Origin of the sequence: Nocardioides sp. zg-1308 (genome assembly GCF_013155375.1) — a bacterium.
GTDB lineage: Bacteria > Actinomycetota > Actinomycetes > Propionibacteriales > Nocardioidaceae > Nocardioides > Nocardioides renjunii.
In genome coordinates this window covers 57672-113572 of record NZ_JABJQY010000002.1, presented here as the reverse complement: position 1 = coordinate 113572, position 55901 = coordinate 57672, and the positions used below count along the sequence as shown (strand labels likewise).

The following is a 55901-nucleotide window of genomic DNA, read 5'->3' as shown; positions in this document are numbered from 1 at the left end:
CCGTCTTCAACGGCACGGACGCCGCGGGGACCTGGCGCCTCTACGTCCTCGACGACACCGGTGGCGACACCGGCTCCATCGCCGGCTGGAGCCTGTCCATCGACCAGGACTCCACGGCGTACCCGAGCACCGTCGAGGTCGGCGGCCTGCCCTCGCTCTCCGACGTGGACGTCCGGCTGGACGGACTCACCTCGACCTACCCCGACGACCTGGCCCTGCTCCTCGTCGGCCCCGGCGGCCAGCAGGCCACCCTGCTGGCGGAGACCGGGGGCCAGCACGTCGTCGACGGCGTCGACCTGGTCCTCGACGACGAGGCGCCGGGCGCGCTGCCCGACGAGACAGCACTGGCGAGCGGCACCTACCAGCCGGCCAGCTACTTCGGCGGCACGGTCCCGTTCCCCGACCCCGCCCCGGTCGCGACCGGCCAGACGCCCCTCGCCGCGTTCGACGGGACGAACCCCAACGGCGTCTGGAAGCTCTACGCCTACGACGCAGCGAGCGGTGACACGGTCTCGATCGACGGCTGGTCCCTCGACCTCGCCTGGTCCGAGTCGCAGCGACCCAGCGGCTCCGTGGTGATCGACGGAGGCGCAGCGACCACGGCGACGCCGTCCGTGCGGCTCGACCTGTCGGCGAGCGACCCGGCTCCCTCGAGCGGGCTGGACCGGGTGCGCCTGAGCAACGACGGGACCACGTTCTCCGCCTACCAGCCCTACGTCACCTCGGCGGCCTGGACGCTGAGCGCCGGCGACGGCGTCAAGACCGTCTACGCCCAGTTCCGCGACAAGGACGGCAACGAGTCGGCGGTGGTCAGCGACACCATCGCCCTCACCTCGTCCGCGGCGCCGACCGACACCTCGGGTCCGACCGCGACCCGGACGACCCCGAGGGCCGGCGCCAGGAAGGTCCCGGTCTCCACGACCGTCAAGGTGCGGGCCAGCGAGTCGCTGAAGGCCGGCTCGGTCACGCGACGAACCGTCTTCCTCAAGGGCAGGGGGAGCGCGAACAAGGTGCGCGCCGAGGTCCGCTACGACGCAAGGACCCGGACCGTCGTCCTCGACCCGGCCAGGGCGCTGGAGCGCCGCACGACCTACACCCTCACGGTCACCACCGGGGTCCGGGACGTCGCCGGCAACGCCTTCGACGCGAAATCCGGAACACCCGGCCCGCAGGCGCTGACCCTGCGCTTCCGCACGGCCTGACCGCAGCACCGCCGCACCACGCCGCACCCGCCGCACCGCGCCGCGCCCCGACGTCCTCCGGACGTCGGGGCGTCGGCGATCAGGACCGCAGCGTCTGCGAGGGCGACACCCCGAAGCGGTCGCGGTAGGCCGCCGCGAACCGGCCCAGGTGGGTGAAGCCCCAGCGGTGGGCCGCGGCGGCCACGGTGGTGCCGCCGGCGACGAGGTCGGCGTGGACCCGGTCGAGCCGGATCTCGTGCAGCACCGTCAGGGGCGCGGCGCCGCGGTGCTCGCGGAAGCCCTGCTGGAGGCGCCTGATCCCGACCCCGGCGATGCCGGCGAGGTCGGACGCGGTCCACTGGCGGGACGGGTCGGCCTCGAGGGCGTCGACGACGCGCGTGACGATGCGCGGCTGCAGCGAGTGGCGGTCCACGTCCTCGGGGTAGCACGCCATGACCAGCGCGGCGGTGAGCGTGGCGCCCAGCCGCCGGGCGACCGGGTCGTCGCCGACCAGCTCGGGCCTGCGCAGCGCCTCGGCGCCGATCGAGGACACCAGCGTGAGCCACATCAGCCCGGCGCCGCCCCGCAGGTCGAGCTGCTGCGGCATCGCCCTGGTCGAGGAGCCGACGAGGGTGGCGACCTCCTTGTCGAGGTAGTCGCGCTCGACCCGCATGCCGAGGATCGAGCAGTCGGCCGACCAGTGGGTCATGCTCGTGCGGACGTCGGGTGGGCACACGGTGGCCTGGCCGTCGACCGAGAGCACGTGGCGCTCGCCCAGCCGCGCCTCGAGGACACCGCTGCGCGGGACGTTGACCGCCCACGCACCGGGGTGGTCGGACTCGACGGCCACGTCCGAGCCCCAGCCGATGCGTGCCAGCCGGACCGACCCCAGGGCGACGGCGCGCAGGGTGGCGTCGGGGCCCGGGCGTTCGCGCTGCACCGTCAGGCGGTGCGGGAAGTAGGCGTCGCTGACCGCGCCGGACAGGGCGTCGTAGTCGACCTCGGGCCGTGGCACGCGCACCTCCTCGTCGTCCGGGCCAGTGCACGGGACTCGGGCCTGTGACGCGAGACATGCTACGGCCGCGCGCGTCAGCGCGCGAGCGTCTCCGTCGCGCAATGCGGACAGGCGGTGCGCGATGCGGATCGACAGGGCGGTCGCGGCGTCCCTAGCGTCCCGCCATGGACACCCTGACCGCGAGCGCGACCCACGAGGGCGCGCCGAGCGTCAACCCGGCGGCCGGCTCGCCGGCCAACCGCCGGCAGAGCTTCGCGTCGCGTCCGATGACCGGTGACGAGTACGTCGAGTCGCTGCGGGACGACCGCGAGATCCACCTCGGCGGCGAGCGGGTCGCTGACGTGACCACCCATCCCGCCTTCCGCAACCCGGTGCGGATGACCGCGCGCCTCTACGACGCCCTGCACACGGGGCCCCACGTCGACGAGCTGACCGTCCCCACCGACACCGGCAGTGGTGGGGTGACGATGCCTTTCTTCCGCACGCCGACGTCGTCCGCGGACCTGCTCAGGGAGCGCGACGCGATCGCCCGCTGGGCGCGGATGACGTGGGGGTGGATGGGCCGCTCGCCCGACTACAAGGCCAGCTTCCTGGGCACGCTGCACGCCAACAAGGAGCTCTACGCGCCGTTCCAGGAGAACGCCGAGCGCTGGTACCGCGAGTCGCAGGAGAAGGTCCTCTACTGGAACCACGCGATCATCAACCCGCCGGTGGACCGCCAGCTGCCGCCCGACGAGGTCGGTGACGTCTACATGAAGGTGGAGAAGGAGACCGACGCCGGCCTGGTCGTCTCCGGCGCCAAGGTCGTCGCGACGGGGAGCGCGATCACCCACTACAACTTCATCGGCCACTACGGGCTGCCGATCCGCAAGAAGCAGTTCGCGCTGGTGTGCACCGTGCCGATGAACGCCCCGGGCGTGAAGCTCATCTGCCGCACGTCCTACGCCCAGCAGGCCGCCCGGAACGGGTCGCCGTACGACTACCCGCTGTCGAGCCGCATGGACGAGAACGACACGATCTTCGTCTTCGACAAGGTGCTCGTGCCGTGGGAGAACGTCTTCATGTACGGCGACGTCGACCGCGTCAACGCCTTCTTCCCCCAGTCGGGCTTCCTGCCCCGGTTCACCTTCCAGGGCTGCACCCGCCTGGCCGTGAAGCTCGACTTCCTCGCCGGCCTGCTCCTGAAGGCGCTCGACTGCACCGGGTCCGGGGGCTTCCGTGGCGTGCAGACGCGCGTCGGTGAGGTGATCGGCTGGCGCAACCTGTTCTGGTCGCTGTCGGAGTCGATGGCCCGCGACCCCGAGCAGTGGGTGGGCGATGCCGTCATCCCGAAGCTGGAGTACGGCCTCACCTACCGGATGTTCATGATGCAGGGCTACCCGCGCGTCAAGGAGATCATCGAGCAGGACGTCGCGTCGGGGCTCATCTACCTGCCGTCCGGTGCCGCCGACTTCCACTCGCCGGAGGTGCGGCCCTACCTCGACAAGTACGTCCGCGGCTCCGACGGGATCACGGCCGTCGAGCGGGTCAAGGTGATGAAGGCGCTGTGGGACTCGATCGGCTCCGAGTTCGGCAGCCGGCACGAGCTCTACGAGCGCAACTACTCGGGCAACCACGAGAGCGTGAAGGCGGAGCTGCTGCACGCCGCGCAGGCGCGCGGCGACGTCGACGCGATGAAGGGCTTCGCCGACGAGTTCCTCTCCGAGTACGACCTCGACGGCTGGACGGTGCCCGATCTCTTCTGACGCCCGCCTCCGCCCCGCTGCGCTACCGCTCGCCGGTGCGCCGCGGTCGCTGCGGTGCGCGCAGCGAGACGGTGAAGCGGGGCAGCAGCGCCTGGGTGACCGGCCCGATCGTCACCGCGAAGACCACCGTGCCGGGACCGATCACCCCGCCCAGCAACAGCCCGACGGCCACCACCGCGACCTCGAGCCCGGTGCGCACCAGTCGCAGGGACAGCCCCGTGCGGCGGGCCAGGCCGGTCATCAGCCCGTCCCGGGGACCGCGCCCGAGCTGCGCCCCGATGTAGAGGGCGGTGGCGAGCCCGCACATCGCGACGCCGAGCAGCATCATCAGGAGGCGTGCGGCCAGGTGGTCCGGCCGGTCGAGCAGCGGCATGGTGAGGTCGCAGACGACCCCGACGACGACGGCGTTGGACAGCGTGCCGAGGCCGGGCTTCTCCCTCAGCGGGACCCACAGCAGCAGCACGACGAAGCTGACCGCCACGACGGCCTGCCCGAGCGTCAGGGGCACGTAGCGGGTGATGCCCGATTGCAGGACGTCCCAGGGCGCGAGGCCGAGGTCGGCACGGACCATCACGGTGAGCGAGGCGCCGTAGACCGCCAGCCCCGCGTACAGCCGGAGGAGCCGGGCGCCGAGGCGTCCGGCGCGCAGCTGCTCGACGGGGCCCAGGTCGACGAGCGACGCCCTGCCGGCAGGGCTGCCGGCGGGGCACGCCTCGCCGTCGTCGTGCTCCACGAGCGCCGTCGTGCACGCGGCTCCGCCCTGCGGTGCTGTCCCTCGTCTGCGTCCTGGCACGGTGCCGGTCCTTCCTCGGATGGTGGCGGGCGGGAGCCCGCCTCCTCATCCTCACCGCGCCGGGGTGCGGGCGCGATCGGCAATGGCTGCCACGGCCGACACCTGCCGACGGCGGGCGGACGAGGGGAGCGGACGTGACCGGACGGGACGACGCCGTGTGGCTCGACGAGCGGCACCGCTCCCTCCTGGTGGAGGTGCTGCGGTCGCGCTCGTCGTCACTGGCCGAGCTCACCCGGCCCGACCTCGGCGGCGACGTGCTGACCAGCCTGCACCGCCTCCGCGACGCCGGCTTCGTCGAGATCGACGGCGACGTGGTGACCGCGGTCCCTCCCGACGCGGCGGTGGCCGGGGTCGCGACCGCGGCTCTGGGGCGCCAGCGGGAGTCGCTCGCGGCGCTCACCCGGCTGGTGCGGCAGCTGCCCTCGATGTCGCGGGCCTGGGACATGGGCCAGACCCCCCACGACTACGACGTGCGCGGCGAGGTGATCGAGGGCGACGAGCGCGCCACGCAGCGCTGGGCGAGCGTGACCCAGCAGCGACCGCCGCTCGACCCGGGCGTGGCCTACGGCCACTTCGACCCCGTGCACGAGCAGCTGCTGCCCCACCTCGCCGCCGCCGGCGCCGCCTCGCAGGAGGCCGGCGCCCGGATGCGGGTCATCCTCCCGGCCGACCAGCTCGGTGACACGGCCAACCGCGAGGCCTGCGACACGCTCGTCGCGTCGGGCGTCGACGTGCGCCTCGCGACGACGGTGCCCACGTGGCTCTACGTCGACTCCGGCGTGATGGCCGGGATCCCGCTCCGCTGGGGGGCGCCGGGGCCGCACGGGTTCGTGCTGGTCTACGACCCGGCCCTCATCGACGCCGTGGGCTCGATCTTCGACCGCTGGTGGACCTCGGCGACGCCATGGCCGATGGAGCCGGCGGGGTGGCTGCCGGTGATGCGCCTGCTCGCCCGGGGCCGCACCGACGAGCAGGTCGCCGCCATCCTCGGCATGGGCGTGCGCACCGTGCGTCGCCGGATCGCGGAGGCGATGACCCACTTCGGCGTCTCCTCGCGCTTCGAGCTCGGGATGCACTGGGCGCAGCGCTCGCGACCGCACAACCACGTGGCGCTGGACCTCGACATGGGCCAGCTCCCGGCCCGGCCGGTGGACCGGCCGGCGCAGTCGTTGCCATGACAGGTTCAGGCCGACGCGGTTCGTTGACCCGTCGTCCGCGCCGCGTGTTGAGTTCAGGAGGGCGAGCCGCCGCGTCGACAGACCGCTCCCGGCCCGCCTCGCGGCCGCCACAGGCCGTCCACCGTCCCGTCCCGGAGAGAACCCGACATGCACACCACCGATCGTCCCCGCCGTCGTCGCACCGCCGGTTCCGTCGAGGCCACCGTGCGCCTCGCCGAGTGGCGCACCCGGCAGGCCCGCCTCATCGACTCCGACATCCGCCTGCTCACCGACTGGCCCCGCGGCGGACCCCGGTGACCGGCGCCCACCGGTGCCATACTCGTCCGTCCAGGTGTCCGCGCAGCCCGCGGCCACCAGAGTGCGACTGACGAGGACCCGCACGTGCCCGTTCCCTCACCCCCTCTCGCCGGCCTCGACTGTCGCGGGCTGAGGCTGGCTGACCAGTCCTCCGTCGCGGCCCTCGTCGCGGCGTCGGAGCGGTACGCGTTCGGGCACCTCGTCACCACCCCTCTCGACCTCGTGTCCCGGTGGCAACGACCCGGCTTCGACCTGCCCGGCAGCAGCCTCGGCTACTTCGACGGCGCGGTGCCGGTCGCATTCGGCGAGCTCGGGTCGTCGGCCGACCTGGTCGTCCACGTGTCGCCCCTGCGCCGGGGGGAGGGGCTCGGCAGCGACCTCGCCGAGTGGGGGGAGGCCGTCGCCCGCCGCCGTGGCTTCTCGACCCTGCGCCAGATGACCGCTGCCTCCGACGTGGCGGCGGCCGCCGCCCTCGCCGAGCGCCAGTACGTCCGCGGTGACACGACCTGGATCCTGGTCGCGGGCGCGCCCGAGGACGCGCCTCCCGCCGCCCCCGACCTCGTCGTGCGCCCGCCACGCACGGACCAGCGCGCGGTGGCCGACCGCCTCCTCGAGCGCCACGGCGACCTCGCGGTGCGCCGAGCACCGGACCTCGGCGGCCGGCTGGTGGTGACGGGCCACGACCCGTGGGAGCTGTCCGCGGAGTCGGTGCAGGTGGCCACGGTCGACGAACGGGTCGTCGGCGCCTGCGTCGCCGAGGACGCGGGCAGCATCTGCTGGATCCGCCAGCTGTCGGTCGACACCGACCACCGGGGGCGCGGGATCGCGCGCATGCTCCTGCTGGCGACCCTGCGGGCCGCGGCGGGACGCGGCCGCGAGCGCGTCAGCCTCGTGCTGCCCTCCGGCCCGCACCTGCCGTCGCTCCACGACTGGCCCGGCCTCGTGGTCGCCGCCGAGCTGTGGGCCTGGCGCCGTCCCCTGTTCGTCCGCTGACCGGCGCCCTTGTGCCCGGGCGCGCCGGAGTTGCTGCCACGGCAGCTCCCGGACAGCCATTTCCCTCGCCCTCGGGCACCCGCGCTGCCTAGCGTTCTCGGCACCGGCACCCGCGCTCCGCGGGACTCCAGCCGGCCCACCAGGACAGGAACCAAGGATGCGTACGACAACCGTCATCATCGCCTCGGCCGTCAGCTCGATGGTCCTCGGCATCCCCGCCGCGGCGCAGGCCCGGCAGGACGACGCCCCGGCGTCGAGCGACACCAGGAACACCCCCGTGGTCACCAAGGCGGAGTACCGCAAGGTCCACGACGGGACCGACCTCACCCGGGTCCACCGGGTCTTCGGCACGTCCGGCAAGAAGATGACCTCCAACCCGGGCGACCCGCTGGCCAACCAGCCGGCGACCCAGAGCCGCGAGTACCGCACGGGGTCGAAGTACGGCTTCGTGTCCGTCTACTACGTGCGGGTCGACGGCGCGTGGGTCGTGACGCGCAAGGCGGTGTACTGGGGATGAGCGACGCCGAGCTCTACGAGCTGCGCCGACGCACCCTGGCCCTCGAGCGCCGTCTCGACGCGCTCGACGGCGGCACACCGGCCGCCTCCGGGCCCGAGGGGGACGCCGAGCTCGAGCGACTCGTGCGCGAGGGGTCGGCGATGCTGGCGATCGTGCGCTACCGCGACCTGACCGGCGTCGGCATGGCGGAGGCCAGGACGGCCGTCGACGCCCTCATGAGGGGCTGAGCGGCTCCCCGGCGGCCGGGTCGGGGACGCCCTCGGCGGCGTGGCCCTGCTGGGCCCAGTGCATGCCGAGCTCGAAGCGGGAGTAGACGCCGGCGTCCTCCATCGCCATCGAGATGCGCCGCCTCACCGTGCGGACACCGAGCTCGAGGATCGCGGCGATCTGCTCGTCGGCGAGGCCCAGTCCGAGCAGCTGCATGACCGGCTCCCAGCCCGACCCGACCAGCGGCCAGGGCGTCGCTGCCCGCCACCACCGGTCGAAGATCTGGTCCACCGGCTCCATGAGGACCGGGTCGTAGAGCAGGACGATGCCGTCGGCGGGCAGGCGGGCACCCCAGGTGAGGGGCAGGCCCGCCATCACGCCGGGGTCGCTGTAGATGTAGGACGGCACGTTCGCGGCCACCCGCATCTCGATGCCGGCCACGGCGAACGCGTCGACGGCCTCCCGGTTGTCGGGGTCGGTCATCTGGTCGACCGGCAGGAGCATCTTCATCCCGTGCCCGCGTGCCTCGAAGGTCGCCTGCACGACGTCGAGCTGGTGTCGGTACTGCGCCCGCACGAAGGGGATGTCGCCGTAGGAGCACCCCGGGTCGGCGGGCGGTCGCTCCTCGCTCACGGCGTACCACCGGTCCGCGAGCGACTCCGCGCTCCCGTGCAGGACCTCCCCCTGGAGGTGGCTGGCGCGCTGGGCCCGCCCGTCGTCCCAGGCGTCGGACAGGGTCGGCAGCAGCCGGACCAGGTGGTCGAGGGCGTCGAGCGCCTCGCGCTCGCGGGCCAGGGCCGAGCCCGCGATGCGCGACAGCGCCTCGCCCGGTGGGACGGGCGTCAGGTCGGGGCCATCGCCGCGCAGGAAGCCGGCCTCGCGCAGCGCCGCCAGGCTCTCCGGGACGTCGTCGTCGGCGAAGGTCTCCGACAGGCTGGACGCGGACGACGTACGCGTGCGCAGCAGGAGCAGCAGCAGCTCGGTGCGGCGCTCGTCCAACCACTCGTCGTGATCGGTCACTCTCCCCCCTCGGGGCGCAGGGCCTCGTCCTCGGCACGGCGGGCGGCCGAGGGCTGGTTCGCGGCGGAACCGGCTCGCAGCCTACTGCGGCGCCGCTCCGCCTGCCCGCGACCGGCCGGGTGCGGGGCCGGTGACCAGCAGCGGAGGAGCAGAAGTAAGGTAAGCCTTACCTATTGTCGATGTGAGGATCTCCGTGACTCCGATGAAGAAGCTGGCGGCACCGGCCGCAGCGGTCCTGCTCTCCCTCAGCCTCGCCGCGTGCGGCGACGAGGCGGCCTCCGACGACACGGCCTCCGGCGACGGCGGCTCCAGCGCCGCCGCGTGGGAGCCCGTCACCATCACGCACGCCTACGGCGAGACCGTGATCGAGGAGAAGCCCGAGCGCGTCGCCACGATCGACTTCGCCAATCAGGAGGTGCCCCTGGCCCTCGGCGTCGTGCCCGTCGGCATGTCCGAGATGACGTGGGGCGACGACGACGGCGACGGCGTCCAGCCGTGGACCGAGGAGAAGCTCGAGGAGCTCGGCGCCGAGACCCCGGTGCTCTTCGACGAGACCGACGGCTACGACTTCGAGGCCATCGCCGGCACCGAGCCCGACGTCATCCTCGCCGGCTACTCCGGGATGACGGAGGACGACTACGACACGCTGAGCGAGATCGCTCCCGTCGTCGCCTTCCCGGACGACCCGTGGGCGACCGAGTGGCGCGACTCGCTCATGCAGAACGCCCGCGGCCTCGGCATGGAGGAGGAGGGCGAGCAGCTCGTCGCCGACGTCGAGCAGTCGATCGAGGACGCCGTCGCCGCGCACCCCGAGCTCGAGGGTGCCACCGGCATGTTCCTCACCCACGTCGACCCGGCCGACCTCAGCGAGGTCAACTTCTACAGCGCCGCCGACACGCGCTCGAAGTACCTCACCGACCTCGGCATGGAGATCGCGCCGAGCGTCGTCGAGGCCACCGGCGACAGCGGTGACTACGCCGGCTCGATCAGCGCCGAGCGCGCGGACGAGCTGGCCGACGCCGACGTGATCATCACCTACGGCGGCGACGAGCTCATCGACGCGCTCGAGGGCGACCCGGTCCTGTCCCAGCTCCCGGCGGTGAAGAACAAGGCCATCGTCAACCTCGACGGCACCAAGCCGATCGGCACGGGCGCCAACCCGACGCCGCTGTCCGTGCCCTACCTCGTCGAGGAGTACGTCGGCCTGCTCGCCGAGGCAGCCGCCTACACCACCGAGTGAGCACCACCGCCCCGGCCACCCGTACGCCCGTCGGGCCCGCTGCACCCCTGCAGCCGACCCGGCGGGCGCGCGGTGCGTGGCTGCTCGCCTCCGTCGCGGTGCTGGTCGTGGCGTGCGCTGCCTCGGTCGTCCTCGGGTCCCGCGACGTCGGCTGGGCCGACATCTGGGCCGGCCTGACGGGCGACACCGACGGCTTCGCCCAGGCAGCAGTCGCCAAGCGCGTCCCCCGTACGGCCCTCGCCGTCGTGGCGGGCGCCGCGCTCGCCGTGTGCGGGCTGGTCCTGCAGGGCATCACCCGCAACCCGCTCGCGGACCCCGGCATCCTCGGGGTCAACGCCGGAGCGTCCCTCGCGGTAGCGGTCGGCATCGCCTGGTTCGGGCTGTCGACGGCCACCGGCTACATCTGGGTCGCCATCCTCGGGGCCGCCGTGACCTCCCTCTTCGTGTGGACCATCGGCTCGCTCGGGCGGGGCGGGACGACACCCCTCAAGCTGACCCTCGCCGGCGCCGCGACCACCGCGGCGCTCACGTCGTTCATCACCGCCGTGGTCCTGCCGCGCCCGGACATCTCCGAGAACGTCGTCTCGTGGCAGATCGGCGGCGTGGGCGGTGCCACCGACGACAAGCTGTGGCAGGTGGCACCGTTCCTCCTCGCCGGCGGCCTGCTATGCGCCTGGTGCTCGCGCGGCCTCGACATGCTGGGCCTCGGCGACGAGCTCGCCGCCGGGCTGGGTGAGCAGGTGGCGCGCACGCGGCTGCTGGCCGCGGTGGGCGCGGTGACGCTCGCCGGGGCGACCACGGCCGTGACGGGTCCGATCGCGTTCGTCGGGCTCGTCGTCCCGCACTTCTTCCGGATCCTGATCGGCGTCGACCACCGGTGGCTCATGCCCTTCAGCGCCGTCGGCGGCGCCGTCCTGCTCGTGGTGGCCGACGTCCTGGGCCGGGTGGTCGCACCGCCGTCGGAGGTCGACGTCGGCATCATCACCGCCATCGTCGGCGGTCCCGTCTTCATCGCCGCCGTCCGGCGGGGCCGGGTGCGCGAGCTGTGAGCGCGCCGCAGAGCACCGACCAGCGACCCCCCGGGCTGGCCGACCCGGCGCCCGCCGTGCTCGACCGCGTCCGCGCGGGTCGACGGGCGCGACGGCGTCGGCGTGCCACGGCGATCGGCGTGCTGGCAGCGCTCGTCGCGGCGGCGTACGCCGGCAGCCTGATGCTCGGCCCCACCGTCTACCCGCCCTCCGACGTCCTCGCAGTGGTCCTCGGGCAGGAACCGCCGGGGGCCCAGTTCGTCGTCGGCCGCCTGCGCCTGCCGCGCGCGTCGCTGGCCGTGCTCGTCGGGCTGGCCTTCGGCCTCGCCGGCGCCACCTTCCAGACGCTGCTGCGCAACCCGCTCGCAAGCCCCGACATCATCGGCGTCACCGAGGGCGCGAGCGCCGCGGCCGCGGTGGCGATCGTGAGCTTCTCGCTCAGCGGGCTGCTCGTCTCGTGGCTGGCGGTCGCCGCCGGGATCGGGGTCGCCCTGACCATCTACCTGCTGGCCTACCGCCGCGGGGTCGCCGCCGGCACCCGCTTCGTCCTCATCGGCATCGGCGTCGCCCTGATGATGCAGAGCGTCATCTCCTGGCAGCTCGAGCGCGCCCGCAACTTCGAGCTCGCCGAGGCGATGCGGTGGCTGACCGGCAGCCTCAACGGCGCCCTGTGGCGCGACAACCTGCTCGTCCTGGCCGCGCTGCTGGTGCTCGGGACGGCGATCCTCCTGCAGGCCAGGAGCCTGGACGCCTCGCAGCTCGGCGACGACACCGCGTCCGCCCTGGGCGTCCGCGTCGAGCGGCTCCGACTGCTGGCCATCGTCTCGGCCGTGGGCCTGGTCTGCTTCGCGACGGCGGCGTCCGGGCCCATCGCGTTCCTCGCGTTCCTCTGCGGGCCCATCGCGGCGAGGATCGTCGGGCCGCGCGGCTCGTTGCTCGTGCCGGCGGCGCTGGTCGGCGCGCTGCTCACCCTCGTCGCGGACTTCGTCGGGCAGCACGCCTTCGGCACCCGCATGCCCGTCGGTGTCGTCACCGGCATCCTCGGGGCGCCCTACCTGATCTACCTCATCGTCCGCGTCAACCGAGTCGGAGGCACCGTGTGAGCCCGTCGACAGCTGTCCCGCCCCGCCTGGAGATCTCCGGGCTCACGCTCGGCTACGGCGACCGCGAGGTCATCCACGGCCTCGACCTCGTCATCGCGCCGGGGGAGGTGACCGCCATCGTGGGTCCCAACGCGTGCGGCAAGTCCACCCTGCTGCGGTCGATGACCCGCCTGCTGCCGCCGCGCGCGGGCCGGGTCGTCCTCGACGGGGAGTCGGTGCACGCCATGCCCGCCAAGCAGCTCGCCCGACGCCTCGGCCTGCTGCCGCAGTCGCCCATCGCGCCGGAGGGCATCACCGTCGGCGACCTGGTCGGTCGCGGACGCCACCCCCACCAGCGGGCGTTCGCCCGGTGGTCGGCGGCCGACGACCGCGCGGTCGCGGCGGCGCTCGAGGCGACCGACACCGCCGAGCTCGTCGACCGGGCCGTCGACGAGCTCTCCGGCGGCCAGCGCCAGCGGGTCTGGATCGCGATGGCCCTGGCCCAGGAGTCGGAGGTCCTGCTCCTCGACGAGCCCACGACCTTCCTCGACGTCAGCCACCAGGTGGAGGTGCTCGACCTGCTCACCGACCTCAACCGGGCCAAGGGCACGACCATCGTCATGGTCCTGCACGACCTCAACCTCGCGGCCCGCTACGCCGACCACCTCGTCGCCCTGCAGGACGGACGGCTGTACGCCGCCGGCCACCCGCGCGACGTGCTCGTGCCGGACCTCGTGGAGGACGTCTTCGGCCTGTCGAGCACGATCATCGACGACCCGGTGTCGGGCCGCCCCCTGATGATCCCCATCGGCCGGCACGGCGTCCTGGCCCAGCGCGGCGGGTCCACCGACCGGCGGATCGACAGGCCGCGGGGTGGGTACTGACGACCACGGCCGCAGTGGGGCAGGCGGCTCAGGCCCCGCCGGCTCCCCCCCCCCGTGGTTGGCGGGGCCGTTGCCCGCCCTGCACCGGTCGCCGGTGGAGGTCCCGCCTCAGGACGGCCTGGTCCACTCGATCGTGTGCCGGAAGGCCAGGCGGTGCCGCATCGTCGCACCCGGCATCGCGGCCGTGACGTGACCGTGGAGCTCGTCGTACGTCATCGTCGGCTCCTGCACCGGGTAGGGCGGGGGCCGGACACCCTCGCGCGCCGGCCACGGGTGGAGCACGAAGCCGATCGCCGGGTTCGTCATGATCGACGCGGCGTCCCAGACGTGGTCGGTCACGCTCTGCGACTGCGCCAGCCCGACCGCCAGGAACCGTCCCCCCGGCGCGAGGAGCTCGCGCACCTCGGCGAGGGCCGTCGGGACGTCGAGGTGGTGCAGGACGGCGACCATCGTGACCAGGTCGAAGGGACCCCGCACGTCGGTCCACGCACCGTCCTCGACGGAGACGTTGGCCGCGCCGCGACAGCGCGCGGCGGCCTCGCGCGCCATGGCCGGGTCGGCGTCGTTGCCCACGACGCGACCGAAGTGCGGTGCCAGTGCGGCCACCAGCCCGCCCTGGCCACAACCGACGTCCAGGGCGGCTCGGCGCTGCTCGGGGAGGTTCGCGAGGATCCAGCCGTGGAACCAGTCGTTGTGGCTCCACGGGTGTCGCGCGTTGAGGCGCGCCACCGCGGTCGACACGGAGCCGCCCGCCCACGTCCTCGCCCATCCCCGGAACGCCACGGGGCGAGTCTGCCGCAGGTCAGCGGCCCGCCCGCGACCGCCACTCGTCCTCGAGCATCGCGAAGACGAGCTGGGTGGCCCACTCGCCCTTGAAGTGCACCCCGTCGACCATCCGGCCCTCCTGGCGGAACCCGAGGCGACCGAGCAGGCGCGCGGAGGCGTCGTTGCCCTCGATCACCACGGCGCAGATGCGGTGGAACCCGAGGTCGTCGAACCCGAGGCGCAGCATCGCGGTGGCCGCCTCGGCGGCGTAGCCCTGTCCCTGGTGGTCGCGGCCGAACGCGAAGCCGACCTCGCCCTGGCGGTCCGAGGCCCACTTGAGCAGCACCTCGCCGATGACCCGACGACTCGCGCGGTGCTCGACCGCGAGCACCAGCCACTGGCCGGGAGCCTCGAGCTCGGTCTGCGTCAGCTTCACCCGCAGCGTCTCCTCGGTCGCGGCGCGGTCGCGCACCGGCCACGGCACGTGGCGTACGACGTCGGGGTCGCCGTGGAACCGGGCGAGGTCGTCGAGGTCGTCCATCCGGTGCGGGCGCAGCAGCAGCCGCTCCGTCCCGATCGGCAGCTCCGGGCTCAGCCCGGTCACAGGGAGAAGTACCCGTCGGCGAGGCTCCGCAGCACGCAGAACTCGTTGCCCTCGGGATCGGCCAGCACGACCCAGCTCTCGTCCCCGGTCTGGCCGACGTCGGCATGGGTCGCGCCGAGCGCCAGCAGCCGCTCGACCTCCTCGTCGCGGGAGCGGTCGACGGGGGAGAGGTCGAGGTGCATCCGGTTCTTCACCACCTTGTCCTCCGGCACCGCGGCCAGGAACATCGTCGGCGGCACCGGTCCGGACCGCACGGCGTCGAGCAGCGCCTGGTCGCTGGCCCGGTCGGGGCCGATCTCCACGAGCCCCGGCTCCCGGTCGAGGACCACCCAGTCCAGCGCCGCCGTCCAGAAGCCGGCGAGCAGCTCGGGGTCGTGGCAGTCGAGCGAGATCTCGGTCAGTCGGGAGGCCATGGCCCGATCCAAGCACGAGCCGGCCACTGCGCGCCCCGGTCTGGTTTGATCAGGTGGTGCGCCTGGTGCTGAACGTCGTGTGGCTCGTCCTCGGCGGCTTCTGGCTGTTCCTCGGCTACGTCCTGGCGGGCGTGCTGCTGTGCATCCCGATCATCACGATCCCGTGGGCGGTGGCGTCCTTCCGGATCGCGGGCTACGCCCTGTGGCCCTTCGGCCGCACGATCGTCGCGAAGCCGTCGGCCGGCGTCGGCTCCTTCCTCGGCAACGTGATCTGGTTCGTCCTCGCCGGCTGGTGGCTGGCGATCGCCCACGTCGTGTCCGCGGTCGCGCTGGCGATCACGATCATCGGCATCCCGCTCGCCCTCGCAGACCTGAAGCTGATCCCCATCTCGCTCGCACCGCTGGGCAAGGACATCGTGCCGACCCGCCGTGGCGACTTCGACGGCGCCGGCACCCGGCCCTAGCGGGCGGCGTGCTCCCGCGCGATCGCGGCGCCGAGCCGCGCGTTGTGCTCGACGAGCGCGATGTTGGCGACCAGCGAGGCGCCGTCGGTGATCTCGACGATGCGACCCAGCAGGTAGGGCGTGGCGTCCTTGCCGCGGATGCCCCGGGCGTCCATGTCGGCGAGCGCGCGGTCGATGATCGCGCCGATCTCGTCGGCCGGGATCTCCGCCTCGGCGGGGATGGGGTTGGCGACGACCACGCCGCCGGCCAGTCCCAGCTCCCACTTCGCGGCCATGAGGGCGGCGACCTCGGCGGGGGAGTCGAGCCGCATGGGGGCGCCGAACCCCGAGGAGCGCGAGTAGAACGACGGGAACTCGTCGGTGCCGTAGCCGATCACCGGGACGCCCAGCGTCTCGAGCTTCTCGAGCGTGAGGCCGATGTCGAGGATGCTCTTCACGCCGGCGCAGACGACCGCGACGGAGGTGGTCGAGAGCTCGGTGAGGTCGGCGGAGACGTCGTACGTCGTCGCGGCGCCGCGGTGGACGCCGCCCAGCCCGCCGGTCACGAAGACGCCGATGCCGGCGAGGGCCGCCAGGCGCATCGTCGAGGCGACGGTCGTCGCGCCGTGCAGCCCGCGGGCGACGACGTAGGGCAGGTCGCGGAGGGAGACCTTGAGGACCGAGTCGTCCGAGGCGAGCAGCTCGAGGTCGTCGGCGGACAGGCCGATCGTGGGCCGGCCGTGCAGCACGGCGATCGTGGCCGGGACGGCCCCGCCGTCGCGGACGATGCCCTCGACGGTGCGCGCCATCTCCACGTTCTGCGGGTAGGGCATGCCGTGGCTGATGATCGTGCTCTCCAGCGCGACGACCGGCTGCCCGGACGCGAGCGCGTCGCGGACCTCGTCGGTGACGGTCAGCATTCAGGACCCCTTCTCGGATGCGTGGTGACGGACGGTCCCGATGGCGTCGGCGAGGTCGGGACGGACGGTGTGCGGGCTCTCGACGGTCGCCGCGGCGGCCAGGTGGCCCACCCGGGCCGCGGCGACGGGGTCGTCGCCCCGCAGCCAGGCCGCGACCCACGCGGCGAGCATGGCGTCGCCCGCGCCGGTCACGTCGACGACGGACGCCGGCGCGGCCGGCAGGTGCACCGGCTCCCCGCCGCGTGTGCACATCCACGAGCCGGCCGCCCCGTCGCGCAGCCACACGTGCTCGACCCCGCGCCGGTGCAGGTCGTCGACGGAGTCGCGCCACGCGTGCGCGGGGCGACCGGTGAGGGCTGCCAGCTCGTCGGCGTTCGGGGTGACGAGGAACAGGTCGTGCACGAGGTCTGCGAGCCGGCCGGCCTTGGCGACCGAGACCGGCTCGAACGCGAGCGGCACCCCGGCCTCCGCAGCGGCGGCGACGACGCGGGTGGCCTGCGGCAGCGCGAGGTTGCCGTCGAGGACGACCAGCGCGGCGTCGGCGAGGTGGACGGTGTCGAGCTCGAGCGCGTCGACGGTCGCCATGTCGGACACCGCCGCCACCAGCTCGCCGCGGTCGTCGAGGACCGCGGTGTAGGTGCCGGTCGCGCCCAGCACGCGTCGTACGGCGCCCACGTCGGCGCCGCAGGCGGCGGTCACCCGCAGCGCCTCCTCACCGAACGCGTCGTCGCCGACGGCCGACACCAGGCGCACCGGGGCGCCGAGCAGGCCGAGGCAGGCGGCGATGTTGCGGCCCACGCCGCCGGGGGAGATGCGCGTGCGGCCGGGGTTGCTGGTCGCCCGCACGAGCGGGGCCGAGGTGCGCGCGACGACGTCCATGTTGGTTCCGCCGACGACCACCACCCACTGCTTCACGCCGCAGATCCTGACAGACCGCTCAGATCTCGTCGTCGACGTACGTCGGGCTGGCCACGCGCAGTCCCGCGAGGGTCAGCGGCACCGACGTGAGCGCCAGCAACACGATCACCAGCTGCCAGTCCCCGGTGGCCTCGTGGATGAGTCCCACGACGAACGGCCCGATCGCCGCGAGGGCGTAGCCGATGGGCTGCACGAAGCCGGACAGCTGCGCGGTCACCGACGGGTGCCGGGTGCGTGCGGTGATGAGCGCGATCGCGGTCGGGAACGCCAGCCCCGACAGGCCGAGCAGCAGCGCCCACAGCCACGGGACGGTGGCCGGGGCGACCAGCAGCCCGGCGTAGCCGAGCGCGAGCATCACGCCGAAGGCGATCATCAGGGCGTGCAGGCCCCGGCTGCGCGCGATGACGGTCGGCATCACCAGGGCGCCGGCGATCCCGACGCTCGAGAGCAGCGCCTGCAGGGCGCCCGCGGACGACGCGGAGATGCCGGCGTCGCGGTAGATCTGGGGCAGCCAGCCGAACTGGACGTAGGCGTGCATCGACTGCACGCCGAACAGGACGGTGAGCGCGACGGCCGTCGGCGAGTGCGCGATCCGACCGCTCGGCGCGGCCTCCCCACTGACGTCGTGCTCGGCGGGGGAGCGTCGCTCACGCAGTGCCAGCCAGCCCCAGAGCGGCAGGGCCAGCGCCACCATGAGCCCCCACATGCCGAGCCCGGTCTTCCACGAGCCGGACGCCTCGGTGACGGGCGCGGTGACGAGCGAGCCCACCGTGCCGCCCACGACGAGGCCGGTGCCGTAGACGGTCATCAGCACGACCGCGTGGCCGTGGGCCTTGATCCAGGCCGGGACGAGCACGTTGCCGACGGCCATGCCCGCGAGCGCGACCAGGGTGAAGAGGAGGAAGACCGGTACGTCGTCGGTGGCGACCCGCAGCAGCAGCCCGACCGTGGCGGCGGTGAGCCCGATCGCGATCGCGGCCGTCATCCCGACCCGCCGCGCGAAGCCCACGGCGAGCGCGCCGACCAGGCCGAAGCAGAGGCCCGGCAGCCCGGTCATCGCGCCGGCGACGCCGGCGCTCATGCCCAGGCCCTCGCGCACCTCCTCCAGCACGGGGCCGGGCGAGGAGGCACCCGGGCGCAGGTTGACCGAGACGAGGACGACGGCGACGAGGAGGATGCCGAAGGGGACTGCGGAGCTGCGGGGTCGGGCATCAGCGTCGGGCACGTGCACCGACTCTAGGCAGCACGAGCAGGGCGCCGAGGACGAGGGTCGCCACGACGACGAACGCCGTGGCGGTGCCCTGGCCGCTCGCCTGGCGCAGCAGCATCCCGACCACCAGCGCCCCGAGCCACACCACGACGCCCGAGGTCGGTGCCGCCGGCGGCCGTCGCGCCACCGTCAGCGCCGCCCAGGCGACGAGCGTCCCGACGAGGAACGGCCACGCGGTGGTCCACCAGCCGCCGGCCGTCAGCGTGCCGTAGTGGCTGAGCCGACCGACCACCGCGAAGACGCCGACGAGCAGGAGGTCGACCACGAGCCACATGCGCCCACCCTAGAGAGGTCCGGACTACCCTCCGTCCATGACCTCGATCGCCGACCTGCAGGTCGCCCACGAGGTCAGGTCGGGCGTCCACTGGGGAGTGGCGCACGGGCTGCCGACGGTGTTCCTGCGTCGCGCCGCCGACCGCGGCGACCTGCAGGCCCGCCTCATCCGGGTCGGCTCGCGCGGCAGCGACGAGGTCTTCGACCTCGTCGAGGAGATCCGCACGCACGGACCGGTCTACCGCTCGCGCATCGGCTTCGTCACGACCAGCCACGCCGCGGTGCGCCACGTGCTCACCAGCGACGACTTCCGCACCGGCCTGCCGACGAGCAGCGGGACGCTCGGCCGGGTCGCGCGCTGGTCCGCGCCGAGGACGCTGCACCCCGTCGAGCCGCCGTCGCTGCTCGTCACCGAGCCGCCCGACCACACGCGCTACCGCCGCCTGGTGACCCGCGTGTTCACCATGCGGGCGGTGGAGCGGCTGCGCGAGCGCACCGAGGAGATCGCCGCCGACCTGCTCGACGCGCTCGAGCCGCGCGCGACGGGCGTCGTCGACCTCGTGGAGACCTACTGCGCCGTCCTGCCGGTCACCGTCATCGCCGAGATCCTGGGGGTTCCCGAGGCGGAGCGCGGCCAGGTGCTCGAGTTCGGCTCCGCCGCCGCGCCCAGCCTCGACCTCGGCCTCGGGTTCCGCCGCTACCGCTCGGTCACGCGCGCGCTGGCGCAGTTCGACGCGTGGCTCGGCCAGCACCTCGAGCGGCTGCGCCGCACCCCGGGCGACGACCTGCTGAGCGAGCTCGTCGCCGCGCGCGACGACGGGAAGGGACTGGACGAGTCAGAGCTCAAGGCGACCGCCGGCCTCGTGCTGGCGGCGGGGTTCGAGACCACGGTCAACCTCCTCGGCAACGGCATCGCGCTGCTGCACGACCACCCCGACGAGCGCGCCCGCGTCGTCGCCGACCCGTCGTTGTGGACCAACGTCGTCGAGGAGGCGCTGCGCCTCGACCCGCCGGTCCTGCTGACCGGCCGGATGACGGTCCGCGACACCGAGCTCGCCGGAGAGCGGGTGCCGGCGCGGTCGATGGTCACCGCCATCCTCGGTGGGGCCAACCGCGACCCCGAGGTCTTCGCCGACCCGCTGCGCTTCGACGTGGCCCGCGCCAACGCCCGCGAGCACATCTCCTTCTCCGCCGGCCGGCACCACTGCCTCGGCGCCCAGCTGGCCCGGATGGAGGGCGAGGTCGGGCTGCGAGCGATCTGGGAGCGCTTCCCGGACCTGCGCCTCGAGCCCGGCGCCCGGCGTCGCGAGACCCGCATCCTGCGCGGCTTCGAGACGCTTCCCGTGACGTTGCGCCCCTGAGGGAGCCCGAGCAGGTACGGTCCCCCGGTGCCGATCCGGGGAGCAGTACGCCTGCTCGTGCTGCTGCTGACCGCCGTCACCCTCGCCGTCGCCGGGCCGGCGCTCGCCGAGGACGCGGTCCCGCGACCGGTGCTCGACGTCGACTTCCCCGACCCCGCGGTCGTCGCGACCCCCGGCGGGCTGGTGGCCTACGCCACCGGCGACCGGGTCCCGCACGCCTGGTCGAGGAGCGCGGACGGCCCGTGGCGCCGCGGCCCCAGCCTGCTGACCCACCGCCCGGACTGGTCGCGTGAGGGAGGCGTGTGGGCCGTCGACGTGGCTCGGGTCCGCGGCCGCTGGCTCCTCTACTACGCCACCCCCGTGCGCGGCATGGGCGAGCACGGGCGCTGCATCGGCGTCGCGCGGTCCGGCTCGGCCCGCGGGCCGTTCCGCCCGGTCGGGAGCGCGCCGCTCGTGTGCCCGTCGTACGCCGACACGCCGCCCGCGCAGGACCCGCTCCTGCCGCGCGACCCGACGCTCCCGCGCGCCGGCGTGATCGACCCCTCGCTGTTCCGCGACCCCGACGGGTCGACGTACCTGCTCTACAAGACCGACCGCATCCCCTCGACCATCCGGCTGGTGCAGCTGACCCGCGACGGCCAGTCGGTGCGCACCGGCGCGACGAGCGTGGAGGTGCTGCGCTCGGAGGGCGTGATCGAGAACCCGGTCCTGGCCGCGCGGCCGGAGGGCTACGTCATGCTCGCCTCGGAGGGCGACTGGACCCGGTGCAGCTACAGCACCCGCTGGCTGCGCTCGACGAGCCTGCTCGACTGGAGCCTCGCCGAGACCGGCGTGCTGCTCGACACCGCGACGACCGGGCTCTGCGGTCCCGGCGGCGCCGACCTGGTCGACGTGGCCGGCGGCGCGACCACCATGTTCCTGCACGGGTGGACGTGCCGGGGCACCGCGCTGCCCTGCGCGGGCACGGGCAAGTGGGACCACAAGCCGCGGATGCAGGGCCGGCGCGCGATGTACGGCGCGCGGGTCGAGTGGGTCGGCGGCCTGCCCTACGTCACCGAGTGGCACAGCCCGGGCTGACCCTCGCCGGCCGCGTCGGCCTCGTCGGCCTCGTCGGGGTCAGTCGAAGAAGGACCGGTCCATCGACACGATGAAGCGGCGCCGCGGGTGCTCGGTGACCGACCACAGCCGGTCCGTCGAGGGCCAGTAGGACAGGTCCTCCGGTCCCATCGGCAGCGCCCACCGGCGCTCGCGCATCGACCCCGGCCGCCCGGACCACACGGACCCGGGCATCCACGGTCCGTGGGAGACGGTGACGTGGTAGCGCCCCGACGCGATGACGGCGCCCTGCATCTGCCGCACTCCGCCCTCGTCGACGGCGATCGGGCGGGAGAACCCGTCGTCGCCCACGGCGAGCTGCCACGTCTCCGGGTCGAGGTGGTAGCGCGCCAGCCGGGTCGTGGCGTCGCGCTTGAGGGCGTACTCGCCCGCGAGCAGCGCCGGCGGGTCCGATCGCCGGTCCAGCGACATGAAGGAGTAGCGCAGCTTCTCGTGGCCCTCGTCGGCGTGCGCCTGGTAGGTGAAGCGCACCGGCAGGACGTAACGGTGGCCGAAGGAGCGGAGGGCGGTGCCCTCGATGCCCAGCTCGTCGGGGTGGTCGTCGTCGCCGGCCACCCGCATGATGTCGTCGACGCGCGCGGTGACGAACCCGCGGCCGGTGGCGGCGACGTGCAGGTAGGGCCCGGCCCACACGATCCCGCCGGCGTGGATGCTCGTGGGTCGGAGGGTGAGGTTGCCGGCCTTGTCGAAGACCGGCGAGACCAGCAGGACGTGGCGGTACGTGCCGGAGTCGAGGTCCACGAAGCTCACCCGCGACCCGCGCTTGATGCCGTCCTTGCCGGTCGAGTACCACGTCGTCACGACGACGCGGCGGCCGTCGATGTCGCCCGTGTCCGAGGCATCGGCGCTGGTCGAGATGCCCTGCGGGTACCACTGCAGGTCGCGCTCGTCGTAGGCGTCCCAGCGCCACGCCTCGCGCACCGCCCGGCCGAGCAGCCTCGGCACGACCCGCGCCCGGCGGACGTCGTACTTCAGGTCGTCGAGGAGACCGGCCAGCCCCGGCGGCTCGCCGGTGATCGCCGTCAACGCGGCGATCTCCCGGACGTTCTCGTCGGTGCGCTGCAGGTGCACGCCCTGGACGTACGGCACCTCGGAGGCCGTCGGGCGTGCCTGCGGGTGGTCCGTCGGGGCGTCCGTCGGGTGGTCCGTCGGGTCCTCCGGCCCGTCGTTTGCCGGGTCCTCCGGGAGGTCTGCGGGCTCGGGCGGGGTGTCGCCTTCGGATCGCATGTCGCGACCCTAGCCAGCGGGCGGTCCGCCCCTGGCCCTCCCTGCGGGTGTCCGTCGGGGTAGTCCCCATCAAGCGGGTCGCCCGCAGGGCCTCCGAGCAGCCCGATTGATGGGGACTATCCCGGGGTGGAGGACCGCCAGGCGTCCACAGGACGTCGCCCCGCCCGCTCGTCCACAACCTCGCGCCGCGGGCCCAGCGGTGGCCAGCTTGCACGGCTGTGCTCGTCGCATGGACGAGCACCGGTGGTCCCCGCGTACGCCCCGCGCGACGGACCTCGTCCGCCCGCTCCGCGTCGATGTCCGCGGGGTGTCCGGCCCGACGAAGTCGCAGGCTCGGGGTCCGAGGTGGCGGCAGACGTCCGCCGGGATGTACGTCCCGGCCGACACCGACGGCTCTCACGTCGAGCAGCGCATCCTCGAGCAGGGCAGCCGCATCCGGATGCACGGCGCCGTCACGGGGTGGGCGGCCCTCCGCTGGCGGGGAGCGACGTTCTTCGACGGCACCGCAGCAGCCGACGAGCTGTTGCCGGTCCCCGTGGTGGTGGGCCACGGACTGCTCCGACCCGACCCGCGGATCTCGATCAGCTGGGAGCAGCTGCCGCCGGGCGAGCGCGAGGTCGTCGACGGCGTGTGGACCGCCGTGGCCGAACGAGCGCTCTTCGACGAGGTCCGCCGCCACCGCATCCCTCGGCAGGCGGTCGTCGACATCGAGATGGCCATCGTTGCTCGCGAGGTGAGCGCCGGCGGCTTCAGGGCGTACGTCGCCTCCCGCAACGCGTGGACCGGCGTCGGGCTGGCGCGGGACGTGGCCGCCGTGGCGGGACTCGGGTGCTGGAGTCCGCAGGAGGTGCGGATGGTCCTCGCCTGGATGTGGGACGCCGACCTGCCGCGTCCGCTGTGCAACACGCCGGTGTTCGACCTCGACGGGAACCTCCTGGCCATCCCCGATTTGTTCGACGAGATGGGCTGCGCGGGGGAGTACCAGGGCGCCGATCACAAGGACGGCCAACGACATCGCCAGGACGTCGCCCGGCACGAGCGACTCCGCACGGCGGGCATCGAGGTCTTCGAGGTGGTGGGCGGCGACCTCCTCGACACGGACCTCGTGGTCACACGGATGCGAGCCGCCCGCGAGCGATGCCTGCTCCTGCCGCCGGACCGCCGACGGTGGACGCTCGAGAGGCCCGCGTGGTGGGAGCCGTGGGCCCGTGCGCGCGGGCTCGAGTCGTTGTAGTCCCCATCGTTCGGGTCGTCGGCGGGTGTCCGGCACGACTCGATTGATGGGGACTACCGGGTGGGAGGGGGTGGTGGAGAATGGCCCCCGTGAGGGCCATCTTCTTCGACGAGGACGACGCACGGGCTGCCGTGGCGCGGCTGAGGGCCGACGGCTTCGAGGCGCAGCTGGAGCGCGAGCGGCTGGCGGGGGAGGACGACGACGAGGACCACCCCTGGGCCATCACCAGCGACGCACCGGGCTTCATGCTCGAGGTGCTCGTCGACACCCACGACGGGTGGCTCGACGAGGAGCCCGCCCCCGAGCAGCCGGTGGCGCCGCTCGACCTGCCTGACGCGCCCCGCCGCATCAAGCGGGCCTGACCGTGGGCCACCGTGCCGCCGGCATGGTCGTCGCGGTGGTCGTGACGGCGCTGATGGTGGGCTGCTCGGCCGGCGCCGACACCACCGCGCCGGCGCGGTCGGCGCCCGGCGAGCAGGCCGGCGAGCAGGCCGGCGAGCCGGCCGGTGGCGGCGCCCCTGCGGCCGACCCGGCGCCACTGCGGCAGCCCGACCCCTTCGACCTCACGCGCCACTCGATCGACGACCCCCGCAGCCCCTGGGTCGTGGTCAACCAGCGGCGTCCCCTGCGCCCGGCCACGCACCGGCCCGAGCTGGCGGTCGTCGAGGGCTACCTCGTCCACCCGCGCGTCGTACGTCCGCTCGCCGCGCTGCTCGGCGCCGGCCGTCGCGCTGCGCTGGACCTGCGCGTGATGAGCGCCTACCGGTCCCACGGACGGCAGGCCCAGCTGTACGCCGGCGCGGTGGCCGCCCGCGGGGCCGAGCGGGCCGCGCGGACCACGGCGCCCGCCGGCCACTCCGAGCACCAGACCGGCCTCGCCGTCGACCTGGGCCGGGCCTCGACGGGCGAGTGCAACGTCCAGGCGTGCTTCGCGAGGACGCGCGAGGCCCGCTGGCTGCGGCGCCACGCGCACCGGTTCGGCTTCGTCCTGCGCTACCCGGCCAGGGGTCAGCGGATGACCGGCTACGCCCACGAGAGCTGGCACTTCCGTCACGTCGGCCGGCCGCTCGCCACCCACCTGCGTCGCGAGCGGATACCGACGCTGGAGGACGCGTTCGGCCTTGTCGGAGCCGGCTCTTAGTCTGGAGCCATGACCGACCACCGCATGCTGCTCGTCCACGCCCATCCCGACGACGAGTGCATCAACAACGGCGCCACGATGGCGCGCTACGTCGACGAGGGTGTCGGCGTCACCCTCGTCACCTGCACGGCCGGCGAGATGGGCGAGGTGCTGGTGCCCGAGCTGGCCCACCTCGCCTACGAGGAGAAGGGCGGGCTCGGTGAGCACCGCCGCGGCGAGCTCGACGAGGCGATGGAGGTCCTCGGCGTCACCGACCACCGCTTCCTCGGCGGCTTCGGCCGCTTCCACGACTCCGGCATGGAGTGGCACGAGGACGGCCACGCGATCCCGTCCGAGACGCTCCCCGACAACGCCTTCTGGACCGCCGACCTCAACGCGGCCGCCGACGAGCTCGTCAAGGTCGTGCGCGAGGTGCGCCCGCAGGTGCTGGTGACCTACGACCAGTTCGGCGGCTACGGCCACCCCGACCACATCCAGGCCCACCGCGTCGCGATGTACGCCGCCCAGCTGGCCGCGGCCCCGTCCTACAAGCTGGAGCTCGGCGAGCCCCACGACGTCGCGAAGATCTACTGGACCGCGATGAGCGAGTCGCGGATGCGCGAGAGCCTGCGCCAGCTGCGCGCGTCCGGTGACACCGAGACCTTCAAGGGGATGGAGCCCGACGGCAAGCTGCCGCCATTCGTCACGCCCGACGAGCTGATCAGCGCGCGGGTCGACGGCCGCGCCACCGTGCAGCGCAAGATGGACGCCCTGGCCAAGCACGCCACCCAGGTGGAGCCCGACGGGTCGTTCTTCTCCGGCGCGGAGAGCGGCCACTCGTGGTGGGCCGAGGAGTTCTACCGCCTGGTCAAGGGCACCGCGGGACCCGCCGGCGCCGACGGGTTCGAGGAGGACCTCTTCGCCGGTCTGTGACGACGCTGCTGGCCGCCCTGCGGGTGGCGGGCGCGCTGGTCGTCGGCGTCGTGTCGGGGGTGGCCGGGACCCTGCTCCACCAGCTCTGGTGGGGGCTGGCGCTCGCGCTGGTCGCCGCACTGGTGGCACTGGCCTGGCTGCCACCCGGAGAGACGCGGGTCGGCTTCGCGCTCGGGTGGTGCACACCCGTCCTGCGGGGTGCGCTCGAACGCCCGGCGGGCGGGTTCCTCGTCGGGGCAGACGCCGCGGGCTGGTCGTTCCTCGCCGGCTCGGCCGTCCTGCTCGTGGCCGCGCTGGCGACCGTCGGGTCGGGTCGCGCACGCGCCGACGATCCGGGGGATCCGGGGTCGGCCACCTAAACTCGCGGCGTGCCGAAGAACCCGAAGACCACCGACGGACCCCGCGACAAGGCGGGCGCCAAGGTCGTCGGCTGGCTGCTCGTCGGGCTCGTCGTCATCTTCGGCGGCCTCTACGTGGCGGCCCACTACGTCGCCGGCGACAAGGTCCCGCGCAACACCACCGTGTCCGGCGTACGCATCGGCGGGCACCCGCAGGACGAGGCGGCCGACCGGCTGCGCGCCGGGCTCGCCGACAAGGTCGACCGCGAGATCGCGACCACGATCGAGGGCGAGCAGGTCGCCGTCGTCCCGTCCGAGGCCGGTCTCGGCGTCGACTACGACGCGTCCGTCGCCGAGGCGGGCGGCGAGGAGAGCTGGGACCCGGTCCGGCTCTGGAACTACTTCACCGGCGGCGACGACTTCGAGGCGGAGGTGACCGTCGACGACGCCGCCTACAACGCCTACCGGGCCCGCCTCGACGAGCAGCACGGCACCCCGGCCCGCGACGGCGCCATCGCCTTCGACGGCGCCGAGATCAGCACGACCGAGGCCCGTACGGGCTCGGCGCTCGACCCGAGCGACACGTTGACCGCGCTGCGCGAGGCCTACCTCGACGACGCCCCCGGCACCGTCGCGCTCGAGATGGCGGAGGTGGTGCCCCAGGTCGACGCGAGCGACGTCCGGGAGGCGCTCGACGGCTTCGCCTCGCCCGCGGTGGCCGCCCCGGTGACGCTGCGGTTCGAGGGGTCCGACGTCAAGGTCTTCCCCGCGGACTACACCGCCGCGCTCAGTCTGGTGCCGACCGACGGCGAGCTCGTCCCGACGCTGGACGGCGCCGCGCTCAGCGAGGTGGTCGACGGCCTCGTCACCGCCGGCGCCCCGGTCGACGCGAGCGTCGCCCTGGTCGGCGGCCGGCCGCAGGTCGTCCCGGCCAGGCCCGGCGTCACGTTCGACCGGGCGCAGCTCGAGGCCGGCTTCCTCGACACCGTCGCCAAGCCGCAGGGCCAGCGCACGCTGACGCTCGACGCCACCGCGGCGCAGCCCGACTTCACGACCAAGGACGCCCGGGACCTCCAGGTGCGCGAGCGGGTGGCGAGCTTCACCACCTACTTCCCCTACGCCGAGTACCGCAACATCAACATCGGCCGGGCCGCGGAGATCATCGACGGCACGCTCCTCAAGCCGGGCGAGACGTTCTCGCTCAACGACACGGTGGGGGAGCGCACGGAGGCCAACGGGTTCACCAAGGGCTACGTCATCAGCGACGGCATCCTCGTCCAGGACCTCGGCGGCGGCGTCTCGCAGATGGCCACCACCCTCTTCAACGCGATGTTCTTCTCCGGTCTCGAGGACGTCGAGCACAAGCCGCACTCGTTCTACATCGACCGCTACCCCGTCGGTCGGGAGGCCACGGTGGCCTGGGGTGCCGTCGACCTGCGCTTCAGGAACGACACCCCCTACGGCGTGCTCATCGACACCAACGTGACGCCGTCCACCCCGTCGTCCTCGGGCGTGGTCACCGCGACGATGTACTCCACCAAGTACTGGGACATCACCACCACGACCGGCGAGCGCTACAACATCACGCAGCCCGCGACGCGGCGGATCGACTCCCTCACCTGCCACCCCAACGAGGGCTACGGCGGCTTCGACATCGACGTCGTGCGCTACTTCGAGCCGGTCAACGGCAACACCGAGTCCCGCGAGGACGAGGTGTTCAGCACGACGTACACCCCGAGCGACACGGTGATCTGCACCAACCCCGACGCCGTCGACGAGTAGCCGGGCTGCTCCGACCAGGGTCAGCGCCCGACGAGGTAGCGGTTCGTGTGGTGCGTGACGAAGCCGTGGCGCGCGTAGAGCGCCAGCGCCGGCTCGTTGGCGACCTCGACGTGCAGCATCGCCGTCCGGGCGCCCTGCGAGGCGCCCCAGTCGAGCAGCTCGACCAGCACGCCGCTCGCGAGCCCGCGCCGCCTGTGGCCCTCGTCCACCGCCAGCCCCTCGACCAGCAGCCAGTCGTCCGTCAGCACGCCGGTCCCGGTGGCACGACCTCCCGCCAGCCTGACGCTGACCCGGTCCGCGGTCTCGTCGAGCTCGGCGTCGGCCTCCGGCGCCACCGCCCGCAGTGACCTCAGCGCCTGCGCGACCGGCGCCAGCTGCGCGTGGGCATCGCCGTCCCCCATCGGCGTGAAGCCCAAGGTGGCGAGCTTCTGCTCCACCGCCGACCCGAGCTGCACCTGGATCAACGGCGTCTGCTCGAGGCCGTCGTAGAACCGCCGTACGCCCCATGCCGCGTCGACCCAGCCGATGCCCGGCTCGTCCATGGCCAACGCCGAGTTGCCGCGGCGGCGCAGCCTCCCGCCGTGCGGAGGGGAGGCGCGCAGCAGCCACGACCCGAGCGGCTCCGTCGTCGTGGAGGCCCACAGGGCGGCGATCCGCTCCTCGCACTCGCGCGCGCCCACCCGCGCCCGCACCGACGCGCGGGGCGGGACCGGCTTGCCGGTGACGACGTCGGCCAGCGCGACGACGACCGGGCCGGCGCCGGCGTGCGGGCCGTCGCGCTCGATCGTCAGCGTGCCCGCGCCCCACGCCGTACAGGTCCCGAGGACGTCGGTCGCGCGGCCGTCCGGGAGCAGGTGGCGGACCACGATCCGCTGCCCGACGACGTGCGGTCCGAGGGTGTGGCCACGCACGGCGGTCTCGGCTGCTGTCTCGCCTGCACGGGGTTCTGACATGTCCGGCACCCACCGGATACTAGAGTGGAGCGACACGTTCCCCATCCGTGCCCAGCCGTCTTCAGGAGGACCTGGTGACCTACGTCATCGCCCAGCCGTGCGTCGACCTCAAGGACCGCGCGTGCGTCGATGAGTGCCCCGTCGACTGCATCTACGAGGGCAAGCGGATGCTCTACATCCACCCCGACGAGTGCGTCGACTGCGGCGCCTGCGAGCCCGTGTGCCCGGTCGAGGCCATCTTCTACGAGGACGACACCCCGGAGGAGTGGAAGGGCTACTACGACGCCAACGTCCACTTCTTCGACGACCTCGGCTCGCCCGGCGGTGCCGCCAAGATGGGCGTCATCGACAAGGACCACGAGCTCGTCGCCGCGCTGCCCCCGCAGGAGCACGACGAGTGATCCCGTCCCAGGCGAGGGGGCCGGTCTCCGGCCGGCTCCCGGACTTCCCCTGGGACAAGCTCACGGCGCACGCCACCACGGCTCGCGCGCACCCCGACGGGGTGTGCGACCTGTCAGTCGGCACGCCGGTCGACCCCACGCCCGAGGTGGTGCAGGCAGCGCTGCGGGCGGCCGCTGACTCGCCGGGCTACCCGACGACGATCGGCCTCGAGGCGTCGCGCCGGGCGGCGGTGGACTGGCTGTCGCGACGCCACGGCGTCACCGGGCTCGGCCTCGACGGCGTGCTGCCGGTCACCGGGTCCAAGGAGCTCATCGCCTCGATGGCGCTCCAGCTCGGCATCGGCGCCGGCGACCTCGTCGGCTACCCGGCGCTGGCCTACCCGACGTACGAGGTGGGCGCGGCGCTGGCCGGTGCCGACAGCCTCGCCACCGACTCGCTGACCGCGTTCGGGCCGCGCACGCCGCGGCTGCTGTGGATCAACAGCCCGGCCAACCCGTCCGGCCGCGTCCTGCCGCTCGAGCACCTGCGCAAGGTCGTGGAGTGGTGCCGCGAGCGCGGCACCGTGCTGGTCTCCGACGAGTGCTACATCGAGTGCGCGTGGGAGGGCGACCAGCCGCTGTCGGTCCTCGACCCGCAGGTCAACGGCGGCTCGCTCGACGGGATCCTCGCCGTGCACTCGCTGTCGAAGCGGTCCAACCTCGCCGGTTACCGCTGCGCCTTGGTCGCCGGCGACCCGGCCCTGGTGGGCGAGCTGCTCGCGGTCCGCAAGAACCTCGGCCTGCAGATGCCCGGCCCGCAGCAGCGGGCGATGGCCGCGGCGCTCGACGACGACGAGCACGTGGCGGAGCAGCACGCCCGCTACGCCGCCCGGCGCCTGGTGCTCAAGGACGCGCTGCGGTCCGCGGGCTTCCGCATCGACCACTCCGAGGCGTCGCTCTACCTGTGGGCGACCCGCGACGAGGACTGCTGGAGCACGGTCGCCGACCTGGCCGGGAAGGGCGTCCTGGTCGCGCCCGGGGAGTTCTACGGAGCGGCCGGTCGGCGGCACGTACGCGTCGCCTTCACCGCCACCGACGAGCGCGTGGCGGCCGCGGCCGCCCGGCTCACGGTCTGAGGTCGGAGCGCCGAGCCCTCAGTCGAAGACGTCGACGTGGACGTGGTCGCGGTGCTCGAGGATCGCCCGGTCGCCGCCCGAGGACGACGGGACCCGGTAGTCGCGCCAGCCGTCGTCCGAGCGGTTTGCCTGCCAGATCCGGTCGTCGAAGATGATGGTGCGCACGTCGAGCCGGTCGGCGTTGGCCACGAGGTAGGTCGCCATCGCCCAGCCCCGCTTGCGGTTCTCCGCGGTCACCGGGCGGTGGAAGACGTCGACGGCGCGACCCTCGTAGTGCGCCGAGCCCTCCATGTGCCCGCTCGACACCCCGCCGGGCTCGAAGCCGCCGAGCGACAGGGCGCCGAAGCGTGCCTCCAGGTCGCGTCGTACGGCGGCCGCGCGCGGCACCAGCCCCGTCTCGTCGAGCTCGTCGGTGGCCTCCTCGGCGTCGCCCGGCACGTCGCACCACATCGCCCGCGGCGAGTTGCCGGTGAGGGCCGAGGCGAGGGCGCGGCCGTCCTGCTCGTGGTCGGCGTACGCGTCGGGGTAGGCCGAGCGCTGCACCTCCTGGGCGGCCGCCGTGATCTGCATGCCCTCGTAGCCCTCGACCTGCGCGAGCGCGTCGTAGAAGGCGTTGGTGGCGTAGACCGGGTCGGTCAGCTGCGCCACGCTGCCCCAGCCCTGCGACGGACGCTGCTGGAACAACCCGACGGAGTCGCGGTCGCCGTAGTCGATGTTGTAGAGCTTCGACTCTTGGTAGGCCGTCGCCAGCGCGATGCTCGCGGCCCGGGCGGGCATGCCGCGCTGGACCGAGATCGCCGTGATGAGGGCGGCGTTCTCGGCCTGCTCGAGGTCGACCTCCACGGTGTGGCCGTCCACCTCGGCGGTGCACCCGCTGGAGTCGAAGGGCGTGTCCACGCCGCTGCGGTCGACGAGCACCACGGCAGCGGCGACGGCGCCGAGGGCCACCACGGTGCCGACGGCCGCCGTGCGCAGGGAGGGCACGGCTAGTTGGCGTGCAGCGCCGCGTTGAGGGCGATGCCCTCGCCCTTCCACGGCACGGCCTCGATGGCGCCGCTGACCGAGTTGCGGCGAAACAGGATGTTGTCGACTCCCGAGAGGGTGGCCGCCTTCACGACCTGCGGCTTGCCGTCCATGTCGCTGACAGTCACCTTGGTGCCGGCGGTGACGTAGCAGCCGGCCTCGACCACGCAGTCATCGCCCAGGGAGATGCCGATGCCCGCGTTGGCGCCGATCAGGCAGCGCTCGCCCACGGAGATCACCTCCTTGCCGCCACCGGACAGCGTGCCCATGATCGACGCGCCGCCACCGACGTCCGAGCCCTCGCCGACGACGACACCGGCGGAGATGCGGCCCTCGACCATCGAGGCGCCGAGCGTGCCGGCGTTGTAGTTCACGAAGCCCTCGTGCATGACGGTCGTGCCCTCGGCGAGGTGGGCGCCGAGGCGGACGCGGTCGGCGTCGGCGATGCGGACGCCGCCGGGGACGACGTAGTCGGTCATCCGCGGGAACTTGTCGATGCCGAAGACCTGCACGACGTGCCCGGGCACCACGGTGCGGAGCCGGGCGCGCACCTGCTCGAAGCCCTCGACCGCGCAGGGACCGGCGCTGGTCCACACGACGTTGGTCAGCAGGCCGAAGACACCGTCCATGTTCGTCCCGTGCGGGCGCACGAGGCGGTGCGACAGCAGGTGCAGGCGCAGCCAGACGTCCTCCGTGGACGCGGGCGCTGCGTCGAGGTCGGCGATCTCGACCAGCCGGACCTGACGGGTCACGCCGCGCATGTCGTCCTCGCCGCCGTCGAGGTGCGCGAGCTCCGCGGACGGCTCGCCCTCGGTCGCACCGAGCACGGGGGAGGGGAACCACGCGTCGAGGACGGTGTCGCCGTGGAGGGTCAGCAGGCCGTAGCCGGAAGCAGCAGTCACGCGGGCAAGCGTACGGAGGCCGCCCCACCGTGGGACGTCAGGTGCGGCGCCCTACTGGCCGGCGCGGCCGTCGATGCACTCGCGCACCAGGTCGGCGTGCCCGCAGTGGCGGGCGTACTCCTCGATCATGTGGACGACGATGTCGCGCACCTCGGTCGGCTCCCCGTGCACGTCCACCACGGTGGCAAGGTCGGTGCGCTCCAGCACCTCGCGCGCGTAGGCCATCTCCGACTGCCACAGCGCGTGGCTGGCACGCACCAGCTCGTCGTCGGCGTCGGGGAAGGTGAAGCCGGCGTCCTCGGCCTCGTCCTGGAAGAGGCGCGGGATGTCCATCCGGGCCTCGATCACGCGCCGGAACCAGCTCTGCTCGACCCGCGCCATGTGCCGCACCAGGCCGAGCAGCGAGATGTTGGACGGCGGCACCGCCCTGGTGGCGAGCTGCTCCGCGTCGAGCCCGTCGCACTTGAGGGCCAGCGTCTGCCGGTAGAACTCGAGGTAGCCGACGAGGCACTCGCGCTCTCCGCGCGTCGGACCCATCTGCATCCGCGGGTCCTGGTCGGTCGGGAGCCACATGCCGTCGTATCCGGGGTGCGCCATGGGAGCAGCCAACCGTGGGCGACGAGCCCGCGCAAACGGGTTCCCGCGGTCAGTCACCGTCCGGCGCCACGAGGTCGCCGTCCGGCACGAAGACCTCGTCGACCGGGACGGCGAAGAGGCGGCTGATCCGGAAGGCGAGCGACAGTCGGGGGTCGAAGTGCCCCTTCTCGATCGAGATGACCGTCTGCCGTGACACCCCGAGCGCGTGGGCGCACTCGGCCTGCGAGAGCCCGGCGCCCTCCCGCAGCACCCGCAGCCGGTTGTCCATCAGCCCTCCCGACGCTGCAGCAGCACCAGGCGGATCGACATGTCGGCCAGGCCCAGCACCACGAAGAGCCATAGAGGCGGCGACGCGGTGTCGAGGACCGAGGTGGCGAACGTCGCGAGGCCCATCGCGATAATCGTGTCGTAGAAGGCGCCGCTGCTCGCCCGCGTCGTCCATTGCGACTCGATGGAGTCCTCGTCCTGCTCGGGGTGCTCGGTGCGGTCGAGCAGGATCGCCACCAGTGCGGCGACGAACGGCAGGGTGAGGGCCGCGAAGACTGCGAACGTGACGGTGTCGGGGGCGTCGTCACGCACGGCGGCCGCCACGGCTCCGACAGCCCCGGCCGCCACCAGGCCGGCGACACCCGCGATGACCCAGCGTGCCGTGGTGCCCGGACCGGTGCTCTGGCGGGCGTCGGTGGTGGTGGGCATGGGGTCCTCCAAATGGTGGTCATGTCTGACTTCTTTGACATCAGGCTGTCGTGGTCAACGGCAGATGTCAAGTTTCTTTGACCCCCCGGTGCCAACCATCGGGTAGTCCAGTGGTGGCGTGCTGCCCGCCGGGGTAGTCCAGTGGCGACGTGCTGCCGCTGGACGCCCACGGCAGCGGTACGCCACTGGACTACCCCGGCAGGGCGACACTCAGGAGTACCTGTCGCAAGGACCGCCGCCGGGCCTGGCCGAGATCGCCCTGTGGATATCGGGCGCGGGGCGTCGAGCGACGGAAACATCGAGCCATGTTCGTGCCTCCGCCCTTCCACCCCGACCGGCCCGGGTTGATGCTGCCCGTGCGTCACGATCCACGTGGGGAGGAGGGTCCGACTCCCGGTGAGGCCCGCGGACCGCGATGGCGTACGACGAGCCGTGGGTTCTTCGTGCCGGCCCACGTGGACCCGACTCCGCGGCAGCGGATGGTCGAGGCGAGCGTCGTCCTCCGCGAGGGCGAGGCAGTCACGGGCTGGGCCGCCCTGAACTGGCTCGGCGGCGCGTGGTTCACCGGATCGACGGACGGCGTCGACGCGCGCGACGTGCCGCTCGCCGCCAGAAGGCACCTGGTGGCCCAGCCCGGCTTCGGCGTCAGCCAGGAGTTCGTCTCGCCGTCCGAGGTCGTGATCCAGGACGGGCTCCCGGTCACCCGGGCACTGCGGTCTGTGGTCTTCGAGATGCGGTACGCCCCCACGCTCGGTGACGCCGTGGTCGCCCTCGACATGGCCTGCTACTCGGACCTCGTCAGCCTCGCGCAGGTTGCGGCGTACGTCGCCGGGCTCGGGCCGGTCACCGGGGTCCAGCAGGCGCGCGACGCCGTGGCCGAGGGCGAGGAGAACTCGTGGTCTCCACAGGAGACCCGGATGCGCGGCGTGTGGACGAAGCGCGCCGGCCTGCCCCGGCCGAGGTGCAACGTCCCCGTCTTCACCCTGGACGGACGCCACGTGGGCACGCCGGACCTCCTCGGCCCGGAGCTGGGCCTGGTCGGGCAGTACCACGGCAGCGCCCACCTGAGCCTGGCCGGCGCGGCGAGCGACTTCCGCAAGGATGCGGCGTTCCGCGACCTCGGCTTCGAGACAGTCGTCATGGTCGCCAGCGACTGGGCCGACGTCGACGGGTTCGTCGCCCGGCTGCGAGCCGCGGCGGACCGGGCTCGCGCCAGCACCGCCGTACGCGGCTGGACGATCGATGCGCCGGCGTGGTGGACCCCTACGGACACGGTCGCCCGACGCCGCGCCCTCGACGAGGCGCAGAGGCAGCGCTACCTCGACTACCGCCGGGCCGCCTGACGCCGTACGGGGCAGGTTGACGCCGGCCTCGGCCAGCACGTCGGGGTAGTCCAGTGTCGCGACGTTCTCGCGGGGCACGTCTGACGACCGCCCGCCACTGGACTACCTGACGGGACGACGGCTCGCCACTGGACTACCCCAGGGGACGACGGCCCGCCACTGGACTACCGAGGGCCGGACAACGGATTGGCGCGGCCCGACGCCCGCGCCGTACGATCACACCAGGCGTCTGAGCCGTCATCAGCGGCGAGCCTCGGGAAGAACGGGTACGGCGATCCGGCCGCCACCCCACTAGAACCCGACGGGTACGGCCCGACACAGCCGAACGAAGCGGTCGCCCGGTCCCGGGCGGCAAGCGAGGTGGTACCGCGGTCAGCAGATCGTCCTCGTGGAGATGATCCCGAGTCGAACGACGCACCCGCGAGGAGCAGCCCCCATGGCCTACCCGAAGGTCTCGCACACGGACGCCACCAGCGTCCCCAGCAGCCCGCGCTTCCCCTCGATCGAGGAGGCCGTGCTGGCCTACTGGGAGGCCGACGACACCTTCCGCGCGAGCGTCGAGCAGCGCGAGGCCGGCGAGGACGGCGGCAACGAGTTCGTCTTCTACGACGGCCCGCCCTTCGCCAACGGCCTGCCGCACTACGGCCACCTGCTGACCGGCTACGTCAAGGACCTCGTCCCGCGCTACCGCACGATGCGCGGGCAGCGGGTCGAGCGTCGCTTCGGGTGGGACACCCACGGCCTGCCCGCCGAGCTGGAGGCGATGCGCCTCAACGGCATCAAGACCACCGACGAGATCGTCGAGCTGGGCATCGAGAAGTTCAACGAGGCGTGCCGCCAGAGCGTGCTGAAGTACACCGGGGAGTGGCGCGACTACGTCACCCGCCAGGCGCGCTGGGTCGACTTCGACAACGACTACCGCACCATGAACCCGGAGTTCATGGAGTCGGTGATGTGGGCCTTCAAGCAGCTGCACGAGAAGGGCCTAGTCTACGAGGGCTTCCGGGTGCTGCCCTACTGCTGGCAGGACGAGACCCCGCTGTCCAACCACGAGCTGCGGATGGACGACGACGTCTACCAGGTCCGCCAGGACCCCGCCGTGACCGTGGGCTACGACGTCACCACCGAGGGCCCCTTCGCGGGCGTCAAGGTGCTCGTCTGGACGACCACGCCGTGGACGCTGCCCTCCAACCTCGCGGTGATGGTCGGCGAGGACATCGACTACGTCGTCGTCGAGTCGTCGGGCCCCACCGGCAGCCCCGAGCGCTACCTGCTCGCCGAGGCCCGCGTGGCGTCGTACGCCCGTGAGCTGGGCGACGAGCCCACCGTGACCTGGCGGGGGACGGGCGCCGACCTCGTCGGCCTGGAGTACACCCCGCCGTTCTCCTACTACGCCGGCCACGAGCGCGCCTTCCGCCTCGTGCCCGCCGAGTTCGTCACCACCACCGACGGCACCGGGCTGGTGCACACCGCCGGCGCCTTCGGTGAGGACGACAAGGTCGTCACCGACCGCGAGGGCATCGAGGCGGTCATGCCGGTCGGCAAGGACGGTCGCTTCACCTTCCCCGTCGTCGACTACGAGGGCATGCAGGTCTTCGACGCCAACCTGCAGATCATCGACCACCTCAAGGCCACGACGAAGGGCGAGCAGGCGGGCTCGGTCACGCCCGGCACCGTCCTGGTGCGCCGCGAGACCTACGACCACTCCTACCCCCACTGCTGGCGCTGCCGGCAGCCCCTGATCTACAAGGGCGTCTCGTCGTGGTTCGTCGAGGTGACCAAGGTCAAGGAGCGCCTGATGGCGCTCAACCAGGAGATCCGCTGGGTCCCCGACCACATCAAGGACGGCCAGTTCGGCAAGTGGCTGGAGAACGCCCGCGACTGGTCGATCACCCGCAACCGCTTCTGGGGCAGCCCGGTGCCGGTGTGGAAGTCCGACGACGAGCACTACCCGCGCATCGACGTCTACGGGTCATTCGAGGAGATCGAGCGCGACTTCGGCCGGCTGCCGGTCGACGGCGACGGCAACCCCGACCTGCACCGACCGTTCGTCGACGACCTGACGCGCCCGAACCCGGACGACCCGACCGGCCGGAGCACGATGCGCCGCGTCACCGACGTCCTCGACGTCTGGTTCGACTCGGGATCGATGAGCTTCGCGCAGGTGCACTACCCGTTCGAGAACAAGGACTGGTTCGACGACCACTTCCCCGGCGACTTCATCGTCGAGTACATCGGCCAGACGCGCGGCTGGTTCTACACCATGCACGTCCTGGCCGGCGCGATCTTCGACCGCCCGGCGTTCTCCACGTGCCTGAGCCACGGCATCGTGCTCGGCAACGACGGCCAGAAGATGTCGAAGTCGCTGCGCAACTACCCCGACGTGCGCGAGGTCTTCGACCGCGACGGCGCCGACGCGATGCGCTGGTTCCTCATGTCCAGCCCGATCCTGCGCGGCGGCAACCTCGTGGTCACCGAGCAGGGCATCCGCGACTCGGTGCGGCAGGTGCTGATCCCGCTGTGGAACAGCTGGTCCTTCTTCAGCCTGTACGCCAACGCGGCCGCCGACGGCACGGGACACGACGCCACGTGGCGGGCCGACAGCTCGCACCCGATGGACCGCTACATCCTGGCCAAGCTGCGCGACCACGTCGCCACGATGACCGACCAGCTCGACAACTACGAGGTGGCGGCCGCCTGCGACTCGACGCGCACCTTCCTCGACGTGCTGACCAACTGGTACATCCGGCGCTCGCGCGAGCGGTTCTGGGACGAGGACGCCGACGCGTTCGACACCCTCTACACGGTGCTCGAGGTGGTCTGCCGCCTCACCGCTCCGCTGCTGCCGCTGACGACCGAGGAGGTGTGGCGCGGCCTGACCGGCGAGCGCTCGGTGCACCTCACCGACTGGCCGTCCGCCGACGTCCTGCCCCTCGACGAGGAGCTCGTGGCGTCGATGGACACCGTCCGCGACGTCTGCTCGGCGGGCTCGGCGCTGCGCAAGGCGGCCAACCTCCGCAACCGCCTGCCGCTGTCGCGGCTGACGGTGGTCGCCGAGGGCGACCTGGCGCAGTTCACGTCGCTCGTCGCCGACGAGCTCAACCTCAAGGCCGTCGAGGTGCTCGCGCCCGACGCGCCCGAGGCGGCGTCGTACGGCGTCTCCGAGCGGCTCACGGTCAACGCCCGCGCCGCGGGCCCGCGCCTCGGCAAGGACGTGCAGCTCGCCATCAGGGGCGCCAAGTCCGGCGACTGGTCGGTGGCCGACGACGGCACCGTCACCGCGGGCGGGCTCGCGCTGGTCGAGGGGGAGTACACCCTCGAGACCGTCGCCGGCACCTCCGGCGACGACAGCGCAATCGGGATGCTGCCGCGCGGCGGGTTCGTCGTCCTCGACACTGCCGTGACGCCCGAGCTCGAGGCCGAGGGCACCGCCCGCGACCTGGTCCGTGCGGTCCAGCAGGCCCGCAAGGACGCCGGCCTGCAGGTCAGCGACCGGATCGTGCTCACCCTCGCCGCGCCCGAGGCCACGCTGGCCGCGGCCCGCACCCATGAGGCGCTCATCGCCGAGGAGACGCTGACGACGGAGGTGTCGTACGCCGACGCGGCGGAGCTGGCGGTCGAGGTGGCGAGGGCCTGAGCAGTCGGCGGACTGGTTGAATCAGGGCCATGCCACACCTCGACCTCTCCGCCGACGTCGTCGCCCTGACCCAGCAGCTGGTCGACATCGAGTCCGTCAGCCACGACGAGCAGGAGATCGCCGACGCCGTCGAGACGGCGCTACGCGCCCTGCCGCACCTCACCGTCACCCGTCGCGGCCACACCGTGGTCGCGCGCACCGAGCTCGGGCTGGGGGAGCGGGTGGTCATCGCCGGGCACCTCGACACGGTCCCGCTCAACGACAACCTGCCCTCCCGCCTCGAGGACGGCGTCCTGCACGGCCTCGGCAGCTGCGACATGAAGGGCGGCGACGCGGTGATGCTCAAGCTCGCCGCCGACGTCACCGAGCCCAACCGCGACCTCACCTTCATCTTCTACGAGGCCGAGGAGGTCGACTCGGTCCACAACGGGCTGCGCAAGCTCACCGTCAGCGACCCCGACCTCGTGCAGGCCGACTTCGCGATCCTGATGGAGCCGAGCAACGCCTCCATCGAGGCCGGCTGCCAGGGCACGATGCGCGCCGACGTGCGCACGACGGGCGAGCGGTCCCACAGCGCGCGCAGCTGGCGTGGCGTCAACGCCATCCACCTCGCCGCCCCGGTCCTCGTGCGGCTCAACGAGTACGTCGCACGCGAGCCCGAGATCGACGGCCTCGCCTACCACGAGGGCCTCAACGCCACCGGCATCCGCGGCGGCGTCGCCGGCAACGTCATCCCGGACGAGTGCGTCGTCGAGGTCAACTTCCGCTTCGCGCCCGACCGCAGCGAGGAGGACGCCGAGGCGTTCGTCCGCGACTTCTTCGACGGCTACGACGTCACGGTGACCGACATGGCCGCCGGCGCGATGCCCGGCCTCGACCGGCCCGCCGCCAAGGCGTTCGTCGAGGCCGTCGGCGGCGAGGCGGCACCGAAGTTCGGCTGGACCGACGTCGCGCAGTTCACCAAGCTCGGCATCCCGGCGGTGAACTTCGGCCCCGGCGACCCGATGTACGCCCACAAGCAGGACGAGCACGTCCCGACCGAGCACCTCGAGCGCTGCGAGCGCACCCTGAAGGAGTGGCTGGCATGACCGACCGCGCGACCGACCACATGAAGGGGCCGATCCTGCAGCGCCGGGGACAGGTCGACGAGGGCGGCAGCACGACCGACCAGCGCCTGCTGGACTCGCGCGGGCCGACCGACTGGGTGCACACCGACCCGTGGCGCGTCCTGCGGATCCAGGCGGAGTTCGTCGAGGGCTTCGGTGCGCTGGCCGAGCTCGGTCCGGCCATCGCGGTCTTCGGGTCGGCGCGCACGCCGGCCGACCACCCGCACTACGCCATCGCCGAGGAGGCCGGCCGCAAGCTGGCCCAGGCCGGCTTCGCGGTGATCACCGGAGGCGGCCCGGGCACGATGGAGGGCGCCAACAAGGGCGCGAGCGAGGTCGGCGGCGTGAGCGTCGGGCTCGGCATCGAGCTGCCCTTCGAGTCGGGCCTCAACCAGTGGGTCGACCGCGGCATCAACTTCCGCTACTTCTTCGCCCGCAAGACCATGTTCGTGAAGTACTCGCAGGGCTTCATCGTCCTGCCCGGCGGGCTGGGCACGCTCGACGAGCTGTTCGAGGCCCTCACGCTGGTGCAGACGCGCAAGGTCACGTCGTTCCCCATCGTGCTCATCGGGACGTCCTACTGGGAGGGCCTGCTCGGCTGGCTGCGGGACACGGCGCTCGCCGACGGCAAGATCAACGCCGACGACCTCGACATGATGGTGCTCACCGACGACGTCGACGAGGCGGTCGCGCTGATGGTCGCCGCCCGCGAGCACCGCTTCCCCTCGCCAGCGCCCGAGCGGCCCGAGTGACCGGCGCGGGCACGACGAGGACGAGGGGGGTGCACCGATGACGTGGCTCTTCGCCGTGCTGATCGTGCTGGCCATGGGCGCGATCGCGATGGTGGCGTCGGGGCGCGGAGGCTCGATGGCGCCGGCGTACGACGACCGCCCCGACCTCGACGTGCCCACCGACCGTCCCCTGGAGGCTCGCGACCTGCGCACCGTGCGGTTCCCGCTGGCGCTGCGCGGCTACCGGATGTCCGACGTGGACGCGCTGCTCGCCCGGCTCGCGACCGAGCTCGAGGACCGGACTGGACCGGACGGCTCGTCTGGCGACGTCGAGCGCGACTAGGGCAGACTGCGCCGAATGTCGTTCCCGATCGTCGTGTGGATCCTCACGGCACTCGCCGCCGTGGTGGTCGTGCTGACCCGGCTGCGACTGAGCCGTGGTGACGCGGCCGGGCAGTTCTCCCTCCACGACCGGCTGCCCCTGGCGCACTTCGTGACCGGCATGCTGGCGCTGGTCCTATGGATCGGCGTGCTGGTCTTCCCGGAGGACTCCTTCGTCGGCGGCCCCCTCGTCGGCATCCTCGCGGTCGCGCTGTGGTGGCTGACCGCGATCCTCGGGCTGCTCGTCCTCGCCCGCTGGCTCCCCTCGCGCGGGCGGCACGTGCCCGAGGCGTCCGGCGACAGCTGGAGCGACGGGCCCGGCCTGTCGCTGCTCGCGCACCTCGGCATGGTGGTGGGCGTCCTCGTGTTCACCTACGCCTACCTCACCGCCGCGGTGTGATGCGGCGCCTGCTCGCAGCGGCCGCCGCCGCCGCGCTGGTCGTCCTACCCCTTGCTCCGGCGTCGCCGTTGGCGTCGGCTACGGCCGTCGAGGCTGGCCCGGGGGAGCGCCCGGCGGTGGTCGAGGCGCGCACGATCGGCCACTCGGTGCAGGGACGCCCGATCCGGGCGTGGCGGCTGGGGGAGCCGGGCAAGCGCCGCATCGTGCTCGTCTCGACGATGCACGGCGACGAGCCGCACACCCGCACGGTCCTCGAGACCCTGCGCGACGGGCGGCCGGTCCGGGGCGTCGACCTCTGGGTCCCGACCTACAACCCCGACGGACTGGCGCGGGGCACGCGCCGCAACGCGCGCGGCGTGGACCTCAACCGCAACTTACCCCACCGCTGGGCCGACCTCGACGGCTCGTACGAGTCCGGCCCGCGCCCGGGCAGCGAGCCGGAGACCCGGGCGGTGATGGCCTTCCTCGAGGAGGTCCGCCCGCGCCGGGTGGTCAGCTTCCACCAGCCGCTGCACGGCGTGGACACCGACACGAAGGACCGCGGCTTCGCGCGCCGCCTGGCCCGCGCGCTGCGGCTGCCGCGTACGTCGCTCGACTGCGGCGGCCTGTGCCACGGCACCATGACGATGTGGTTCAACCACCGGTTCCGCGGAGCCGCCCTCACCGTCGAGTACGGCACCCGGCCCTCGCGCCACCGGATGGCGGTGCAGGCGCCCCGGCAGCTGCTCGGGGTGCTCGGCGCCCACCGCGCGCGGCGATAGTCCGTAGCGAACGGGTGCTCCCGGGCGCCCTCGAGCGACCCATTTGATACGGACTATCCGGGCGGGGCGACTCAGCGGCCGTGGAAGACCGGCTTCTCCTTGGCCATGAACGCGTCCACGGCGGCGAGGTGGTCCTCGGTCCCGCCGGTGAGCGCCATCTTCTCCGCCTCGAAAGCGAGCGACTCCTCGAGCGGGTGGGCGGCGGCGTACGCCACGGACTGGCGGATCGAGCCGAACGCGACGGTCGGGCCCGCAGCGAGCCGGGCAGCCAGCTCGCCGACGGCGCTCCGGAAGTCGTCGGGCGGGACCACCTGCGTGGCCAGGCCGAGGTCGAGCGCCTCCAAGGCGGAGACCGTGCGCGGGAAGTAGAGCAGCTCCATCGCCTTGCCCCGGCCGACGAGTCGCTGCAGCGTCCAGCTCGACCCGGTGTCGCATGAGAGCGCGACCCCGGCGAAGGAGGTGTTGAAGCCGGCCGAGTCGACCAGGATGCGGAAGTCGGCGGCGAAGGCGAGGCTCGCGCCGGCACCCGCGGCGATGCCGTTGACGGCGGCGACCACCGGCTTGGGCATGGTCGCCAGCGCCTGCGCGATGGGGTTGTAGTGCTTCTCCACCGTGTCGGACAGCGGCACGTCGGCGTCGCCCTTGAGGCCGGCGAGGTGCTCCTTCAGGTCCTGCCCGACGCAGAAGGCGCGCCCACTCCCGGTGAGGACGACGCAGCGCACCTCCGGGTCCTCGGCCACCTGCCGCACGGTCTCGAGGAGCAGGTCCTTGGTCGCCACGTCGAGTCCGTTCATCGCGTCGGGGCGGTTGAGCGTGATGGTGGCCACCGCGTCGACCACGTGGAGCAGCACGGGCGCGGTCGTGGCGCCGGTCGCGGCACCGCTCCCGGCCCCGGCGTCGTTCGCGGAATCGGTCGAAGAGGTCGTCATGGGGGCAGTCTGCCCGACACCCTCCCGGGCTCCGTGCGCCCTGTGGTGCCGATCACGCGCCCGATGAGGGATAATGAATCCTGTACGACGCCGATCGAGGTGGCCAGGCACGACTCAGCCGCCTCGTTTCGCATGTGAAGAGCCACCATCGCCGACAGATGGCTGAACAGGAAGAGGTGCGCCGATGGCCGCCATGAAGCCCCGCACGGGCGACGGACCGCTCGAGGTCACCAAGGAGGGCCGCGGGATCGTCATGCGCGTCCCGCTCGAGGGCGGTGGGCGTCTGGTGGTCGAGCTGAACGCCGATGAGGCAACGGCTCTCGGGGACGCCCTCAAGGACGTCGTCGGCTGATCGTGGCCACGCAACTGCCGACGCAGGTCTCCCCACCCGAGTTCGCGCTCAGCGCCGCACTCCCGCACCAGATCGGCGGAGCCGAGGTGTGGGCCTTCCCGGTCCTCCCCGGCGACGAGGCGCCGCTCCTCGGCCCCGGTGCCGAGGAGGCCTCCGAGGCTCTCGGGATCGACCTGCTCGCGGCGCTCGAGGCCGCCCGCGGGACCGGGCGCACGGGTGAGGTCACCGTCGTGCCCGTCTCCGCCCAGGAGACCTCCGACGACGTGAGCGTCGTGCTCCTCATCGGCGTGGGGGAGGCGTCCCCGACCGACTTCCGTCGCGCCGGAGCAGCACTCGCCCGCGCCACCAAGGACCGCGTCAGCGTCGTCACCACCCTCGCGGCCATCGCGCCCGACGACGGCCTCGGCGCCGTCGTGGTCGGTGCGATGCTCGGCTCGTTCGCCTTCCACTGGCGCTCGACCGGCCCCAAGGAGCGCCCCGTCGGCCGCATCGTGCTGGCCGACATCTCCGACGACGGCGCCGACGACGAGCTCGCCCGCGCCCTCGCCCTCGGCGGAGCCGGCTGGCGCTCGCGCGCCCTCGCCACCGTCCCGGCCAACCTCAAGACACCGGCCTGGCTGGCCGAGCAGGCCGTCGAGGTCGGCGCGGCCGGCGGTCTCGAGGTGACGGTCTGGGACGAGCAGCGCCTGGTGGCCGACGGCTTCGGCGGCATCCTCGCCGTCGGTGGCGGCTCTGCACACGAGCCGCGGCTGATCCGGATGGACTACACCCCGCCCGGCGCCTCGCGCCGTACGCCGACGGTCGTGCTGGTGGGCAAGGGCATCACGTTCGACAGCGGCGGCCTGGACATCAAGCCCAGCGAGGGCATGCTCACCATGAAGCGCGACATGAGCGGCGGCGGCGCGGTGATCGCGACGATGGCCGCCCTGCGCGACGTCGGCTGCCCCGTCCGCGTCATCGGCCTCGTCCCGGCGGCCGAGAACGCCGTCAGCGGGTCCGCGATGCGCCCCGGCGACGTCATCACCCACTTCGGCGGCCGCACCTCCGAGGTCAACAACACCGACGCCGAGGGTCGCCTCGTGCTCGCCGACGCCATGGCGTACGCCGTCGCCGAGCTGTCGCCGACCGTGCTGGTCGACATCGCCACCCTCACCGGCGCCATGAAGGTGTCGCTCGGACAGTGGACCGCCGGCTACTTCGCCAACCGCGACGAGCTCGTCGCGCACGTCGAGCAGGCCTCGGCGACGTCCGGCGAGAACGTCTGGCGGATGCCGCTGGTCAAGGACTACGAGGAGCGGGTGGCGTCCAAGATCGCCGACGGCGACAACGCCGCCGGCGGTGCCGGCGCGATCACCGCGGCGCTGTTCCTCCAGCACTTCGCCGGCGACGTGCCGTGGGTCCACATCGACTTCGCCTCCGCGGCGGAGTCGCCGGCCGACCGGCACGAGTGGACCGCCGGCCCCAGTGGCTTCGGCCCGCGGCTGCTGCTCGCCTGGCTGGGCAGCGAGGACCCTCTCGACGGGATCTCCTGAGGCTCTACTGATGGCGCTCGCCCCGCGCGCGCGTGCTGTGCTTGATGGGCTCGCTCCGCTCGCCGTGCTCGGCGCCCTGGAAGACGTCGTCTTCCCTCCTCGCTCGACGGCGCTGCCTCGCTGCGCTCGTCGCGCTTGCTCGCTCGTCAGTCCAGACGACGTCGGGCGCCGAGCGCGTGGGCTGAGGCGGTGAGGCAAGGCCTCATCTCGGCGTAGCGAGCGTGGCGAGCCCCGAGGTCAGACCGTCTGGAGGCTCGGCGCCCGGCGCTGTCTGGACTGACGAGCGACGCGAGCGCAGCGAGCAAGCCGAGGAGGGAAGACAGCGCCTTTCAGGGCGCCGAGCACGCGAGCGGAGCGAGCCAGATAGCACCGCCCCCAGCGCCCGACGGCGTCGGGACCGATCAGCCCTCCGGGGCCCACTCCTTCTTCGCCACGAGCAGACCGTCGCCGACGGGGAGGAGCACGGGCACGAGGGACTCGTGGTCGAGGACGGTGCGCCCGAGCTCGCGGATGGTGACGGTCTCCTCGTCGCGCTGGGACGGGTCGGCGACGCGGTCGTGCCAGAGGGCGTTGTCGAAGGCGACGATCCCGCCGGGGCGCAGGAGGCGCAGCGCCTCCTTGAGGTAGGCGGCGTACTCGCGCTTGTCGCCGTCGCAGAACACCAGATCGTAGTGGCCGTCGGTCAGGCGGGGGAGCACGTCGAGCCCAGCGCCGGCGATGGTGCGGGCCCGGTTGCCGGGGATGCCGGCCTCGGCGAAGGTCTCCTTGGCGAGGCGCTGGTGCTCGGCCTCGATGTCGACCGTGGTCAGCACGCCGTCGGCGCGCATGCCGCGCAGCATCCAGAGGCCGGAGACGCCCGTGCCGGTGCCGATCTCCACCACCGCGCGGGCGTCGAGGACCGAGGCCAGGAAGCGCAGGGCAGCGCCCGCTCCGGGGCCCACCGGCGACACGCCCACCTCGTCGGCGCGGCTGCGGGCGGCGGCCAGGACCTCGTCCTCGGCCACGAACGACTCGGCGTAGGACCAGCTCGCGGGCTTGATCGAAGAGGTGTGGTTGGGCACCTGCGGACTCTATCGCGCGGCAGAGCGCCGACGTGGCCGGGAACACACGGCGTACGCCGGTCGTTGGACGCAATACGCCGACCGGGTTTCTTGGCCGGAGCGCATGAGGTTCACAGGGAACTCTCAGGCGGGGTGCCTAGCGTCAGGGAAGGACAGCGAACCGTTGCAGCTGCGGTCGAGGAAGACGAACCAGGGAGCGCCCGTGGGCGATCAGGCCGACAGCACCACGCCGGAGCCTGTCGCAGCGGTGGTGGCTGTCCCGACGTGGGACGAGGTCGTCGAGGAGCACTCCGACCGGGTGTTCCGCCTCGCCTACCGGCTCACCGGCAACCGCCCGGACGCCGAGGACCTCACCCAGGAGGTGTTCGTCCGGGTCTTCCGCTCGCTGGACACCTACACGCCCGGCACGTTCGAGGGCTGGCTGCACCGCATCACCACCAACCTGTTCCTCGACGGCGCCCGCCGCAAGCAGCGCATCCGCTTCGATCCGCTCTCCGAGGAGCGCGCCGCCCGGCTCACCAGCCCGGCGCCGGCGCCGGAGCTCGCCGTGGCCGACCGGACCTTCGACGACGACATCGAGACCGCTCTCGCCACGCTCCCGCCCGACTTCCGCGCCGCCGTGGTGCTGTGCGACGTCGAGGGGCTCAGCTATGAGGAGATCGCGGAGATCCTCGGGGCCAAGCTCGGCACCGTGCGCTCCCGCATCCACCGCGGCCGCGGCATGCTGCGCAAGGCGCTCGCCCACCGCGAGCCGGCCGCGGGTCGCCAGCGCTACTCCGGCCCCACGACCCACGGGCTCGGCCTGCGTCCCGGGACGGTGTCGTGATGACGCACCTCGGCTCTCGCGTGAGCGCGCTGCTCGACGGCCACCTCTCGGCGGAGGAGGAGGAGCGCTGCTGGGCCCACGTCCACGGCTGCCACTCGTGCCGTGACCTCGTCGAGCAGGAGGGCTGGGTCAAGACCCAGCTCGCCCAGCTGTCCCACGGCCCCGCCCAGACCTCGCACGACTTCAAGTCCGCGCTGCGCGGACGCTGCTCGTCGCTCGAGCCGAGCGCCGGCGGAGCGCTCGCGGCGCCGCCGTTCCCGACCTCGCAGCCCCGCTCCCGTCGAGGCCTCGTGGCCATCGGCGGAGGGGCGGCGAGCGCCTGCGTCGTGGGCGTCCTCGCCCTCGGCGTCGCCGGGGGGCCGCGGGTCGAGCCGCGCCCGCCGGTCACCGACCTGACCCGACCGGTCGCACCCGTCGCGCCCGTCGCACCGGCCGTCAAGGTCGACGACCGGTCCGCTCGCGGCCCGGTCTCACCCTCCCGGACGCCCCTGGCCGAGCGCCTCGTGGCGATCCGGGAGAAGATTGCTCCGTGAGCGACGCGCGCGAGCCCGACGAGCAGACCGACTCCGACCCGGGACGGTCCGAGCCCGGGCACGCGCCCGAGCGCCAGGCGTACGAGTCCGCGCCGGAGCAGGCGCACGACGAGCCGACCCAACCGCTGGCCGGCTGGCGCCCCACGCAGCCCGGCACGGAGGCCGACCACCAGGCCGATGCCGCCGCTCCTGACCACGCGGCCGATGCCGCCGACGCCGTCGACCGGCCCGCACCCCGCGTGCAGCCCGAGGGCCGGCCCTACGGCAGTGACGGCATGCTCGCCGGACCCCCGCCGCACCCGGGGCGCTACGGCGAGGCGCCGTCCGCCGAGCCGGCGGCCCGCACGATCCCGATGAACCAGACGGGCCCGATGGGTCCCGGCGCTCCGCAGGGTCCGCAGGCAGGACCGGGTGGCCCCGGTGGCCCCGGGGGGACGGGCGACCCGAACGCACCCGGCCCCTGGTTCGGGCCGGGTCCCGCGCCGTACGGCCGACCCGCCTATGCAGCCCCGTCGACGCCGTCCCGCCGGTTCCCGCTCTGGGTGTGGCCGTCGGTCGCGGCGCTCGCGCTCGTCGTCGGGCTGCTCGGCGGCCTCGCCGGCGGCGCCCTGCAGGACGAGCTCGCCTCGCAGCCCGGCACCAACAGCAACGGTCTCGGCGGCGTCCGCACCCAGACAGCTGCACCCCTCGAGGCCGACAACGGCTCGGTCTCGGCCGTCGCCCAGGCGCTGCTGCCCAGCACCGTGCAGATCCTCGCGGAGCTCGACGGCCAGTCCGGGGGAGCGACGGGGTCCGGCTTCGTCCTCGACCGCGACGGCCACGTCGTGACCAACAACCACGTCGTCGCCTCGGCCGCCGACGAGGAGGGTCCCATCGTCGTCATCGACGAGTCCGGCGAGCGCTACGAGGCCACGGTCGTGGGACGCAGCGCGGTCTACGACCTCGCGGTGCTCGCGATCGAGGGAGCCGGCGGCCTCGAGCCGGCGGCTCTCGGTGCATCGCAGGTCCTCCGCGTCGGTGACTCGGTCGTCGCCTTCGGTGCCCCGCTCGGCCTGAGCCAGACGGTGACGTCGGGCATCGTCAGCGCCCTCAACCGCCCGGTGACCACCTCGGGCGAGTCCGACGACCAGTCGTCCTACATCAACGCCGTGCAGACCGACGCCGCGATCAACCCCGGCAACTCGGGAGGACCGCTGGTCAACCTTGCCGGCGAGGTCGTCGGGGTCAACTCCGCCATCGCGACCACCGGCGGTGCCACGGCCGAGTCGGGCAACATCGGGGTCGGCTTCGCGATCCCCATCGAGCAGGTCCGCACGACGGTCGACCAGATCCTGCGCACCGGCAAGGCGGAGTACCCCGTGATCGGCGCTCAGGTGCGCACCGGCGGTGAGCCCGACGCCGAGGGCGCGACCATCACCGAGGTCATGCCGGGCACCCCGGCCGAGCGTGCCGGCCTCACGCAGGACGACGTGATCGTCTCGGTCGACGACCAGCCGGTCAACGACGGCATCGCCCTCATCGTGGCGATCCGTACGCACCTGCCGGGCGAGACGGTCGAGATGGCCGTCGTGCGCGGCGGCGAGCAGCGCGTGGTGCAGGTCGAGCTCGACGGCAAGGTCGGCTGACTAGTCGCTCTCCTGCGCCGGGGCCGCCTCGGCGTCGACGAACGGGTGCTGGTCGACGAACGTCCGGGTCTCGACGTACATCCGCTGGATGAACTCCTCGAGCTGCGCCCGCTCGACGCGCCACTGGCCGCGCCCGCCGATCTTGATCGCGGGCAGCTCGCCCCTCCGGACGAGGGCGTAGACCTGGGCGCTGGAGGTGTTGAGCACGTCGGCGACGTCGGCGAGCGTCAGGAAGCGGGGGTCGTCGGCCATGGGGTCATCGTGCCACCGACGGGGGTGCCGGGGGCGACGCCCGGGCCGGGGCCTGTGGAAGGACAGGTGTGAACCCCGGCGGGTGAGGCAATGATGGGCCTGTGTCTCGGAACCTGTCTCGGAGCCTGTCCCGCAACCCCGACCTCCGGCCACCCGCCGGTGACGTCCCGGTGGCGACCCGGGCCGCCACCTCCGGGTGGCGCGACCCGCGGCTGTGGGTGGGTGTCGTCCTGGTCACCGGGTCGGTGGTGGCCGGCGCGCGCCTGCTCTCCACCGCCGACGACATGACGTCGGTGTGGTCGGCCTCCGGCGACCTCGTCGCCGGGCAGACGCTGACGGCCGCTGACCTCGAGGCGACCAGCGTGCGCTTCGGCGACAGCGCCGACCACGACCACTACCTCGCCGTCGGCGACGAGCTGCCCGCTGCGCTCACCCTCACCCGGCCCCTCGCCGCCGGCGAGCTGGTCCCGGCCGGTGCGCTCGGCGAGCCGACCGGCGACGGCACGGTGGCGGTGTCGATCGCCGTCGCGGCCGAGCACGTCCCGACGGACCTGGCGCGCGGGTCGCGCGTCGACGTGTGGGTGATCGGCGACCAGGCGTCGGGCGGCCGTGCCGCGCGTCGTGTCGCCGAGCCGGTGCTGGAGGACATCGCGGTGCTCGACGCCCCGCTCGTGTCCGACTCGTTCGCGTCCGCGACGAGCCGCCAGCTGGTGCTGGCCGTCCCCGACGACGACGAGGACTCGCTGGGGCTGCTGCTCGCGGCCAGCGGCGACGACCGCGTGCGCGTGGTCGGCCGGGGCTGAGCGTCGTGATCTGCGTGCTGCTCCTCGCGGCGGGGGAGCCGTGGGAGTCGCCGGCCCTCACCGACCTCGAGGCGCACCCGGGCGTGGTCGTCCTCAAGCGGTGCGTCGACGTCGACGACCTGCTCGCGTCGGTCACCAGCGGGCAGGCCGACGTCGCCGTGGTCTCGCTCGACGCGCCGGGCCTCGACCCCGCCTCGGTCGCGCACCTGCGCCGGCACGCCGTCCGGCCTGTCGCGGTGACGTCGGTCCGCCCCGACGACGTCGACGTCCGCGAGCGCGCCCAGCGCCTCGGCATCGCCGCCGTGGTCGGCGCCGGCGAGCTCGACTCGCTGCCCGAGGTCGTGACGACGGCCGACGACGTCGCCGACACGGCGGTGGTCCGCCTCGACGACGCGGTCGCGGGCGCCGTCGTGCCGGACCTCGCGGCCGGTCCGGGGGCTGCACCCGGGACCGAGGCCGGGCGGGTCGTCGTCGTGTGGGGGCCGGCGGGCGCCCCGGGCCGTACGACCGTGGCCACCAACCTCGCGTGCGAGGTCGCCCGGCGTGGGGTCGACGTGGTGCTGACCGACCTCGATCCCTGGGGCGGCGCCGTCGCCCAGCAGCTCGGCATCCTCGACGAGGTCTCCGGGCTGCTCTCCGCCGCCCGGCTGGCCGCGGCGGGACAGCTCGACGACCGGTTCCCGTCGGTGTGCCGCGGCGTCGGCGACCACCTCGCCGTCGTCACCGGGCTTCCTCGCGCCGACCGCTGGCGCGAGGTGCGACCCGCCCACGTCGAGCAGCTGCTCGACCGCGCGCGCGGCCACGGCCAGGTGGTGGTCGACAGCGGGTTCTCCCTCGAGGACGACGCCGGCTCCGACTTCGGCGGACGCCCGGGCCGCAACGCGCTCACCCTGGCCGCGGTGGAGCAGGCCGACGAGGTGGTGGTCGTCGGTGCCGCCGACCCTGTCGGCCTGGCGCGGCTCGCCCGGGGGCTGGTCGAGCTCGGCGAGCGCACGGCCGGCACGCCCGTGCGCGTGGTGGTCAACCGGATGCGCGGCTCGATCGGCTGGACCGAGAAGGAGATCGCCGGGATGGTCGAGGGGTTCAGCCGGGTGGCCGGGCTGCACTTCCTGCCCGAGGACCGCGCGGGCGTCGACAAGGCGCTGGTCTCGGGCCGGCCGCTCGCCGAGGTCGGCGACTCGCCCCTCGTGCACGGACTCGCGGCGCTTGCCGACGCGACGTTCCCCGCGTCGGTGGACGCACCGACGGGCCGGGCCGGACGGCGCCGTGGGCGACTTCGGACAAAGTTCTAGATTTCCTCAAGATTTGCCTAAGATCGAGGTCTATCTATCAAGGGACTTCGATCGTGGACCTCATGCGCACTGCCGGCGTCGCTCTCGCGGCCCTCTCCCTCGCCCTGACCGCGACGTCCGCCCACGCCCTGGCGCAAGGCACCACGGGCAACGACGTCATCAAGGGCAACGGCAACCCCAACCGGATCATGTCCCTCGGCGGTCGCGACGTCGTCGCAGCCCGGGCGGGCAACGACACGGTCTACGCCGGCAACGGTGACGACGAGGTGCACGGGGACTCCGGCGACGACTGGATCACGGCCCAGCCCGGCAACGACTGGGTCGCGGGGGACGTCGGCAACGACAAGATCGACGGCGGCCAGGGCGACGACGTCCTCTACGGCGGCGAGGGCAACGACAGCCTCTCGGCGAGCATCGGGAACGACACCGTCTACGGCGAGGCGGGTGACGACACGCTCGGCGGCAACGACGGTGACGACCGCCTGATCGGCGGCGACGGCAACGACAAGTCCATCGGCGGCGACGGCAACGACTGGATCGACGCGGGTCCGGGCGACGATGGCGCCGTCCAGGGTGGACCGGGCGACGACGTGCTGATCGACGGCGACGGCAACGACGTCAAGGTCAAGGGCGACGAGGGCAACGACGTGGTCTTCCTCGGACCCGGCGCCGACAAGGTGTTCACCGAGCAGGGCAACGACACGATCTACGTCCTCCCCGACGGCCAGCAGGACAGGATCCACTGCGACGACCCGACCCTGGGCGACGTCGGTGACGCCGACCGCGTCGTGTTCGTCGGCCACCGCGACCCGCTCGACGTGATCGACTACCGCGGCTCCTGCGAGCTCGTGACGGTCGTGTCCGAGCCGCCGGCGGGCTGGCCCTACGGGCCCGTGGCCTGAGCGTGGCCGCTCACGCGGCGAACAGCAGGTAGAGCCCACCCACGGTGAAGCCCACCATCGCCACGAGAAGCGGGAGCTGACCGGTCAGCTGGTGGCGCCTCGGCAGCAGCCTGACCGCGCGGTCGTGGGCCGCCACGACGCCCACCACGTGGCCCAGCGTCACCGCCAGCACCTTGGTCACGGCCACGAGCGTCGGGTGCGAGGAGAGCCAGTAGCTGACCTGCAGGTCGGCGGTCCCCAGGAAGTCGTCGCCGCGGCTGAAGGGGTCGCTCAGCTGGATCACGGTCTGCTGGCCGTACTCGACGAAGTAGGTCAGGTAGTGGGCCACGATGTAGCCGACGATGATCGGCACGACCGAGTGCGCGAAGAGGTCGGGCAGGGCCCGTCGCGGCGTCTCGCTGGTGACGCCGGTCGCCATCGTCGCGACCGTGAGGACCAGCGCCACGCCGCCGGAGAAGGCCACCAGGGCGAGGGTGTCGGGCAGCACCCGTGACGCCGACAGGGACTGCACGAGCTGGAGCCAGGCCGTCGACTCCCGGAACGAGTCGAACGCCGTGCTGCCGAACAGCACGCCGACGACCATCACCAGCCCGGGGCGCGGCACCACGGTGGCGAGGTTGGCCAGCGGGCTGCGCAGCACGAGTCGGCCGTCGCGGTGGCCCCAGACCGAGAGCTTGCCCACGAGCGAGGAGTAGACCTCGAACGGGTCGGCCCGCTCGAGGAACGTCGTGCCCCACACGGCCGAGCCGATCAGCATGATCCCGAGGTAGGCCGCGCACCACAGGCGCACGGGTCCGACGTCGGTCGAGGCGGGGTAGACGAGCTCGAGCCACACGAACGCGAAGAGACCCAGCGCCGCCGGCCAGTAGCCGAGGCGGGCGGGATAGACGTACAGGCCCTCGCCCTCCGGCACGCCGGAGACCTTCGCGAACAGCATGCTGACCGTGCGGGCCGGGCTGACCGCCTTGAAGAACGGGCCGAGCAGCAGCGACGCCGGCACGAGCCCCACCCACAGCAGCACGTAGAAGGTCCCGAGGAACGGGTTGATCAGGGAGTCCTTGCCGAACACCGCAGCAGCGGCGACGTAGAGGAAGAACGCCATGCCGAGCACCCGGGCCGCGATCGCCAGGATCCGGGAGGACGCGAGGCGGTCGAGCCAGTCGGGTGCCGGCCGGCCGGTGGGGACGCCGTCGTAGCGCGGCTCGCGCCACGCCACCGCCAGGACGGTGAAGGAGATGACGAGGGCCGCCACCGCGCCGGCGATCGCCAGCTCCGCGGGGACCGGCAGGTCCTTGGCGCCGCCCAGCCCGTGGGCCGAGATGGTGCCGCCCGCGCCCGTCTGCCCGGCGCTCACCGGACTTCGAGCTGGAGGACGATGGAGTCGGGGTCGTGGCTCTCCACCTCGACCACGCCGGGCCGGTCGACGGTGATCTTGTGCTCCGAGGTGCCCTCCTCGTAGGCGATGTCCTGCTCGGGGGTGCTGTGCACGTGCAGCTCGCCGGCCTCGTCGGCGGTGACCTCCAGGACGAGGGTCTGTCCGGTGCCGAGGTCGACCCGCTCGCCGTTGGGCGTGAACGTGTCGCCCTCGCGGGTCACCTCGACGACCACGGAGTCGCCCTCGGTGCGCGGCGACTGGCTGGTGGCCGGCGGCTCGGCGTCGCCGCCGCACGCGGCGAGGCCGGCGGCCAGGAGGAGGACGACGGGGGCGAGGGCTTGGCGCGCACGACCGCGACCGGACACAGGGATCTCCTTGGGGTGCGTTCCTCGGACGAGGGTGGCCACGGCGAGGATGGTCGGGCACCGCGACACCACCTCTGTCAGAATCCCATGCGGGACAAGCGCGACGAGCACCGGCCCGGACCGCGGCCGGTGCGGCACGACGGTCGATCGAAGGGGCAACGAGATGAGTGAGCGGCTCCGGCCGCGGGACCTGGCCATCCTGGCCGCCGAGTCCCCCACGACGCCCATGCACAACGCGACCGTCGAGGTCTTCGACCCGGGGGAGTCCGGGTTCGACCACGACCGCCTCGTCGAGCTCATCGCGGACCGCATCGCCTTCGTTCCCCGCTACCGCCAGCGGCTCCAGACGGTGCCCGGGCGGCTGGCGAACCCAGCGTGGGTGGACGACGAGAACTTCGACCTCGGCTACCACGTACGCCGCTCGGCGCTGCCGCGGCCCGGCACGATGGACCAGCTCCGCGAGCTCGTCGCCCGCATCGCCTCGCGTCCCCTCGACCGCAGCCGGCCGCTGTGGGAGTGCTACTTCGTCGAGGGCCTGGCCGGGGGCCGCTTCGCGCTGCTGGCCAAGAGCCACCAGATCCTCGTCGACGGCCGCGAGACCGTCGACATCGGCCAGGTGCTGCTCGACACCTCACCGGACCGCTCCGCGCTGGGCCACGACGACGCCTGGCAGCCCCGGCGCGCCGCGGGACCGGTCGCGACCGCGGTCACCGCCGTGACCGACACGCTGGAGAGCCCACGCACGCTGTGGTCGACCACCCGCGCCAACGCCGAGTCGCTCGGCCGGCAGGCCAGCGCCACCGGCGCTCGCGTCACCGAGGTGGCGAGCGCCTTGGCCGGGCGCGGCCCGGTCCACTCCACTCCGGTGCACCGCAAGCTGTCGCAGCAGCGCCGCTTCGTCACCGTGCGCACCGAGCTCTCCGACTACCGTGCCGTCCGCGAGGCGCACGGCGGCACGGTGAACGACGTCATCCTCGCCACCCTCGCCGGTGGCCTGCGCGGCTGGCTGATGACCCGCGCGGAGTCGATGTCGGGCCTCCGGGCGATCAAGGCGTTCGTGCCGATGTCGGTCATCGACGACGAGCTGGAGGCCACCTCGCTCGGCAGCCAGGTCACCGGACACCTGGTCAACCTGCCGATCAGCGAGGCCAGCCCGGTGGTCCGGCTGCACCAGGTCAGCTATGACCTCAGGGCCCACCGCGACAACGGGCGCAACGTGTCCGCGCGGCGGCTGTCGGGCATCGCCGGCTTCGCGCCGACGACCTTCCACGCGCTCGGCTCCCGCCTCGCCGCGGCCGAGCTCCGGCGCGGGTTCCACATGTCGATCACCAACGTCCCCGGCCCGCAGTTCCCGCTCTACGCCGACGGCGCCCGGATGCTGGAGACCTACCCCGTGCACCCGCTGCTGCCCGACCACCCGCTGGCGATCGGCGTGACGTCCTACGACGGCGGCGTCTTCTACGGCATCACCGCCGACCGCGACGCCGTACCCGACGCCGACGTCCTCGGCCAGTGCGTGCTGGAGGCGCTCGAGGAGCTCAAGGACTCCGCGGCCGACTCTCGCCCCCGGGCGCCGAGGGGACGCGGAGCGACATCGACGAGGACGACCGAGGGGAAGGAACCGACGTGACGACACGAGTGTTCGTGGTGGGTGCGTGGGACGCGGTCCTGGAGTGGCACGGTGTGCTCGCGGCGACGGGTGACGACGAGCCCCAGGAGCTGGCGTGGCCGGGGTTCGCTGTCACCGACGCGCTCCGGGCGGCTCTGCCGGGGCTCGACGAGGAGGAGCTCGAGCACTACGCGATGACCGACGCCGCCCAGGCGAGCCTGGGCAGCTTCTCCGACGAGGGGGAGCCGATGCGGCGACTGGTGATCGCGGTCGACACCGACGCCGTCACGCCGGGCTTCCCCGACCCCGCCGGCTGGCCGGCCCTCGACCGGGAGCACCCTGGCCTCGTCACGGCGACCTTCGGGTTCCCGCACGACGTCGCCGCGTGGATGGTCGACACCGAGGACGCCGCCGAGGACGTCCGGCGGGCGTCTGCTGCCTACCGGCTCGAGCGGGAGGACGCCGCCGAGGTGGCGCAGAAGTGCCTCCGCCACGAGCTCGC

The 55901-nt window shown here is 73.3% G+C and carries 60 protein-coding genes and 2 pseudogenes (2 of these 62 cut by a window edge); 40 read left to right on the top strand and 22 right to left on the bottom strand.

The window, feature by feature from the left end; translation table 11 throughout:
* Positions 1–1202 carry the 3' portion of a proprotein convertase P-domain-containing protein gene (locus HN031_RS02265; protein WP_172265781.1) on the top strand. 532 nt of this gene lie to the left of the window's left edge, so the window shows 1202 of its 1734 coding nt (coding positions 533–1734); its start codon lies off the left edge, out of view; it ends in the stop codon at positions 1200–1202.
* Between the two features lie 79 nt (positions 1203–1281).
* On the opposite strand, the gene HN031_RS02260 is transcribed toward HN031_RS02265, so the two are convergent.
* On the bottom strand, positions 1282–2196 hold the full coding sequence (locus HN031_RS02260; protein ID WP_322422942.1) for an AraC family transcriptional regulator: 915 nt from the start codon (positions 2194–2196) through the stop codon (positions 1282–1284).
* Positions 2197–2360: 164 nt separating this feature from the next.
* Here HN031_RS02260 and HN031_RS02255 point away from each other — a divergent pair, with 164 nt between their 5' ends.
* On the top strand, positions 2361–3941 hold the full coding sequence (locus HN031_RS02255) for a 4-hydroxyphenylacetate 3-hydroxylase family protein (protein WP_172265775.1): 1581 nt from the start codon (positions 2361–2363) through the stop codon (positions 3939–3941).
* Positions 3942–3963: 22 nt separating this feature from the next.
* Here the strand turns inward: HN031_RS02255 and HN031_RS02250 are convergent, their stop codons facing one another.
* The gene (locus HN031_RS02250) at positions 3964–4674 is read right to left on the bottom strand and encodes a YitT family protein (RefSeq protein ID WP_367650630.1); all 711 of its coding nucleotides are present in this window, start codon (positions 4672–4674) and stop codon (positions 3964–3966) included.
* 194 nt (positions 4675–4868) lie between these two features.
* On the opposite strand from HN031_RS02250, the gene HN031_RS22135 reads away from it, so the two are divergent.
* The 5 genes from HN031_RS22135 to HN031_RS02225 all read left to right on the top strand — a co-directional run bounded on the left by HN031_RS22135 (position 4869) and on the right by HN031_RS02225 (position 7946).
* A complete protein-coding gene (locus HN031_RS22135; protein WP_172265772.1) occupies positions 4869–5912 on the top strand; it encodes a LuxR C-terminal-related transcriptional regulator in 1044 nt (347 codons plus the stop codon).
* Positions 5913–6059: 147 nt separating this feature from the next.
* Entirely contained in the window at positions 6060–6209 is a 150-nt protein-coding gene (locus HN031_RS02240) for a hypothetical protein (RefSeq protein ID WP_172265770.1), read from the top strand.
* Between the two features lie 84 nt (positions 6210–6293).
* The gene (locus HN031_RS22130) at positions 6294–7202 is read left to right on the top strand and encodes a GNAT family N-acetyltransferase (RefSeq protein ID WP_172265767.1); all 909 of its coding nucleotides are present in this window, start codon (positions 6294–6296) and stop codon (positions 7200–7202) included.
* Positions 7203–7359: 157 nt separating this feature from the next.
* Complete coding sequence (locus tag HN031_RS02230; protein WP_172265764.1) at positions 7360–7719, top strand: hypothetical protein; 360 nt, start codon at positions 7360–7362, stop codon at positions 7717–7719.
* Positions 7716–7946 (top strand): hypothetical protein, encoded by a 231-nt coding sequence (locus HN031_RS02225; protein ID WP_172265761.1) that lies wholly within the window; start codon positions 7716–7718, stop codon positions 7944–7946. Before HN031_RS02230 ends, HN031_RS02225 begins: the two co-directional genes overlap by 4 nt.
* On the opposite strand, the gene HN031_RS02220 is transcribed toward HN031_RS02225, so the two are convergent.
* Positions 7933–8946: a hypothetical protein gene (locus HN031_RS02220; RefSeq protein WP_172265758.1), complete on the bottom strand. Its 1014-nt coding sequence runs from the start codon at positions 8944–8946 to the stop codon at positions 7933–7935. The two genes, HN031_RS02225 and HN031_RS02220, sit on opposite strands and share 14 nt — an antisense overlap.
* A 202-nt stretch (positions 8947–9148) precedes the next feature.
* Between HN031_RS02220 and HN031_RS02215 the strand changes: the two genes are divergently transcribed.
* The 4 genes from HN031_RS02215 to HN031_RS02200 are packed head-to-tail and all read left to right on the top strand — an operon-like array spanning position 9149 to position 13180.
* On the top strand, positions 9149–10186 hold the full coding sequence (locus tag HN031_RS02215) for an iron-siderophore ABC transporter substrate-binding protein (RefSeq protein WP_172271138.1): 1038 nt from the start codon (positions 9149–9151) through the stop codon (positions 10184–10186).
* Positions 10183–11235 (top strand): iron ABC transporter permease, encoded by a 1053-nt coding sequence (locus HN031_RS02210; protein ID WP_172265755.1) that lies wholly within the window; start codon positions 10183–10185, stop codon positions 11233–11235. Before HN031_RS02215 ends, HN031_RS02210 begins: the two co-directional genes overlap by 4 nt.
* Complete coding sequence (locus tag HN031_RS02205; protein ID WP_367650629.1) at positions 11232–12317, top strand: FecCD family ABC transporter permease; 1086 nt, start codon at positions 11232–11234, stop codon at positions 12315–12317. Before HN031_RS02210 ends, HN031_RS02205 begins: the two co-directional genes overlap by 4 nt.
* Positions 12314–13180, top strand: coding sequence for an ABC transporter ATP-binding protein (locus HN031_RS02200; protein ID WP_367650628.1), 867 nt, complete (start codon positions 12314–12316; stop codon positions 13178–13180). Before HN031_RS02205 ends, HN031_RS02200 begins: the two co-directional genes overlap by 4 nt.
* A gap of 108 nt (positions 13181–13288) precedes the next feature.
* On the opposite strand, the gene HN031_RS02195 is transcribed toward HN031_RS02200, so the two are convergent.
* From HN031_RS02195 to HN031_RS02185, 3 genes are read right to left on the bottom strand one after another with little or no spacing between them, the layout of a single operon-like run.
* Positions 13289–13963 (bottom strand): class I SAM-dependent methyltransferase, encoded by a 675-nt coding sequence (locus tag HN031_RS02195; RefSeq protein WP_367650627.1) that lies wholly within the window; start codon positions 13961–13963, stop codon positions 13289–13291.
* Between the two features lie 19 nt (positions 13964–13982).
* On the bottom strand, positions 13983–14549 hold the full coding sequence (locus HN031_RS02190) for a GNAT family N-acetyltransferase (RefSeq protein ID WP_367650626.1): 567 nt from the start codon (positions 14547–14549) through the stop codon (positions 13983–13985).
* Positions 14546–14962, bottom strand: a complete 417-nt coding sequence (locus HN031_RS02185; protein WP_172265752.1) for a VOC family protein — start codon at positions 14960–14962, stop codon at positions 14546–14548. Before HN031_RS02185 ends, HN031_RS02190 begins: the two co-directional genes overlap by 4 nt.
* 56 nt (positions 14963–15018) lie before the next feature.
* On the opposite strand from HN031_RS02185, the gene HN031_RS02180 reads away from it, so the two are divergent.
* A complete protein-coding gene (locus HN031_RS02180; protein ID WP_172265749.1) occupies positions 15019–15426 on the top strand; it encodes a YccF domain-containing protein in 408 nt (135 codons plus the stop codon).
* Here the strand turns inward: HN031_RS02180 and HN031_RS02175 are convergent.
* From HN031_RS02175 to HN031_RS02160, 4 genes are read right to left on the bottom strand one after another with little or no spacing between them, the layout of a single operon-like run.
* The gene (locus HN031_RS02175) at positions 15423–16325 is read right to left on the bottom strand and encodes a pseudouridine-5'-phosphate glycosidase (RefSeq protein ID WP_172265746.1); all 903 of its coding nucleotides are present in this window, start codon (positions 16323–16325) and stop codon (positions 15423–15425) included. The genes HN031_RS02180 and HN031_RS02175 overlap by 4 nt on opposite strands.
* Entirely contained in the window at positions 16326–17240 is a 915-nt protein-coding gene (locus HN031_RS02170) for a carbohydrate kinase family protein (protein ID WP_216652017.1), read from the bottom strand.
* 22 nt (positions 17241–17262) lie between these two features.
* Positions 17263–18468 (bottom strand): MFS transporter, encoded by a 1206-nt coding sequence (locus tag HN031_RS02165; protein ID WP_172265743.1) that lies wholly within the window; start codon positions 18466–18468, stop codon positions 17263–17265.
* Positions 18455–18787: a DUF3054 domain-containing protein gene (locus HN031_RS02160; protein WP_172265740.1), complete on the bottom strand. Its 333-nt coding sequence runs from the start codon at positions 18785–18787 to the stop codon at positions 18455–18457. Before HN031_RS02160 ends, HN031_RS02165 begins: the two co-directional genes overlap by 14 nt.
* Positions 18788–18824: 37 nt before the next feature.
* Between HN031_RS02160 and HN031_RS02155 the strand changes: the two genes are divergently transcribed.
* Together HN031_RS02155 and HN031_RS02150 are read left to right on the top strand one after the other, a co-directional pair.
* Complete coding sequence (locus tag HN031_RS02155; protein ID WP_172265736.1) at positions 18825–20147, top strand: cytochrome P450; 1323 nt, start codon at positions 18825–18827, stop codon at positions 20145–20147.
* A gap of 27 nt (positions 20148–20174) precedes the next feature.
* Entirely contained in the window at positions 20175–21224 is a 1050-nt protein-coding gene (locus HN031_RS02150; protein ID WP_172265733.1) for a family 43 glycosylhydrolase, read from the top strand.
* A 39-nt stretch (positions 21225–21263) separates the two neighbouring features.
* On the opposite strand, the gene HN031_RS02145 is transcribed toward HN031_RS02150, so the two are convergent.
* The gene (locus HN031_RS02145; RefSeq protein ID WP_172265730.1) at positions 21264–22490 is read right to left on the bottom strand and encodes a hypothetical protein; all 1227 of its coding nucleotides are present in this window, start codon (positions 22488–22490) and stop codon (positions 21264–21266) included.
* A 229-nt stretch (positions 22491–22719) separates the two neighbouring features.
* Between HN031_RS02145 and HN031_RS02140 the strand changes: the two genes are divergently transcribed.
* The 6 genes from HN031_RS02140 (at position 22720) to HN031_RS02115 (ending at position 27897) form a co-directional block, all read left to right on the top strand.
* Positions 22720–23724, top strand: a complete 1005-nt coding sequence (locus tag HN031_RS02140) for a hypothetical protein (protein ID WP_172265727.1) — start codon at positions 22720–22722, stop codon at positions 23722–23724.
* An 89-nt stretch (positions 23725–23813) separates the two neighbouring features.
* Positions 23814–24086, top strand: a complete 273-nt coding sequence (locus tag HN031_RS02135; protein ID WP_322422925.1) for a hypothetical protein — start codon at positions 23814–23816, stop codon at positions 24084–24086.
* 2 nt (positions 24087–24088) lie between these two features.
* Positions 24089–24865 (top strand): M15 family metallopeptidase, encoded by a 777-nt coding sequence (locus HN031_RS02130; RefSeq protein ID WP_172265721.1) that lies wholly within the window; start codon positions 24089–24091, stop codon positions 24863–24865.
* Positions 24866–24874: 9 nt separating this feature from the next.
* Entirely contained in the window at positions 24875–25777 is a 903-nt protein-coding gene (mshB, locus tag HN031_RS02125) for an N-acetyl-1-D-myo-inositol-2-amino-2-deoxy-alpha-D-glucopyranoside deacetylase (RefSeq protein WP_172265718.1), read from the top strand.
* Complete coding sequence (locus HN031_RS02120) at positions 25774–26136, top strand: hypothetical protein (RefSeq protein WP_172265715.1); 363 nt, start codon at positions 25774–25776, stop codon at positions 26134–26136. Before mshB ends, HN031_RS02120 begins: the two co-directional genes overlap by 4 nt.
* 9 nt (positions 26137–26145) lie before the next feature.
* On the top strand, positions 26146–27897 hold the full coding sequence (locus HN031_RS02115; RefSeq protein WP_172265712.1) for a VanW family protein: 1752 nt from the start codon (positions 26146–26148) through the stop codon (positions 27895–27897).
* A 20-nt stretch (positions 27898–27917) separates the two neighbouring features.
* Here HN031_RS02115 and HN031_RS02110 read toward each other — a convergent pair whose 3' ends face one another.
* A complete protein-coding gene (locus HN031_RS02110; RefSeq protein WP_172265709.1) occupies positions 27918–28850 on the bottom strand; it encodes an N-acetyltransferase in 933 nt (310 codons plus the stop codon).
* A gap of 74 nt (positions 28851–28924) precedes the next feature.
* Here HN031_RS02110 and fdxA point away from each other — a divergent pair, with 74 nt between their 5' ends.
* The 3 genes and pseudogenes from fdxA to dapC form a co-directional block, all read left to right on the top strand.
* Positions 28925–29251, top strand: a complete 327-nt coding sequence (gene fdxA, locus HN031_RS21230; RefSeq protein WP_056604759.1) for a ferredoxin — start codon at positions 28925–28927, stop codon at positions 29249–29251.
* Positions 29235–29306 (top strand): annotated as a pseudogene (locus tag HN031_RS22125) (hypothetical protein); the annotation flags it as partial. The gene fdxA and the pseudogene HN031_RS22125, both read left to right, overlap by 17 nt.
* Positions 29272–30366 (top strand): annotated as a pseudogene (dapC, locus tag HN031_RS02100) (succinyldiaminopimelate transaminase); the annotation flags it as partial. The pseudogenes HN031_RS22125 and dapC, both read left to right, overlap by 35 nt.
* Before the next feature lie 18 nt (positions 30367–30384).
* Here the strand turns inward: dapC and HN031_RS22120 are convergent.
* From HN031_RS22120 to HN031_RS02075, 5 genes are read right to left on the bottom strand one after another with little or no spacing between them, the layout of a single operon-like run.
* A complete protein-coding gene (locus HN031_RS22120; protein WP_172265706.1) occupies positions 30385–31350 on the bottom strand; it encodes a hypothetical protein in 966 nt (321 codons plus the stop codon).
* A gap of 2 nt (positions 31351–31352) precedes the next feature.
* The gene (gene dapD / locus HN031_RS02090; RefSeq protein ID WP_172265703.1) at positions 31353–32291 is read right to left on the bottom strand and encodes a 2,3,4,5-tetrahydropyridine-2,6-dicarboxylate N-succinyltransferase; all 939 of its coding nucleotides are present in this window, start codon (positions 32289–32291) and stop codon (positions 31353–31355) included.
* A gap of 51 nt (positions 32292–32342) precedes the next feature.
* Positions 32343–32888 carry a DinB family protein gene (locus tag HN031_RS02085; RefSeq protein ID WP_172265701.1) on the bottom strand — a complete coding sequence of 182 codons (546 nt, stop codon included), beginning with the start codon at positions 32886–32888 and terminating at the stop codon, positions 32343–32345.
* Between the two features lie 49 nt (positions 32889–32937).
* Positions 32938–33156 (bottom strand): helix-turn-helix transcriptional regulator, encoded by a 219-nt coding sequence (locus tag HN031_RS02080; protein WP_172265698.1) that lies wholly within the window; start codon positions 33154–33156, stop codon positions 32938–32940.
* Positions 33156–33584, bottom strand: a complete 429-nt coding sequence (locus HN031_RS02075) for a hypothetical protein (protein ID WP_172265695.1) — start codon at positions 33582–33584, stop codon at positions 33156–33158. The genes HN031_RS02080 and HN031_RS02075 overlap by 1 nt, the downstream gene beginning before the upstream one ends.
* A gap of 443 nt (positions 33585–34027) precedes the next feature.
* On the opposite strand from HN031_RS02075, the gene HN031_RS02070 reads away from it, so the two are divergent.
* The 7 genes from HN031_RS02070 (at position 34028) to HN031_RS02040 (ending at position 41943) form a co-directional block, all read left to right on the top strand.
* Positions 34028–34927, top strand: a complete 900-nt coding sequence (locus HN031_RS02070; protein WP_172265692.1) for a hypothetical protein — start codon at positions 34028–34030, stop codon at positions 34925–34927.
* 436 nt (positions 34928–35363) lie between these two features.
* Positions 35364–38564 carry an isoleucine--tRNA ligase gene (gene ileS / locus HN031_RS02065; RefSeq protein WP_172265689.1) on the top strand — a complete coding sequence of 1067 codons (3201 nt, stop codon included), beginning with the start codon at positions 35364–35366 and terminating at the stop codon, positions 38562–38564.
* Between the two features lie 29 nt (positions 38565–38593).
* Complete coding sequence (dapE, locus tag HN031_RS02060) at positions 38594–39652, top strand: succinyl-diaminopimelate desuccinylase (protein WP_172265686.1); 1059 nt, start codon at positions 38594–38596, stop codon at positions 39650–39652.
* A complete protein-coding gene (locus HN031_RS02055) occupies positions 39649–40422 on the top strand; it encodes a TIGR00730 family Rossman fold protein (RefSeq protein WP_172265683.1) in 774 nt (257 codons plus the stop codon). Before dapE ends, HN031_RS02055 begins: the two co-directional genes overlap by 4 nt.
* 37 nt (positions 40423–40459) lie before the next feature.
* On the top strand, positions 40460–40744 hold the full coding sequence (locus HN031_RS02050) for a DivIVA domain-containing protein (RefSeq protein WP_172265680.1): 285 nt from the start codon (positions 40460–40462) through the stop codon (positions 40742–40744).
* A gap of 15 nt (positions 40745–40759) precedes the next feature.
* Positions 40760–41182 (top strand): hypothetical protein, encoded by a 423-nt coding sequence (locus HN031_RS02045; RefSeq protein ID WP_172265677.1) that lies wholly within the window; start codon positions 40760–40762, stop codon positions 41180–41182.
* The gene (locus HN031_RS02040; RefSeq protein ID WP_253943079.1) at positions 41182–41943 is read left to right on the top strand and encodes a M14 family zinc carboxypeptidase; all 762 of its coding nucleotides are present in this window, start codon (positions 41182–41184) and stop codon (positions 41941–41943) included. The genes HN031_RS02045 and HN031_RS02040 overlap by 1 nt, the downstream gene beginning before the upstream one ends.
* A gap of 71 nt (positions 41944–42014) precedes the next feature.
* On the opposite strand, the gene HN031_RS02035 is transcribed toward HN031_RS02040, so the two are convergent.
* A complete protein-coding gene (locus tag HN031_RS02035) occupies positions 42015–42872 on the bottom strand; it encodes an enoyl-CoA hydratase/isomerase family protein (RefSeq protein WP_172265671.1) in 858 nt (285 codons plus the stop codon).
* Positions 42873–43056: 184 nt separating this feature from the next.
* On the opposite strand from HN031_RS02035, the gene HN031_RS02030 reads away from it, so the two are divergent.
* Positions 43057–43224, top strand: a complete 168-nt coding sequence (locus HN031_RS02030) for a DUF3117 domain-containing protein (protein ID WP_090967556.1) — start codon at positions 43057–43059, stop codon at positions 43222–43224.
* Between the two features lie 2 nt (positions 43225–43226).
* Positions 43227–44756, top strand: a complete 1530-nt coding sequence (locus HN031_RS02025; protein WP_367650625.1) for a M17 family metallopeptidase — start codon at positions 43227–43229, stop codon at positions 44754–44756.
* Positions 44757–45157: 401 nt separating this feature from the next.
* On the opposite strand, the gene HN031_RS02020 is transcribed toward HN031_RS02025, so the two are convergent.
* Positions 45158–45817: an O-methyltransferase gene (locus HN031_RS02020; protein WP_322919890.1), complete on the bottom strand. Its 660-nt coding sequence runs from the start codon at positions 45815–45817 to the stop codon at positions 45158–45160.
* 202 nt (positions 45818–46019) lie between these two features.
* Between HN031_RS02020 and sigE the strand changes: the two genes are divergently transcribed.
* From sigE to HN031_RS02005, 3 genes are read left to right on the top strand one after another with little or no spacing between them, the layout of a single operon-like run.
* Positions 46020–46643, top strand: coding sequence for an RNA polymerase sigma factor SigE (gene sigE / locus HN031_RS02015; protein WP_367650624.1), 624 nt, complete (start codon positions 46020–46022; stop codon positions 46641–46643).
* Positions 46643–47176 (top strand): anti-sigma factor, encoded by a 534-nt coding sequence (locus HN031_RS02010; RefSeq protein WP_172265665.1) that lies wholly within the window; start codon positions 46643–46645, stop codon positions 47174–47176. The genes sigE and HN031_RS02010 overlap by 1 nt, the downstream gene beginning before the upstream one ends.
* Complete coding sequence (locus tag HN031_RS02005; protein ID WP_172265662.1) at positions 47173–48801, top strand: trypsin-like peptidase domain-containing protein; 1629 nt, start codon at positions 47173–47175, stop codon at positions 48799–48801. The genes HN031_RS02010 and HN031_RS02005 overlap by 4 nt, the downstream gene beginning before the upstream one ends.
* On the opposite strand, the gene HN031_RS02000 is transcribed toward HN031_RS02005, so the two are convergent.
* On the bottom strand, positions 48802–49053 hold the full coding sequence (locus HN031_RS02000) for a helix-turn-helix domain-containing protein (protein ID WP_172265659.1): 252 nt from the start codon (positions 49051–49053) through the stop codon (positions 48802–48804).
* Between the two features lie 101 nt (positions 49054–49154).
* Between HN031_RS02000 and HN031_RS01995 the strand changes: the two genes are divergently transcribed.
* The 3 genes from HN031_RS01995 to HN031_RS01985 all read left to right on the top strand — a co-directional run bounded on the left by HN031_RS01995 (position 49155) and on the right by HN031_RS01985 (position 52050).
* A complete protein-coding gene (locus HN031_RS01995; protein WP_172265656.1) occupies positions 49155–49856 on the top strand; it encodes a flagellar biosynthesis protein FlgA in 702 nt (233 codons plus the stop codon).
* A gap of 5 nt (positions 49857–49861) precedes the next feature.
* Positions 49862–51148: a hypothetical protein gene (locus HN031_RS01990; RefSeq protein WP_172265653.1), complete on the top strand. Its 1287-nt coding sequence runs from the start codon at positions 49862–49864 to the stop codon at positions 51146–51148.
* Between the two features lie 62 nt (positions 51149–51210).
* On the top strand, positions 51211–52050 hold the full coding sequence (locus HN031_RS01985; protein ID WP_172265650.1) for a calcium-binding protein: 840 nt from the start codon (positions 51211–51213) through the stop codon (positions 52048–52050).
* A 10-nt stretch (positions 52051–52060) separates the two neighbouring features.
* Here the strand turns inward: HN031_RS01985 and HN031_RS01980 are convergent, their stop codons facing one another.
* Both HN031_RS01980 and HN031_RS01975 read right to left on the bottom strand, forming a co-directional pair.
* The gene (locus tag HN031_RS01980; protein WP_367650623.1) at positions 52061–53404 is read right to left on the bottom strand and encodes a hypothetical protein; all 1344 of its coding nucleotides are present in this window, start codon (positions 53402–53404) and stop codon (positions 52061–52063) included.
* Positions 53401–53832, bottom strand: coding sequence for a hypothetical protein (locus HN031_RS01975; protein ID WP_367650622.1), 432 nt, complete (start codon positions 53830–53832; stop codon positions 53401–53403). Before HN031_RS01975 ends, HN031_RS01980 begins: the two co-directional genes overlap by 4 nt.
* A gap of 121 nt (positions 53833–53953) precedes the next feature.
* Between HN031_RS01975 and HN031_RS01970 the strand changes: the two genes are divergently transcribed.
* Both HN031_RS01970 and HN031_RS01965 read left to right on the top strand, forming a co-directional pair.
* Positions 53954–55420, top strand: coding sequence for a wax ester/triacylglycerol synthase family O-acyltransferase (locus tag HN031_RS01970; RefSeq protein ID WP_172265647.1), 1467 nt, complete (start codon positions 53954–53956; stop codon positions 55418–55420).
* On the top strand, positions 55417–55901 hold the 5' portion of the coding sequence (locus tag HN031_RS01965; protein WP_172265644.1) for a hypothetical protein. Its footprint extends 46 nt past the window's final position; 485 of the gene's 531 nt are visible here — the first part of the coding sequence; it begins with the start codon at positions 55417–55419; the stop codon falls past the right edge of the window. The genes HN031_RS01970 and HN031_RS01965 overlap by 4 nt, the downstream gene beginning before the upstream one ends.

What these genes read in the sequence shown, in the direction of transcription:
- HN031_RS02030 (WP_090967556.1), top strand. Translation starts at nt 43,057, where the DNA reads ATGGCCGCCATGAAGCCCCGCACGGGCGACGGACCGCTCGAGGTCACC.
- HN031_RS02010 (WP_172265665.1), top strand. Translation starts at nt 46,643, where the DNA reads ATGACGCACCTCGGCTCTCGCGTGAGCGCGCTGCTCGACGGCCACCTC.
- HN031_RS02145 (WP_172265730.1), bottom strand. Translation starts at nt 22,490, where the DNA reads ATGCGATCCGAAGGCGACACCCCGCCCGAGCCCGCAGACCTCCCGGAG.
- HN031_RS02230 (WP_172265764.1), top strand. Translation starts at nt 7,360, where the DNA reads ATGCGTACGACAACCGTCATCATCGCCTCGGCCGTCAGCTCGATGGTC.
- HN031_RS02240 (WP_172265770.1), top strand. Translation starts at nt 6,060, where the DNA reads ATGCACACCACCGATCGTCCCCGCCGTCGTCGCACCGCCGGTTCCGTC.
- HN031_RS02075 (WP_172265695.1), bottom strand. Translation starts at nt 33,584, where the DNA reads ATGCCCACCACCACCGACGCCCGCCAGAGCACCGGTCCGGGCACCACG.
- HN031_RS02045 (WP_172265677.1), top strand. Translation starts at nt 40,760, where the DNA reads ATGTCGTTCCCGATCGTCGTGTGGATCCTCACGGCACTCGCCGCCGTG.
- HN031_RS02155 (WP_172265736.1), top strand. Translation starts at nt 18,825, where the DNA reads ATGACCTCGATCGCCGACCTGCAGGTCGCCCACGAGGTCAGGTCGGGC.
- HN031_RS02000 (WP_172265659.1), bottom strand. Translation starts at nt 49,053, where the DNA reads ATGGCCGACGACCCCCGCTTCCTGACGCTCGCCGACGTCGCCGACGTG.
- HN031_RS02080 (WP_172265698.1), bottom strand. Translation starts at nt 33,156, where the DNA reads ATGGACAACCGGCTGCGGGTGCTGCGGGAGGGCGCCGGGCTCTCGCAG.
- dapE (WP_172265686.1), top strand. Translation starts at nt 38,594, where the DNA reads ATGCCACACCTCGACCTCTCCGCCGACGTCGTCGCCCTGACCCAGCAG.
- HN031_RS02215 (WP_172271138.1), top strand. Translation starts at nt 9,149, where the DNA reads ATGAAGAAGCTGGCGGCACCGGCCGCAGCGGTCCTGCTCTCCCTCAGC.
- HN031_RS02055 (WP_172265683.1), top strand. Translation starts at nt 39,649, where the DNA reads ATGACCGACCGCGCGACCGACCACATGAAGGGGCCGATCCTGCAGCGC.
- HN031_RS02110 (WP_172265709.1), bottom strand. Translation starts at nt 28,850, where the DNA reads ATGTCAGAACCCCGTGCAGGCGAGACAGCAGCCGAGACCGCCGTGCGT.
- HN031_RS02255 (WP_172265775.1), top strand. Translation starts at nt 2,361, where the DNA reads ATGGACACCCTGACCGCGAGCGCGACCCACGAGGGCGCGCCGAGCGTC.
- HN031_RS02160 (WP_172265740.1), bottom strand. Translation starts at nt 18,787, where the DNA reads ATGTGGCTCGTGGTCGACCTCCTGCTCGTCGGCGTCTTCGCGGTGGTC.
- HN031_RS02035 (WP_172265671.1), bottom strand. Translation starts at nt 42,872, where the DNA reads ATGACGACCTCTTCGACCGATTCCGCGAACGACGCCGGGGCCGGGAGC.
- HN031_RS02040 (WP_253943079.1), top strand. Translation starts at nt 41,182, where the DNA reads ATGCGGCGCCTGCTCGCAGCGGCCGCCGCCGCCGCGCTGGTCGTCCTA.
- HN031_RS01970 (WP_172265647.1), top strand. Translation starts at nt 53,954, where the DNA reads ATGAGTGAGCGGCTCCGGCCGCGGGACCTGGCCATCCTGGCCGCCGAG.
- HN031_RS02140 (WP_172265727.1), top strand. Translation starts at nt 22,720, where the DNA reads ATGGACGAGCACCGGTGGTCCCCGCGTACGCCCCGCGCGACGGACCTC.
- HN031_RS02050 (WP_172265680.1), top strand. Translation starts at nt 40,460, where the DNA reads ATGACGTGGCTCTTCGCCGTGCTGATCGTGCTGGCCATGGGCGCGATC.
- HN031_RS02085 (WP_172265701.1), bottom strand. Translation starts at nt 32,888, where the DNA reads ATGGCGCACCCCGGATACGACGGCATGTGGCTCCCGACCGACCAGGAC.
- mshB (WP_172265718.1), top strand. Translation starts at nt 24,875, where the DNA reads ATGACCGACCACCGCATGCTGCTCGTCCACGCCCATCCCGACGACGAG.
- HN031_RS01985 (WP_172265650.1), top strand. Translation starts at nt 51,211, where the DNA reads ATGCGCACTGCCGGCGTCGCTCTCGCGGCCCTCTCCCTCGCCCTGACC.
- HN031_RS02175 (WP_172265746.1), bottom strand. Translation starts at nt 16,325, where the DNA reads ATGCTGACCGTCACCGACGAGGTCCGCGACGCGCTCGCGTCCGGGCAG.
- ileS (WP_172265689.1), top strand. Translation starts at nt 35,364, where the DNA reads ATGGCCTACCCGAAGGTCTCGCACACGGACGCCACCAGCGTCCCCAGC.
- HN031_RS02185 (WP_172265752.1), bottom strand. Translation starts at nt 14,962, where the DNA reads ATGGCCTCCCGACTGACCGAGATCTCGCTCGACTGCCACGACCCCGAG.
- HN031_RS02225 (WP_172265761.1), top strand. Translation starts at nt 7,716, where the DNA reads ATGAGCGACGCCGAGCTCTACGAGCTGCGCCGACGCACCCTGGCCCTC.